This window comes from Pseudomonas sp. BN607, assembly GCF_029871175.1.
Classification (GTDB): Bacteria; Pseudomonadota; Gammaproteobacteria; order Pseudomonadales; family Pseudomonadaceae; genus Aquipseudomonas.
Genome location: NZ_SSOE01000015.1, coordinates 170,982 through 227,861, shown reverse-complemented (window position 1 = coordinate 227,861; position 56,880 = coordinate 170,982). Strand labels below are relative to the sequence as shown.

General features: G+C 63.8%; 51 protein-coding genes (2 of these 51 running past the window's edge). 16 read left to right on the top strand and 35 right to left on the bottom strand.

Annotated elements, in window-relative coordinates; genetic code table 11:
* The 3 genes from E8E68_RS01130 to xerD all read right to left on the bottom strand — a co-directional run.
* Window positions 1-826, bottom strand: the 5' portion of a protein-coding gene (locus E8E68_RS01130; RefSeq protein WP_110748022.1) for a homoserine dehydrogenase. The gene continues 479 nt to the left of window position 1, outside the view; 826 of the gene's 1,305 nt are visible here — the first part of the coding sequence; the start codon lies at window positions 824-826; the stop codon falls past the left edge of the window.
* A gap of 83 nt (window positions 827-909) precedes the next feature.
* The gene (locus E8E68_RS01125; RefSeq protein ID WP_110748018.1) at window positions 910-1,653 is read right to left on the bottom strand and encodes a DsbC family protein; all 744 of its coding nucleotides are present in this window, start codon (window positions 1,651-1,653) and stop codon (window positions 910-912) included.
* 153 nt (window positions 1,654-1,806) lie between these two features.
* The gene (xerD, locus tag E8E68_RS01120; RefSeq protein ID WP_110748015.1) at window positions 1,807-2,703 is read right to left on the bottom strand and encodes a site-specific tyrosine recombinase XerD; all 897 of its coding nucleotides are present in this window, start codon (window positions 2,701-2,703) and stop codon (window positions 1,807-1,809) included.
* 68 nt (window positions 2,704-2,771) lie between these two features.
* Here xerD and E8E68_RS01115 point away from each other — a divergent pair, with 68 nt between their 5' ends.
* Entirely contained in the window at window positions 2,772-4,607 is a 1,836-nt protein-coding gene (locus E8E68_RS01115) for a sodium:proton antiporter (protein WP_110748011.1), read from the top strand.
* 3 nt (window positions 4,608-4,610) lie between these two features.
* Here E8E68_RS01115 and E8E68_RS01110 read toward each other — a convergent pair whose 3' ends face one another.
* The 6 genes from E8E68_RS01110 to ffh form a co-directional block, all read right to left on the bottom strand.
* Window positions 4,611-5,018 (bottom strand): acyl-CoA thioesterase, encoded by a 408-nt coding sequence (locus E8E68_RS01110; RefSeq protein WP_266028352.1) that lies wholly within the window; start codon window positions 5,016-5,018, stop codon window positions 4,611-4,613.
* Window positions 5,019-5,112: 94 nt separating this feature from the next.
* Window positions 5,113-5,463 carry a 50S ribosomal protein L19 gene (gene rplS / locus E8E68_RS01105; RefSeq protein WP_003252148.1) on the bottom strand — a complete coding sequence of 117 codons (351 nt, stop codon included), beginning with the start codon at window positions 5,461-5,463 and terminating at the stop codon, window positions 5,113-5,115.
* A 42-nt stretch (window positions 5,464-5,505) separates the two neighbouring features.
* Window positions 5,506-6,258, bottom strand: a complete 753-nt coding sequence (gene trmD / locus E8E68_RS01100) for a tRNA (guanosine(37)-N1)-methyltransferase TrmD (protein ID WP_280339226.1) — start codon at window positions 6,256-6,258, stop codon at window positions 5,506-5,508.
* Between the two features lie 3 nt (window positions 6,259-6,261).
* Window positions 6,262-6,798, bottom strand: coding sequence for a ribosome maturation factor RimM (rimM, locus tag E8E68_RS01095; RefSeq protein ID WP_009683442.1), 537 nt, complete (start codon window positions 6,796-6,798; stop codon window positions 6,262-6,264).
* Between the two features lie 5 nt (window positions 6,799-6,803).
* Window positions 6,804-7,055, bottom strand: a complete 252-nt coding sequence (gene rpsP, locus E8E68_RS01090) for a 30S ribosomal protein S16 (RefSeq protein WP_003252142.1) — start codon at window positions 7,053-7,055, stop codon at window positions 6,804-6,806.
* Between the two features lie 258 nt (window positions 7,056-7,313).
* A complete protein-coding gene (gene ffh / locus E8E68_RS01085; RefSeq protein WP_003252139.1) occupies window positions 7,314-8,690 on the bottom strand; it encodes a signal recognition particle protein in 1,377 nt (458 codons plus the stop codon).
* 251 nt (window positions 8,691-8,941) lie between these two features.
* On the opposite strand from ffh, the gene E8E68_RS01080 reads away from it, so the two are divergent.
* The 3 genes from E8E68_RS01080 (at window position 8,942) to E8E68_RS01070 (ending at window position 12,540) form a co-directional block, all read left to right on the top strand.
* On the top strand, window positions 8,942-9,751 hold the full coding sequence (locus E8E68_RS01080; protein WP_110748000.1) for an inner membrane protein YpjD: 810 nt from the start codon (window positions 8,942-8,944) through the stop codon (window positions 9,749-9,751).
* Window positions 9,752-9,760: 9 nt separating this feature from the next.
* Window positions 9,761-10,966, top strand: coding sequence for a transporter associated domain-containing protein (locus E8E68_RS01075; RefSeq protein WP_266028354.1), 1,206 nt, complete (start codon window positions 9,761-9,763; stop codon window positions 10,964-10,966).
* A gap of 275 nt (window positions 10,967-11,241) precedes the next feature.
* On the top strand, window positions 11,242-12,540 hold the full coding sequence (locus E8E68_RS01070; protein ID WP_266028356.1) for an MFS transporter: 1,299 nt from the start codon (window positions 11,242-11,244) through the stop codon (window positions 12,538-12,540).
* A 130-nt stretch (window positions 12,541-12,670) separates the two neighbouring features.
* Here E8E68_RS01070 and purT read toward each other — a convergent pair whose 3' ends face one another.
* The 5 genes from purT to E8E68_RS01045 form a co-directional block, all read right to left on the bottom strand.
* Window positions 12,671-13,852, bottom strand: a complete 1,182-nt coding sequence (gene purT / locus E8E68_RS01065) for a formate-dependent phosphoribosylglycinamide formyltransferase (RefSeq protein WP_266028357.1) — start codon at window positions 13,850-13,852, stop codon at window positions 12,671-12,673.
* 76 nt (window positions 13,853-13,928) lie between these two features.
* Window positions 13,929-14,396 (bottom strand): VUT family protein, encoded by a 468-nt coding sequence (locus E8E68_RS01060; RefSeq protein ID WP_003252131.1) that lies wholly within the window; start codon window positions 14,394-14,396, stop codon window positions 13,929-13,931.
* 82 nt (window positions 14,397-14,478) lie between these two features.
* Window positions 14,479-14,676 carry a DUF1289 domain-containing protein gene (locus E8E68_RS01055; protein ID WP_266028358.1) on the bottom strand — a complete coding sequence of 66 codons (198 nt, stop codon included), beginning with the start codon at window positions 14,674-14,676 and terminating at the stop codon, window positions 14,479-14,481.
* Window positions 14,666-15,190 carry a gamma carbonic anhydrase family protein gene (locus tag E8E68_RS01050; RefSeq protein ID WP_110745693.1) on the bottom strand — a complete coding sequence of 175 codons (525 nt, stop codon included), beginning with the start codon at window positions 15,188-15,190 and terminating at the stop codon, window positions 14,666-14,668. Before E8E68_RS01050 ends, E8E68_RS01055 begins: the two co-directional genes overlap by 11 nt.
* A 44-nt stretch (window positions 15,191-15,234) precedes the next feature.
* Entirely contained in the window at window positions 15,235-15,834 is a 600-nt protein-coding gene (locus E8E68_RS01045) for a CoA pyrophosphatase (RefSeq protein ID WP_110745694.1), read from the bottom strand.
* 123 nt (window positions 15,835-15,957) lie between these two features.
* Here E8E68_RS01045 and E8E68_RS01040 point away from each other — a divergent pair, with 123 nt between their 5' ends.
* From E8E68_RS01040 to E8E68_RS01025, 4 genes are all read left to right on the top strand, one after another.
* On the top strand, window positions 15,958-16,509 hold the full coding sequence (locus E8E68_RS01040) for an NUDIX hydrolase (RefSeq protein WP_110745695.1): 552 nt from the start codon (window positions 15,958-15,960) through the stop codon (window positions 16,507-16,509).
* Window positions 16,510-16,531: 22 nt separating this feature from the next.
* Complete coding sequence (locus E8E68_RS01035) at window positions 16,532-17,086, top strand: L,D-transpeptidase family protein (RefSeq protein ID WP_110745696.1); 555 nt, start codon at window positions 16,532-16,534, stop codon at window positions 17,084-17,086.
* 158 nt (window positions 17,087-17,244) lie between these two features.
* Entirely contained in the window at window positions 17,245-18,927 is a 1,683-nt protein-coding gene (locus tag E8E68_RS01030; protein WP_266028362.1) for a ShlB/FhaC/HecB family hemolysin secretion/activation protein, read from the top strand.
* 27 nt (window positions 18,928-18,954) lie between these two features.
* Window positions 18,955-23,481 (top strand): hemagglutinin repeat-containing protein, encoded by a 4,527-nt coding sequence (locus tag E8E68_RS01025; protein ID WP_266028364.1) that lies wholly within the window; start codon window positions 18,955-18,957, stop codon window positions 23,479-23,481.
* A 34-nt stretch (window positions 23,482-23,515) separates the two neighbouring features.
* Here the strand turns inward: E8E68_RS01025 and E8E68_RS01020 are convergent, their stop codons facing one another.
* Genes E8E68_RS01020 through E8E68_RS00965 form a run of 12 tightly spaced genes read right to left on the bottom strand, consistent with a single transcriptional unit; the run spans window position 23,516 to window position 34,045 of the window.
* Window positions 23,516-24,175: a general secretion pathway protein GspN gene (locus E8E68_RS01020; protein ID WP_266028365.1), complete on the bottom strand. Its 660-nt coding sequence runs from the start codon at window positions 24,173-24,175 to the stop codon at window positions 23,516-23,518.
* Window positions 24,172-24,558: a type II secretion system protein GspM gene (gene gspM, locus E8E68_RS01015; protein WP_266028366.1), complete on the bottom strand. Its 387-nt coding sequence runs from the start codon at window positions 24,556-24,558 to the stop codon at window positions 24,172-24,174. Before gspM ends, E8E68_RS01020 begins: the two co-directional genes overlap by 4 nt.
* Window positions 24,555-25,631 (bottom strand): type II secretion system protein GspL, encoded by a 1,077-nt coding sequence (locus E8E68_RS01010; protein ID WP_280339214.1) that lies wholly within the window; start codon window positions 25,629-25,631, stop codon window positions 24,555-24,557. The genes gspM and E8E68_RS01010 overlap by 4 nt, the downstream gene beginning before the upstream one ends.
* The gene (locus E8E68_RS01005; RefSeq protein ID WP_280339212.1) at window positions 25,628-26,317 is read right to left on the bottom strand and encodes a prepilin-type N-terminal cleavage/methylation domain-containing protein; all 690 of its coding nucleotides are present in this window, start codon (window positions 26,315-26,317) and stop codon (window positions 25,628-25,630) included. Before E8E68_RS01005 ends, E8E68_RS01010 begins: the two co-directional genes overlap by 4 nt.
* On the bottom strand, window positions 26,314-26,682 hold the full coding sequence (locus E8E68_RS01000) for a type II secretion system protein GspI (RefSeq protein WP_280339211.1): 369 nt from the start codon (window positions 26,680-26,682) through the stop codon (window positions 26,314-26,316). The genes E8E68_RS01005 and E8E68_RS01000 overlap by 4 nt, the downstream gene beginning before the upstream one ends.
* Window positions 26,679-27,110: a type II secretion system minor pseudopilin GspH gene (gene gspH / locus E8E68_RS00995; RefSeq protein WP_280339209.1), complete on the bottom strand. Its 432-nt coding sequence runs from the start codon at window positions 27,108-27,110 to the stop codon at window positions 26,679-26,681. Before gspH ends, E8E68_RS01000 begins: the two co-directional genes overlap by 4 nt.
* Window positions 27,111-27,112: 2 nt before the next feature.
* Complete coding sequence (gene gspG / locus E8E68_RS00990; protein WP_110745703.1) at window positions 27,113-27,547, bottom strand: type II secretion system major pseudopilin GspG; 435 nt, start codon at window positions 27,545-27,547, stop codon at window positions 27,113-27,115.
* 17 nt (window positions 27,548-27,564) lie between these two features.
* Complete coding sequence (gene gspF / locus E8E68_RS00985; protein ID WP_280339206.1) at window positions 27,565-28,767, bottom strand: type II secretion system inner membrane protein GspF; 1,203 nt, start codon at window positions 28,765-28,767, stop codon at window positions 27,565-27,567.
* A 3-nt stretch (window positions 28,768-28,770) separates the two neighbouring features.
* Window positions 28,771-30,219 carry an ATPase, T2SS/T4P/T4SS family gene (locus tag E8E68_RS00980; protein WP_280339204.1) on the bottom strand — a complete coding sequence of 483 codons (1,449 nt, stop codon included), beginning with the start codon at window positions 30,217-30,219 and terminating at the stop codon, window positions 28,771-28,773.
* Window positions 30,219-31,979, bottom strand: a complete 1,761-nt coding sequence (gene gspD / locus E8E68_RS00975) for a type II secretion system secretin GspD (RefSeq protein WP_266028373.1) — start codon at window positions 31,977-31,979, stop codon at window positions 30,219-30,221. The genes E8E68_RS00980 and gspD overlap by 1 nt, the downstream gene beginning before the upstream one ends.
* Window positions 31,980-31,982: 3 nt before the next feature.
* Window positions 31,983-32,408: a pilus assembly protein PilZ gene (locus tag E8E68_RS00970; protein ID WP_280339202.1), complete on the bottom strand. Its 426-nt coding sequence runs from the start codon at window positions 32,406-32,408 to the stop codon at window positions 31,983-31,985.
* Window positions 32,405-34,045 (bottom strand): lipoprotein UxpA, encoded by a 1,641-nt coding sequence (locus tag E8E68_RS00965; RefSeq protein WP_280339201.1) that lies wholly within the window; start codon window positions 34,043-34,045, stop codon window positions 32,405-32,407. Before E8E68_RS00965 ends, E8E68_RS00970 begins: the two co-directional genes overlap by 4 nt.
* Window positions 34,046-34,269: 224 nt before the next feature.
* Here E8E68_RS00965 and E8E68_RS00960 point away from each other — a divergent pair, with 224 nt between their 5' ends.
* Window positions 34,270-36,330: a PhoX family phosphatase gene (locus tag E8E68_RS00960; RefSeq protein WP_280339199.1), complete on the top strand. Its 2,061-nt coding sequence runs from the start codon at window positions 34,270-34,272 to the stop codon at window positions 36,328-36,330.
* Window positions 36,331-36,430: 100 nt separating this feature from the next.
* Here the strand turns inward: E8E68_RS00960 and gspK are convergent, their stop codons facing one another.
* Window positions 36,431-37,396: a type II secretion system minor pseudopilin GspK gene (gene gspK, locus E8E68_RS00955; protein ID WP_280339197.1), complete on the bottom strand. Its 966-nt coding sequence runs from the start codon at window positions 37,394-37,396 to the stop codon at window positions 36,431-36,433.
* Between the two features lie 146 nt (window positions 37,397-37,542).
* Here gspK and tatA point away from each other — a divergent pair, with 146 nt between their 5' ends.
* The 3 genes from tatA to tatC are packed head-to-tail and all read left to right on the top strand — an operon-like array spanning window position 37,543 to window position 38,824.
* Window positions 37,543-37,776, top strand: coding sequence for a twin-arginine translocase TatA/TatE family subunit (gene tatA / locus E8E68_RS00950; protein ID WP_266028378.1), 234 nt, complete (start codon window positions 37,543-37,545; stop codon window positions 37,774-37,776).
* On the top strand, window positions 37,776-38,066 hold the full coding sequence (gene tatB, locus E8E68_RS00945) for a Sec-independent protein translocase protein TatB (protein ID WP_110745712.1): 291 nt from the start codon (window positions 37,776-37,778) through the stop codon (window positions 38,064-38,066). The genes tatA and tatB overlap by 1 nt, the downstream gene beginning before the upstream one ends.
* A complete protein-coding gene (gene tatC / locus E8E68_RS00940) occupies window positions 38,063-38,824 on the top strand; it encodes a twin-arginine translocase subunit TatC (RefSeq protein WP_266028380.1) in 762 nt (253 codons plus the stop codon). The genes tatB and tatC overlap by 4 nt, the downstream gene beginning before the upstream one ends.
* 103 nt (window positions 38,825-38,927) lie before the next feature.
* Here tatC and E8E68_RS00935 read toward each other — a convergent pair whose 3' ends face one another.
* On the bottom strand, window positions 38,928-39,239 hold the full coding sequence (locus tag E8E68_RS00935) for an NGG1p interacting factor NIF3 (RefSeq protein WP_280339194.1): 312 nt from the start codon (window positions 39,237-39,239) through the stop codon (window positions 38,928-38,930).
* Between the two features lie 3 nt (window positions 39,240-39,242).
* Window positions 39,243-43,142 carry a phosphoribosylformylglycinamidine synthase gene (gene purL / locus E8E68_RS00930; RefSeq protein ID WP_266028384.1) on the bottom strand — a complete coding sequence of 1,300 codons (3,900 nt, stop codon included), beginning with the start codon at window positions 43,140-43,142 and terminating at the stop codon, window positions 39,243-39,245.
* A 250-nt stretch (window positions 43,143-43,392) separates the two neighbouring features.
* On the opposite strand from purL, the gene mltF reads away from it, so the two are divergent.
* Window positions 43,393-44,850 (top strand): membrane-bound lytic murein transglycosylase MltF, encoded by a 1,458-nt coding sequence (gene mltF, locus E8E68_RS00925; RefSeq protein WP_266028385.1) that lies wholly within the window; start codon window positions 43,393-43,395, stop codon window positions 44,848-44,850.
* 19 nt (window positions 44,851-44,869) lie between these two features.
* Here mltF and tadA read toward each other — a convergent pair whose 3' ends face one another.
* Together tadA and E8E68_RS00915 are read right to left on the bottom strand one after the other, a co-directional pair.
* A complete protein-coding gene (gene tadA, locus E8E68_RS00920) occupies window positions 44,870-45,349 on the bottom strand; it encodes a tRNA adenosine(34) deaminase TadA (RefSeq protein WP_110745717.1) in 480 nt (159 codons plus the stop codon).
* Window positions 45,349-46,731: a multicopper oxidase family protein gene (locus tag E8E68_RS00915; protein ID WP_280339190.1), complete on the bottom strand. Its 1,383-nt coding sequence runs from the start codon at window positions 46,729-46,731 to the stop codon at window positions 45,349-45,351. Before E8E68_RS00915 ends, tadA begins: the two co-directional genes overlap by 1 nt.
* A gap of 200 nt (window positions 46,732-46,931) precedes the next feature.
* On the opposite strand from E8E68_RS00915, the gene E8E68_RS00910 reads away from it, so the two are divergent.
* The gene (locus E8E68_RS00910) at window positions 46,932-49,889 is read left to right on the top strand and encodes a membrane-targeted effector domain-containing toxin (RefSeq protein WP_266028390.1); all 2,958 of its coding nucleotides are present in this window, start codon (window positions 46,932-46,934) and stop codon (window positions 49,887-49,889) included.
* A 55-nt stretch (window positions 49,890-49,944) separates the two neighbouring features.
* On the opposite strand, the gene guaA is transcribed toward E8E68_RS00910, so the two are convergent.
* The 4 genes from guaA to E8E68_RS00890 all read right to left on the bottom strand — a co-directional run bounded on the left by guaA (window position 49,945) and on the right by E8E68_RS00890 (window position 54,517).
* Complete coding sequence (gene guaA, locus E8E68_RS00905; RefSeq protein ID WP_110745720.1) at window positions 49,945-51,522, bottom strand: glutamine-hydrolyzing GMP synthase; 1,578 nt, start codon at window positions 51,520-51,522, stop codon at window positions 49,945-49,947.
* Window positions 51,523-51,600: 78 nt separating this feature from the next.
* Window positions 51,601-53,070 carry an IMP dehydrogenase gene (gene guaB, locus E8E68_RS00900; protein WP_003255025.1) on the bottom strand — a complete coding sequence of 490 codons (1,470 nt, stop codon included), beginning with the start codon at window positions 53,068-53,070 and terminating at the stop codon, window positions 51,601-51,603.
* Window positions 53,071-53,156: 86 nt separating this feature from the next.
* A complete protein-coding gene (locus E8E68_RS00895; protein ID WP_110745721.1) occupies window positions 53,157-53,714 on the bottom strand; it encodes a sugar ABC transporter ATPase in 558 nt (185 codons plus the stop codon).
* 47 nt (window positions 53,715-53,761) lie between these two features.
* Window positions 53,762-54,517 (bottom strand): sulfite exporter TauE/SafE family protein, encoded by a 756-nt coding sequence (locus E8E68_RS00890; RefSeq protein ID WP_266028393.1) that lies wholly within the window; start codon window positions 54,515-54,517, stop codon window positions 53,762-53,764.
* A 97-nt stretch (window positions 54,518-54,614) separates the two neighbouring features.
* Between E8E68_RS00890 and E8E68_RS00885 the strand changes: the two genes are divergently transcribed.
* Both E8E68_RS00885 and xseA read left to right on the top strand, forming a co-directional pair.
* A complete protein-coding gene (locus E8E68_RS00885; protein ID WP_266028395.1) occupies window positions 54,615-55,493 on the top strand; it encodes a LysR substrate-binding domain-containing protein in 879 nt (292 codons plus the stop codon).
* 205 nt (window positions 55,494-55,698) lie between these two features.
* Window positions 55,699-56,880, top strand: partial view of an exodeoxyribonuclease VII large subunit gene (gene xseA / locus E8E68_RS00880; protein ID WP_004575640.1) — the 5' portion only. It continues 198 nt past the right edge of the window; the window shows 1,182 of its 1,380 coding nt (coding positions 1-1,182); the start codon lies at window positions 55,699-55,701; the stop codon falls past the right edge of the window.

The following is a 56,880-nucleotide window of genomic DNA, read 5'->3' as shown; positions in this document are numbered from 1 at the left end:
TGACGTTGGCGATCAGGCGGTCGGCCGGGATCAGCGTCGGGTGCACGCGCAACTCGATGCCCTCGGCGGTGCGGCGGGCCACGCCCAGGTGCTTGATGCGGTAGCCCAGCGCTTCGGCGTAGTTCACGTCAGCGGTGGTCAGCTGGGTGATGCCCTCGGTGTAGGCCTTGTCGAACTGCAGCGGGATACCAAAGGCAATGGATGCCAGGATGGTCAGCTTGTGCGCAGCATCGATGCCCTCGACGTCGAAGGTGGGGTCGGCTTCGGCATAGCCCAGCGCCTGCGCTTCGGCCAGCACGTCCGGGAAGGCACGGCCCTTTTCGCGCATTTCGGTGAGGATGAAGTTGCCAGTGCCGTTGATGATCCCGGCCAGCCAGTTGATGCGGTTGGCCGACAGGCCTTCGCGGATGGCCTTGATCACCGGGATGCCACCGGCCACGGCTGCTTCGAAGGCGACGATCACACCCTTCTCGCGGGCCTTGGCGAAAATTTCGTTACCGTGCACGGCGATCAGCGCCTTGTTGGCGGTGACCACGTGCTTGCCGTTTTCGATGGCCTTGAGCACCAGGTCGCGGGCGATGGTATAGCCACCGATCAGCTCGATGACAATGTCGATCTCCGGGTTGCTCGCAACTTCGAACACGTCAGCGGTAATGGGGGTACCGGTAATCTGGCAGTTCGGGTTCTGCGAGCGCATGGCGATCTGTGCCACTTCAATACCGCGCCCGGCACGGCGGGCAATCTCCTCGGCGTTGCGCTGAAGTACATTGAAGGTTCCGCCACCGACGGTCCCCAACCCACAGATGCCTACTTTGACCGGTTTCACTGTGAACTCCCCATTGAACGGCCGGCACCTTTGCCGACCGTGAAACATGCCGTCACCCCATGACGACGGCGTACTGAATTGGATTACTTGGCCAGCGCCAGCTTGGCAACCTGCGGTGCCGGCTGGTAGCCCGGAATGACCTGGCCGCTTTCAAGCACGATGGCCGGCGTGCCGTTGACACCGATCGACTGGCCCAGCTGGAACTGCTTGCCGACCGGGTTGGCACACTTGGCAGCCTTGATTTCTTCGCCTTCGACCATCTTGTCCATCGCCGCACGGCGGTCACTGGAGCACCACACCGCCTGCAACTGCTGGTCACCCGGCGAACCGAGGCCCTGGCGCGGGAAGGCGACATAGCGCACTTCGATACCGCGGCGGTTCAGCTCAGGCACTTCGGCGTGCAGCTTGTGGCAATAAGGGCAGGTGGTGTCGGTGAACACGGTGATATGCGACTTGGTTTCACCCTTGGCAGGATAAACCACCATCTCGGCGGCTGGAATGCCGTTGATGAGCTTGGCGATGCCCTGGCGTTCGGTCTTTTCGGTGAGGTTGACCGGCTTACCGTCCTGGATCTGGAACAGGTAACCCTGCATGACGAACTGGCCATCGGCACTGGCGTACAGCACGCGACCGCCCTGCAGCTTGACTTCGTACAGGCCATTCAGCGGGCTGCTGGCCACGCTTTCCACGGGCACTTCGAGCTCAAGGTTTTGCAACGATTTACGGATGGCCTGCTCGGCACCGGCATTGCTGTCGGTGGTCGCGGCAACGGCAAAGGTACTGGCCAGCGCCAACGCGGCGGCGGCGAAAAACTGGGTCACGCGCATGGGAACTCCTGAAGGCGGACAGGGGCCGGGGGACGTCACCTGCGGAAAATACGCGGTGAACATGCGGCCCTTGGTGCAAACCGCCCAAGCCTACCACATCACACTGCCGGTGAAGGGGCTTGCAAGGACCGGTCGGCGGAACATGAAAAACATTCATCCACGGGGATGATGCTGAGCGTGCAGTTGCTGCAGCCGGGCCTTGGCCACGTGGGTGTAGATCTGCGTGGTCGAAAGGTCGCTGTGGCCCAGCAGCATCTGCACCACACGCAGGTCGGCGCCATGGTTGAGCAGGTGGGTGGCGAAGGCATGACGCAAGGTGTGCGGTGACAGCGGCTTGTCGATGCCGGCCACGCGGGCGTGGTGCTTGATGCGGTGCCAGAAGGTCTGCCGCGTCATCTGCTCGCCGCGCAGGCTGGGGAACAGCACATCGCTGGGGCGGCCGTTGAGCAGTTCGGCGCGGCCATCGCGCAGGTAGCGCTCCAGCCACACCACCGCTTCTTCGCCCATGGGCACCAGGCGTTCCTTGCTGCCCTTGCCCATTACCCGCAGTACACCTTGGCGCAGGTTGACCTGGTCGAGGGCCAGGCTGACCAGTTCGGTGACGCGCAGGCCGCAGGCATACAGCACTTCGAGCATGGCACGGTCGCGCTGGCCGATGGCCTCGCCCAGGTCCGGAGCTTGCAGCAAGGCCTCGACATCCGCTTCGGACAGCGACTTGGGCAATGGTTTGCCCAGTTGCGGCATTTCGACTTGCAGGGTCGGGTCAATGTCCACCAGCTTTTCCCGCAGCAAATAACGGAAGAAGCCGCGCAGGCCGGACAGGAAGCGCGCCGTCGAGCGTGGTTTGTAGCCTTGGTCAAGGCGCCAGGCCAGGTGGTCGAGGATCAGCGCTCGACCGGCGTCGGGCAGCGACACCGAGTGTTCCTGCAACCAGCCATTGAACAATGCGAGGTCGCTGCGATAGGAAACGCGGGTGTTGTCGGACAAGCCTTTTTCCAGCCACAGGGCATCCAGGAACTGGTCGATCAGGGGGTGGTCTAGGGCTGGCATGAAATCTCGGTGGCAAACGACGAAATGGCGCTTAGTCTTTCATAACAACGCTGGCATAGGGAGCCCGCATGAGCGAACAGCAGATCCTTCTGAGTGTGGGTGGCATCGGTGCCGCTGCGCTCGCTTGCCAGTGGCTGGCCTGGCGACTGAAGCTGCCAGCCATCCTGTTCCTGCTGCTGTGCGGCATCGTGGCCGGCCCACTGCTTGGCTGGCTGTCCCCCGAAGCACTGTTCGGCCCGCTGCTGATGCCTCTGGTTTCACTGGCCGTGGCGTTGATCTTGTTCGAAGGCAGCCTGACCCTGCACGTCTCGCAATGGCGGGAGATCGGCAGCGTGGTGCACCGCCTGGTAACCATCGGGGCACTGACCACCTGGCTGGTGATCGCCCTGGCCACCCACTGGCTGCTGGGCTTCGAATGGCCGCTGGCAATCCTGTTCGGCGCCCTCACCCTGGTGACCGGGCCCACAGTGATCGTACCCATGCTGCGGGTGGTACGGCCTAACGCGACGATCGGCAATATCCTGCGCTGGGAGGGCATCGTCATCGACCCGATCGGCGCCCTGCTTGCGGTCGTGGTCTACAGCTTCATCATTGCCAGTGGTGACGGCCTGAGCCAGAGCCTGTTCACCTTTGCCGGGGTCATTCTGTGCGGCTGCGCACTGGGCGCAGCCGGGGGCTGGCTGCTGGGGCAAGTCATGCGCGAGCAGTGGCTGCCGGAATACCTGCATAACCTGGCATCCCTGGCCGCCGTGCTGGGTATCTTCATTGCCGCCAACCAGATCGTCCACGAGTCCGGGCTGCTGGCCGTGACGGTCATGGGCATGTGGCTGGCCAACATGCGCGGCGTGGATGTGCGGCAGATTCTGCACTTCAAGGAAAACCTCAGCGTCCTGCTGATTTCAGGCCTGTTCATCCTGCTGGCCGCGCGCCTGGACCTGCAGGCCCTGCTATCCCTCGGCCCAGCAGTTCTGGCCCTGCTGCTGGTGATCCAGTTGCTGGCAAGGCCGTTGAACGTACTGGTTTCCACCGCCGGGTCTTCGCTGAACTGGCGCGAACGCGCCTTGCTGGCCTGGATTGCACCACGCGGGATCGTTGCGGCGGCGGTTTCAGCGGTATTCGCCATCCGCCTGGACCAGGCGGGCCACGCCTCAGCCTTGTTGCTGGTGCCGCTGACCTTCGCCGTGATCATCGGCACGGTAGTGCTGCAAAGCGCTACTGCCCGCCCGCTGGCGCGGCTGCTCAAGGTTGCCGAACCTGCCCCCAGTGGCTTTCTGCTGGTGGGCGCCAACCCGCCTGCGCGCACGCTGGCCAAAGCATTGCAGCAACTCGGTTGCCGCGTCCTGCTGACAGACTCAAGCTGGGAAAACATCCGCGCCGCGCGCATGGATGGCCTGCCCACCTATTTCGGTAACCCGGCTTCGCAGCATGCCGACGCACATCTGGACCTGGTGGGCCTGGGGCACCTGCTGGGCGTTTCGCCCGCCGGCGAAATCAACGCGCTGGCCTGCGCACGGTTTCGCCATGATTTTGGCCACAAGCGGCTGTTCGTGTTGGCCAGCGGCCTGGAAAACCAGCGCAGCGACAAGCATCGAGCCAGCGAAGAACACCGCGGCCAGTTGCTGGGCTCAAAGCCGATGACCTACGTGCAATTGGCCACCCGCCTGCATCAGGGCAGCGAGTTGTTCAGCACGACACTCACCGAAGCCTTCGGTTGGCCGCAGTACCAGGCACTGCATGGTGAACGTGCCACTTTGCTGTTCGCCCGAGACAACCATGGCTGGGTTCATGTCGCCTGTCCGGACACACCCTTGCAGCCCACGGCCGGCTGGACGCTGCTGTCATTGATCGATCCACAGCCACAAGCGCCGCTGGCAGAGGCAGAAAAAACGCTGGGCGCCTCGTAGCCATCAGTTGCCGGGCAATACGGGCACCGGGCGCTTGTCCTCGTCAATGGCGACGAAGCTGAACACCCCGTGGATGGCCCGCTCACGGCCATCCAGGTACATGTTCTCGACAAACACATCCACCTGCACCTGCAAGCTGGTATTACCGACCTTGATCACGGAGCCCACCAGTTCGACGATAGAGCCCGCCGGGATGGGGTGTTTGAAGTCGATGCGGTCGGTGGAGACTGTCACCAGCGGCAGCCGACAGAAGCGCGTGGCGGCGATGAACGACACTTCGTCCATCCAGGCCAGGGCAGTGCCGCCGAACAGGGTGTTGTGGTGGTTGGTGGTATTGGGGAACACCGCCTTGGTCACGCGGGTTACCGACAGTTCGGTACGGCGCTGGATTTCCTGGTCTCGGGTAGTCATGGCAATCACATTTTCGAGGTTACAAAAAGCAAAAAAGCAGCCCGAAGGCTGCTTTTTTCTCGCTAGGCGGCCTCGGCCACCGGGCAAACTGTCCTCAGGACAGTTTTTCCTTGATGCGAGCGGCTTTGCCGGACAGGTCGCGCAGGTAGTACAGCTTGGCTTTACGCACGTCACCACGACGTTTCACGGCCAGGCTGTCGATTTGCGGGCTGTAGGTCTGGAAGGTACGCTCTACGCCAACGCCGCTGGAGATCTTGCGCACGGTGAAGGCGCTGTTCAGACCGCGGTTACGCTTGGCGATGACAACGCCTTCGAACGCCTGCAGACGGGAACGCTCACCTTCCTTCACTTTAACCTGGACGACAACGGTGTCGCCTGGTGCGAAGGTCGGGATTTCCTTGCTCATCTGCTCGGCTTCGAGCTGCTGGATGATCTTGTTGGTCATGCTGTGCTCCTAAGATGGATACGCGATCCACCATCGATACGTTTAACTATCGTCCCGCTCGCGGAGATATTCCTCGAGCAGCTTCTTCTCTTCTCCAGAAAGCGAGCGACTTTCCAGAAGATCGGCGCGTCGTTCGAAGGTCCTACCAAGGGACTGCTTCATCCTCCAACGCCGGATATGTGCATGGTTGCCACTTAGCAACACGTCGGGAACGCGCTGATCCGCATACACCTCAGGCCGGGTGTAGTGCGGGCAATCGAGCAGACCGTCGGTGAAGGAATCTTCTTCCGCCGAGTCCACATGCCCTAAAGCTCCGGGCAGCAGCCGCGTAACCGCATCGATCAGTACCATGGCCGGCAGCTCGCCACCGGAAAGCACATAGTCACCAATCGACCACTCCTCATCGACATGAGCCTCGATAAAGCGCTCGTCGATGCCTTCATAACGACCGGCGATCAGGATCAACGATTCCTGTTCGGCCAGGCCTTTGACCGCCTGCTGAGTCAGCTTGCGGCCTTGTGGCGAAAGGTAGATCACCTTCGCCGCTGCTCCGGTCGCTTGCCTGGCGCTAACCAGTGCATCTTCCAGAGGCTTGATTTTCATCACCATGCCCGGACCACCGCCAAACGGCCGATCATCTACCGTGTGGTGACGATCTGTGGTGTAGTCCCGCGGGTTCCAGCAAGTCACCTGAAGCAACCCCTGTTTCACCGCGCGGCTGCTAATGCCGTACTCCGTGATGGCCGAGAACATCTCGGGGAACAACGTGATGACGTCTACGCGAAGGTTACCCATCGTTTAGAAGTCCGCGTCCCACTCAACCCGCATCGTGCCTGCTTCCAGGTCGATTGCCAGCACGCATTGCTCCGTATAGGGCAACAGACGCTCGCGATCATCCAGGCTGCCTGCGCAGGGTTTGACCACCATTACATCGTTCGCACCGGTCTCCAACAGGTGATCGACCTTGCCGAACAGATGTTCGTCCTGGTTGATGACCTTCAGACCTACCAACTGGTACCAGTAGTACTCGTCGGCAGCCAGGTTGGGCAAAAGGCTCCGCGCAATGCAGATTTCGTAACCGCTCAGAAGACGGGCTTCATCGCGATCATCGAGGCCTTTCAGCTTCACGACCAGGCCCTTTTGGGAGCCACGACCGCTAACCAGCTCGACCTGCTTTACCTTGCCTTCGTGCCGAAGCGTCCAGCGCGGATAATCCAACAGGTTTTCAATCGGATCGGTAAAGGAATACACCTTCACCTCGCCGCGAACGCCGTGAACCGAAAAAATCTTGCCAACGACGATGAGGTCGTCAGCCTTTTCTGGCGTCGCGTTCATACTATTCAGGCAGCGGCCTTGGCAGCTTCCTTCAGCAGCTGAGCAACGCGCTCAGACGGCTGTGCACCCTGGCTCAGCCAGTAGGTGACGCGCTCTTGGTTGACCGACAGCTTGACTTCGGCGCCAGCAGCGATCGGGTTGAAGAAACCTACGCGCTCAACGAAACGGCCGTCACGGGCGTTACGCGAGTTGGTCACGGTCAGGTGGTAGAATGGGCGCTTTTTCGAGCCGCCACGGGCCAGACGAATGGTTACCATGTGAACATCGTTCCTATAGTCGGTGCTGCAGTTGATACAGCAGCTGGTACTGCAAATCTGAATGCCAAATAGGCACACGGGTGCCCAAAAGGCCGCATATTCTCGGGGAATACACGGACATTTGCAAATGACTTTTTCGGCAAGGCCTTGCCCCACCGTCCAGATTTGCCGGTTGCGCCGCGTAATTCGCGGCCGTTGCCCCGCTACAGCGGGGGTTCTGGGCACTTGCCGGACAAACGGCAGGCGCCCGGAATAGGGTTACAGCTTCGGCATGCCGCCGCCTGGCAGCATCCCGCCCAGGCCGCGCATCATCTTGGCCATGCCGCCCTTGGCAGAAAACTTCTTCATCATCTTCTGCATCTGCTTGTGCTGCTTGATCAGCCGGCCGATGTCCTGCACCTGGGTACCGGAACCCAAGGCAATACGGCGCTTGCGCGAACCGCTGATCAGGTCAGGGTCGCGGCGCTCGGCCGGGGTCATGGAGTTGATGATCGCTTCCATCTGCTTGAACTGCTTCTCGGCCGCGCCCTGGGCATTGCCCATCTGCGACAGGTTGACCCCGCCGATGCTCGGCAGCTTGTCCATCAGGCCGCCGAGGCCGCCCATGTTCTTCATTTGTTGCAGCTGGTCACGGAAGTCTTCGAGGTCGAAGCCCTTGCCCTTCTTCAGCTTCTTGGCCAGCTTGTCGGCCTTGGCCTTGTCGATGGTCTGCTCGGCCTGCTCGATCAGGCTGAGCACGTCACCCATGCCGAGAATGCGCGAAGCGACGCGGTCGGGGTGGAACGGCTCGAGCGCCTCGGTCTTCTCACCCATACCGATGAACTTGATCGGCTTGCCGGTGATGGCGCGTACCGACAGCGCGGCACCGCCACGGGCGTCACCGTCGACCTTGGTCAGCACCACGCCGGTCAGCGGCAGCGCTTCGCCAAAGGCCTTGGCGGTGTTGGCGGCGTCCTGGCCGGTCATGGCGTCGACCACGAACAGGGTCTCGATCGGCTTGACGGCGGCGTGCAGTGCCTTGATCTCGTCCATCATGTCGGCGTCGATGTGCAGACGGCCGGCGGTGTCGACGATGACCACGTCGATGAACTTCAGCTTGGCTTCGCGGATGGCCGCTTCGGCAATGGCCACCGGCTTCTGGCTGATGTCGGACGGGAAGAAGGTGACGCCGATGTCGTTGGCCAGGGTTTCCAGCTGCTTGATCGCCGCCGGGCGGTAGACGTCGGCAGACACCACCATCACGCTCTTTTTCTTGCGCTCTTTAAGGAAGCGCGCAAGTTTGCCGGCCGTGGTGGTCTTACCGGCGCCCTGCAGGCCCGCCATCAGCACCACGGCAGGTGGGGCGGCGTTCAGCGCGAGGTCTTCGTTGGCCGCGCCCATCAGGCTTTCCAGCTCGGCCTGGACGATCTTCACGAACGCCTGGCCCGGGGTGAGGCTGCGCGACACCTCGGTACCGACCGCACGGTCCTTGACGCTGTTGACGAAATCCTTGACCACCGGCAGGGCAACGTCGGCCTCGAGCAGGGCCATGCGCACTTCGCGCAGCGTGTCCTTGATGTTGTCTTCGGTCAGCTTGGCCTTGCCGGTGACATGGCGCAGCGTCTGTGACAGGCGGTCGGTCAGGTTTTCGAACATGGTGATCCTTTCAGGCCCAGTAAAAGCCGAGGTTTGTCAGGCGCCCGCAGGGAAATGCACACCTGCCGGGCACAGCAAGGCGGCGATTATAGCGAAGTGCGGCCCCGCCGCACACCTTGGGAGATATTCGGTGGTTGTGCTGGCCGCTTCGCGGGCGAGCCCGCGAATGCCCTGACACAAGCCTTCAGTCTTCCTTGAGCAGCGGAATCTATGCCAAACTCCGTCTCTTTAAGGCTCGCCAACCAGGACTTATGGTCTCCTCTCCCAGCCTCATCCCCAACCTGATCGCCGCCGGCCTTTATATAGCAGCGGCCATCTACCAGGGCTCTCACCTGGCCCAGGGCCGCAAGGCCGACAAACGCCTGCTTGGCCTGCTGGGTGCGTTCGCGGTGCTGGCCCAGGCCGGCGCACTGTTCTTCCAGCTGATCACCCCGCTGGGGCTGAGCCTGGACTTCTTCAGCGCCGCCAGCCTGATCGCCGTTGCGGTCATTACCCTGACCTTGCTGGCCTGCCTGCGCATACCGGTAGAAAACCTGCTGGTGCTGCTGTTCCCGCTGGGCGCGGTAACAGCGCTGCTGGCGCAGTTCGCGCCACCCGGCACAGTCCCGCTGATCAACGAAGAACCGGGCATCCTCGCGCACATCCTGCTGTCGATCCTGGCCTACGGGCTGTTCACCATTGCGGTGTTCCAGTCGCTGCTGTTGCTGCTTCAGGACCACCAGCTCAAGAACAAGCACCCGTCCGGGCTGATCCGCAACTTCCCGCCCCTGCAAACCATGGAAAGCCTGCTGTTCGGCTTCCTGTGGGCCGGTTGGTGCCTGCTGTCGCTGTCGCTGATCTCCGGCTGGCTGTTCCTCGACAACCTGTTCGCCCAACACCTGGTGCACAAGACCCTGCTGGCCTGCGTTGCCTGGGTGGTGTTCAGCGTGCTGCTGTGGGGCCGTACACGCCTGGGCTGGCGTGGCCACAAGGCCATCCGGTGGACGCTGGCCGGTTTCTGCCTGCTGATGCTGGCCTATTTCGGCAGCAAGCTGGTTCGCGAATTCATCCTGCACATCTGACGGCCGCCTATGGACACCCTGCCGTACGCACCGCTATCAGTCACCCTGGCATTGGCGCTGCTCTGGGCAGCGCTGTTCACTGCCGTGGATGTGGCCCGCCTGCAACTCAATGGCTCGCTGCGCAATGGCGATGACGGGCAGCCAGTGCTGCCCGCCCAGGCGCTGGTGCTTTGCGCCAGCCTCGGCAAGCTGCTGGTGCTTGGCCTGGCCTGCCTGATCGGGCAGCGCTACAACGGTGAACACGGTTTCTGGCTGGCCGGCGTGGGGGCCGCGTTGGCGTTGCTCGTTTTCGCCGAATACCTGCCGCGCCGCCTGGCCCGACGCAACCCGCAGGCACTGGTAAGCCTGGGCGTGAGCCTGCTGAAAGTGCCGCTGACACTCCTGCAACCCGTCGCCTTCCTGCTCGACGGTTGCGCCAGGCTGATCCTGCGCCCGTTCCGCGCGCAGCCTACGGCAGTCGCCCTGCACCCGCAGGAGGATGACGACCAGGACGAAGACGAAGAGCACGAACTGCCACGCCACGGCCTGCTCGATGGCCTGCAATCGCTGGACAAGATCACCGTCAACGACATTCTGGTGCCACGCAACGAGGTGGACGGCATCAACCTCGACGAGCCCATCGAGCGCATCATCGAGCAGCTGATCGTCAGCCGCCACACCCGCCTGCCGGTTTACCACAACGATATCAACCAGGTCGAAGCGATCCTCAACACCAAGCTGATCAGCCATCTGCTGCCCAAGGCCGAGCTGACCCTGGAAGCGCTGCACGGTGCCTGCTACGAGCCCTACTTCGTACCGGAAAGCACGCCGCTGCAAATGCAGCTGCTGAACTTCCACAAGCAGCAGCGCCGCCTGGGCGTGGTGGTGGACGAGTACGGCGAGGTGCTGGGGATCGTCACCCTGGAAGACATCCTCGAAGAGATCGTCGGCGAGTTCGAGGACGAGCAAAGCCTGCAAAACCCCCACGTGCACCCGCAGCCCGATGGCACCTTCGTCATCGATGGCACTGCGTCGCTGCGCGAAATCAACCGTACCCTGGGCTGGCACCTGCCCTGCGACGGCGGGCCGAAAACCCTCAACGGGCTGGTCACCGAAGCACTGGAAAGCATCCCGGAAAGCGCCGTTTGCCTGAAGATCGGCCGCTATCGACTGGAAATCCTCGAAACCGAGGACAATTGTGCCAGCAAGGTACTGGTGTGGACTGTGACCCGCTAGCTATACTCGGGTCACGCTTACCCAGCCCCGTCGTCACGCCTGCTACCCGCACCCGGCGTTCCACGGCCAGTCCGCTTCACTGACACGCCCCGCGGTCCTGCTTCAACACCCCGAACAGTCCCCCGCCCCGCCCCTACCCCCCTTGGGCTATCGTCAGTCAGGCGCACACAACAACAAAACGCTCCGGCGCCCGCGCAGCCGTGCCTGCCCTGTTGCATGCATGCCTTCGCAGGCCAAGCCCATGGGGCCGGACCAGACTGTCAGGGACCTACTTAATGACAAGCAGCACCTATGCCGAGGCGCCTGCCGCGCCGGTGAACTCACCTGCCCGGGTAGCCACTGCCAGCTTCATCGGCACCGCCATCGAGTTCTACGATTTCTACGTCTACGCCACGGCCGCCGCCCTGGTGATCGGCCCGGTGTTCTTCCCGTCCGGGTCGGGCACCGCACAGATGCTAGCGGCCTTCCTTACCTTTGGTATCGCCTTCCTTGCCCGGCCGCTGGGCTCGGCGTTGTTCGGCCACTTTGGCGACCGTATCGGTCGCAAGTCGACCCTTGTCGCTTCGCTGCTGCTGATGGGCGTGTCCACCACCGCCATTGGCGTACTGCCGGGCTATGAGAGCATTGGCGTATGGGCCCCGATCATTCTTTGCCTGTTGCGCTTCGGCCAAGGCCTGGGCCTGGGCGGCGAGTGGGGTGGCGCGGCGCTGCTGGCCACCGAAAACGCGCCGGAAGGCAAGCGCGCCTGGTTCGGCATGTTCCCGCAACTAGGCCCTTCGATTGGCTTCTTGGCGGCCAACGGCCTGTTCCTGACCTTAGCGATGACATTGAGCGACGAGCAGTTCCGCGACTGGGGCTGGCGTATTCCGTTCCTGCTCAGTGCTGCGCTGGTACTGGTGGGGCTGTATGTGCGCCTGAAACTTGAAGAAAGCCCGGTGTTCGCCAAGGCGGTCGCCCGCCAGGAACGGGTGAAAATGCCGGTGGTTGACCTGTTCGCCAAGCATTGGCGCCCTACCCTGCTGGGCGCTGCGGCGATGGTGGTGTGCTATGCGCTGTTCTACATCTCGACGGTATTCTCGCTGAGTTACGGCGTGACCACACTCGGCTACAGCCGCGAGACGTTCCTTGGCCTGCTGTGCTTCGCGGTGGTGTTCATGGCCTTGGCCACGCCGCTGTCGGCCTGGCTCAGCGACCGTTACGGGCGCAAACCGGTGCTGATCGTCGGTGGGCTGCTGGCGGTGGCTTCAGGCTTCACCATGGAGCCGCTGCTGACCTCGGGCTCGACCGCTGGCGTGGCGCTGTTCCTGGCCATCGAGCTGTTCCTGATGGGCGTGACTTTCGCGCCGATGGGGGCATTGCTGCCCGAGCTGTTCCCGACTCACGTGCGTTACACCGGGGCCTCGGCGGCGTATAACCTGGGCGGCATCGTTGGCGCCTCGGCAGCACCGTTCTTTGCCCAGAAGCTGGTGAGCATGGGCGGGTTGAGCTGGGTGGGGGGTTATGTGTCGGCGGCGGCGGTGATCAGCCTGATTGCCGTGTTGTGCCTGAAAGAAACCCGTAATACCGCACTTTGAGTGAACTGGGGCTGCTTTGCAGCCCATTCGCGGGGCAAGCCCGCTCCCACAGGAATATCACAGGCTACAGGCCTGTGGGAGCGGGCTTGCCCCGCGAATGGGCCGCAACGCGGCCCCCTGCGGTTTCAGATCAGAACTCGACCTTTACCGCCTGCGAAGCGCGGGTCGCCTTGGCCCGTGCCAGTTCGACCGACTCGTCACGCGCCAGGCACACGCCCATGCGGCGGGTACCGTTGATTTCCGGCTTGCCGAACAGGCGGATGGCAGTATCCGGCTCGCTCAGCGCAGCACCGAGGTTGGCGAAGCTGGTCTGCTGCGACTGCCCTTCTGGCAAGATCACGGCCGAAGCGGACGGCCCAAACTGGCGCACCACCGGGATCGGCAGGCCAAGAATGGCGCGGGCATGCAGGGCAAACTGCGACAGGTCCTGGGAAATCAGGGTCACCAGGCCTGTGTCATGCGGGCGCGGCGACACTTCGCTGAACCACACCTGGTCGCCCTTGACGAACAACTCCACGCCAAACAGACCGCGACCGCCCAAGGCATCGGTCACCGCCTTGGCCACGCGCTGCGACTCGGCCAGCGCTTTCGGGCTCATGGCCTGTGGCTGCCACGACTCCTGATAGTCGCCCTTTTCCTGGCGGTGGCCAACCGGCTCGAGGAACGTGGTGCCGCCGACGTGACGCACAGTCAGCAGGGTGATTTCGTACTCGAAGTCGATGAAACCCTCGACGATCACCCGGCCCTTGCCGGCGCGGCCGCCTTCCTGGGCATAGTCCCACGCCTTCTGCAGGTCGGCATCGCTGCGCAGCAGGCTCTGGCCTTTGCCCGACGAGCTCATTACCGGCTTGACCACACACGGGTAGCCGACATCGGCCACGCCCTTGGCGAAGTCTTCGTAAGTGTCGGCAAAGTGGTAGGGCGAGGTTGGTAGCTCAAGCTCCTCGGCGGCCAGACGGCGGATGCCTTCGCGGTTCATGGTCAGCTGAGTGGCGCGGGCAGTCGGTACCACGTTGAAGCCTTCGTTTTCCAGCTCGACCAAGGTGGCCGTGGCGATGGCTTCGATTTCCGGAACGATATAGTGCGGCTTCTCGGCCTCGATCACGGCACGCAGGGCCACGCCATCGAGCATGTTGACCACGTGGCTGCGGTGCGCAACCTGCATGGCCGGGGCATTGGCGTAGCGGTCAACGGCGATCACCTCGACGCCCAAGCGCTGCAGCTCGATCACCACTTCCTTGCCCAGCTCGCCACAGCCGCACAGCAGTACACGGGTCGCGCTGGGCGACAAGGGGGTTCCGATACGGGTCATTTCAGGTCCTCGAAGGCATCCGGGGCCGCGCCAGGCTTGGCGCGGCCCGCTGAAAAAGGACCGCTATTCTACACCATCAACCGGCCACGGCGGCCCGCCGGGCGCGAAATGCCATGGCCAGCCACACGGCGGTAACGCCTGCAAACTTCGAGGCCATGGCGGTGCCGATCACTGCCGGGGTCAGTGCGCCGATCATGCCAAAGAAGATGAAGGTATCCACCGGAATGCTCAGCGCCGAGCTCAGCCACAGGCGATCGCGCAGCGGCCGGCGGGTAATGCTGAACACCAGCCAGTCTATAAGCTCGGAAATGAAGAACGCGGTGGCACTGGCCAGGGCGATGGCCGGCTCCGAGGTGACATAGGACAACACCAGTGCCGCCAGCATGGCCACCAGCGCACCGTGACCGAAGCGGGTTTGCACCATGTCACGCAGGATGAACACCAGGCCGCCCCAGGCGGACCAGATGATGTCCAGGTGCGGGGCGCTGGAAAAGGCGTAGTTGATCAGCACTACGCTGCTGATATAGGCAATCAGATAGAACATGGCGGGTAGTCTGTGGGCAAGCCGTACAGATTACCGCTGGGCCGTTCGCGGGTAAACCCGCTCCCACAGGGTACAACCCGGCCTAAAGGATCAGGCCGGCCTCTACTGCCCGTTGATGGCAACGCTTGAGCACCGCCCGGCGCTCATCGTTGTCCATCCGCCCCCAGCGGCCAATCTCGGCCACGGTACGCTGGCAGCCGGTGCAGATATCCTGCTCGTCCAGCGCGCAAATGCTCACGCATGGCGATGCCACCGGCCGTTCTGCTACATCACTCATCATCAACTACCAACTCTTGGGCATAACGCTGGGCATTGTGCACGTAATGTGCAGCGCTGGCTTCCAGCATGCGTTTCTGCTGCTCGGTCAGCTCGCGCACCACCTTGCCGGGCGAGCCCATCACCAGCGAACCGTCGGGGATTTCCTTGCCTTCGGCAATCAGCGCGTTGGCGCCGATGATGCAGTGCTTGCCGATACGCGCGCCATTGAGGATCACCGCATTGATACCAACCAGGCTGTAGTCGCCCACCTCGCAGCCATGCAACATAGCGTTGTGACCTACCGTTACCCCCTTGCCCAGGGTCAGCGGCGAGCCCATGTCGGTATGCATGACCGTGCCATCCTGCACGTTGCTGCCTTCGCCGATGTCGATCAGCTCATTGTCCCCGCGCAGCACCGCGCCAAACCACACGCTGGCATTGGCCTGCAGGCGCACATTGCCGATCAGTGTGGCGTTCGGTGCGGCCCAACTGGTGGGGTGGCTCTCGACCCGCAGGTCGCCCAGGCGGTATTTCATGCTTGCTCCTCAGGCTGCGACGCAGAAGGCGGGGTTGGCCCCGCTCATTTCTCGATGTAACGCTCAGGGGGTTGGTGCAGGCTGATGCCAGCATCGAACAGCAGGTTGACCAACTCAACGATCATGATCGCCGACAACCCCCAGATCTTGTATTCGCCATAGCGATAACTGGGCACATACCAACTGCGCCCCTGGTAATCGATACGATGGGTATGATCACGCGGGTCCTGGCGGAAGAATTCCAGCGGCACGGTGAATACTGCCGCGATTTCGGCGTCGTTGGCGCGGTATTCGACGAAGTCGGGGATAACCCCGACGAATGGCGTCACTTTCAGGCCATGCAGCGAAATGAGTGGGCTGAGCGGGCCGATCACCTCGACCAGGCCAGGCGGCAGGCCGATTTCCTCCTCGGCCTCGCGCAGGGCAGTGAATATCAGGTCCGGGTCTTCCGGGTCACGGCGACCACCGGGAAAAGCCACTTCGCCACCGTGGGTGGACAGCCCTTTGGCACGCAAGGTCAACACCAGTTCGGGCGCTTCGCTGCGGGTAATGGGCAAGAGGACCGCCGCTTCAGGGAACCGTCGGTCGGTTTCCAGTGACGCGGGTTGGTGATTGCTCATTCGGCGAAGTAGCTCGTCCAGCATTGCGCACGCTCGTATCCAAGGCCTGCCTTGCATGATGCACCAAAGCCGCCAAGCACCCAAGCCCCTGCGCTTGCGGCAACCCTGCGGCCGCGCCAAGATAGCCCTGAACAAAAGGAGCGCCACATGAAATTCTGCAGCGCGTGCGGCCAGCCGGTCACCCAGCGGATCCCCGAAGGCGACAGCCGCCTGCGGTATGTTTGCGAGTCTTGCCAGACCATTCACTACCAGAACCCCAACATCGTCGCCGGTGTGCTGCCTACCTGGGGTAGCCAGGTGCTGCTGTGCCGCCGCGCCATCGAGCCACGCCGCGGTTTCTGGACACTGCCCGCCGGGTTCATGGAGAACGGCGAAACGCTCGACCAGGCAGCCCGTCGCGAAACCGTCGAGGAAGCCTGCGCCCGTGTCGGGCAAGCCAGCCTGTACCAGCTGTTCGATCTGCCGCACATCAACCAGGTGCACGTGTTCTTCCGCGCCGAACTGGCGGACCTGGACTTCGCCGTGGGTATCGAAAGCCTGGAAGTGCGATTGTTCGAGGAACATGAGATACCGTGGGGCGAGCTGGCTTTCCGCACGGTCGCGCGCACACTAGAATGCTACTATCGCGACCGCATCGGGCAGCACTACCCCATAGGCCATGAATACCTGCCGCCGATGACCGTTTCGCCCAACACCTAAAAGCCTTCAGGGATACCGTTACATGCGCTGGTTGCTAGCCCTTTTCTGCCTTTGCGTTACCTCGGTGTCCCAGGCGGCCTTCACCGAGACCATCGTCCGCAAGCCCGTGCCGGCAGCGCAAACCCAGTCGCCTTCACAGCAGGCTATGCAGCCGTTGATCGACAAGGTACTGGTGATCAAGTCCGAGCGCCGCCTGCAGCTGATCAGCCGTGGCGAGCCACTGAAAACCTACCGTATCTCGCTGGGCAAGCAGCCCAAGGGCGCCAAGGAGCGCGAGGGCGACAAGAAGACCCCAGAGGGGTTGTACTGGCTCGACTGGCGCAAACAGAGCGACCGTTTCAACCTGGCCATGCACATCAACTACCCCAACATCAGCGATGCGGCCCGGGCTACCCGGGAAGGCGTGAGTGCCGGCAGCATGATCATGATCCACGGCACGCCGATCAACGATGAATACCCGGAGTGGTACTTCCATACCCTGGACTGGACGGACGGGTGCATTGCCATGCGCAACCGCGACATGCAGGAAGTGTGGGACCTGGTGCGGGACGGGACACTGATCGAGATTCGGCCTTGATATAGAGCGTTGCAACAGACTTTGTAGGAAACGTCCCTCGCCATTGCGAGAACCCGCCTGACAGCCGCTTAAGCCGGATCCTGCATCCAGGGGAGTGCCTGTTTTTTTAGCATCCACGCAGACAAGTACGTAATCCGTACCTATTTGCGGGGTGCTTCATGCCGTACCCGATACGCCACATCGCCGGTTGGCTGTTGGCCTGCTGCCTGCCGGGGATACAGCCCATTCTCCCGGCGCAGGCTGCCGACCCGGCCAGCCAGCAACTGCGCGATCAACAGCAAGACCTGCGGCAACTGGAGCAGCAGCAACGGCTGGAGCGCTGGCAGCGCGAACCCTCCCCAACCGAAAGCGACGACATCGCCGCCCCCACTGCGCCCGACGCCCGCTGCTGGGCCATCGACGGCGTGCGCGTGGCAGGCAACCACCAGCTTGCGACCCCGGTGCTGGCGCCCCTCCTGCGCAAGCTATCCCCTGCCTGCGTGGGCATCACCGACATCAACCAGCTGCTCAAGGCCATTACCCAGTATTACGTGCAAGCGGGCTACCCCACGAGCCGGCCGTACCTGCGGCAACCGCCACAGGATGGTGCGCCGCTGGACATCACCGTGGTCGAAGGCTTCGTCGAATCCATCGAACTGGCAGGCCCCGACCTGCCTCTGTCACTGTCCGGCGCATTTCCCGGCCTACTCGGGCAACCGCTGTACCTGCCAGACCTGGAACAAGGCCTCGACCAGCTCAACCGCCTGCGCGCCTACGACCTCGGCGCCGACCTGGCGCCAGGCGAGCTGCAGGGCGGCACCCGGGTCGTGCTGCAGCCGCGTAAGGTGGCGTCACGCTGGCACCTCGACAGCCGCCTCGACAACCGCGGCAGCGAACTGACCGGTCGCCATCGCCTGACCCTGGGCCTCGGCCTGGACAGCCCACTGGCGCTGAACGATGACTTGCGCCTGTCGCTGACCAGCACCGTGTTCGACGCCCCCGGCCAAAGCCAAGGTCTCTCGCTGTACTACAGCATCCCCTACGGTGCCTGGACCTTCGCCCTCAGCGCCAGCCAGCTGCGCTACCAGGCACCCCTGCCCCACAGCGACAAGGCCGCCGACGGCACCAGCAGCTACCAGGGCCTGAGCGTCGAGCGGGTACTCTGGCGCAACCAGCAAGGCATGCTCAGCGCCAGCGTGCGGCTGGACCGCAAGCAACTGATCAACCGCAGCGCGGGTGCCGTCGTGGTCCAGCAGAGCCCGACCCTGGCCTCGGTGGAAGCCGGTATCAACCTGCTGTGGCTCGACGGCGGCTTATGGAATGGCTACTTCGGCGTCGCCCAAGGCGTCGACGCTTTCGGCGCCGACCGCTCGCCTCTGGGGGCAGAACGCCTGCGCCCGGACTTTCGCAAGTACCGCGCCAACCTGCTGCACCTACGCCAGGGCCCGGCCCCTGCCCCTTGGCGCTGGCAGAGCGAACTGGGCCTGCAGTACAGCAGCGACCCGCTGCCGGCCGTCGAGCAATTGCTGGTCAGTGACGATTCGACCGTGCGTGGTTTTCGCCTGCGCACCTACTCCGGCGCCAGCAGCGCCGTGTGGCGCAACACCCTTAGCCAGCCGCTACCTCCGACCTGGAATCAACTGTTGCAGGTACGCCCCTACGTTGGCCTTGACCTGGGCTGGACCCGCACTGCCCAAGGCAAGCCATCGCAGCGCTTGGCCGGGGCCGCTGCCGGGGTCGAATTGAGCCTGCCCGGTAGCCGCCTGCGCCTCGATTACCAACGCGCCCTGTACACCAGTGACCTGCCCCGCCCGCAGCTGGAGCCCGGCTTCTGGGTAATGGAGTGGACCCTGAGCATTTGATTCACCCACAACAAAGAGAACGAGAACATGCAGACACTCTCGCAGTCACCGTCCATCCGCCCGGATACCTTGCGCTGGGCCATCTTCCTCGCCCTGCTGGGGTCCAGCGCCGCAATCGCCCAAGGCGGCCTGGAAGCCACCAGCGGCCCAGGCGGCACGCCCATCATCAACAACGGCCATGGGGTACCCGTGATCGACATCGTGCCACCCAACGCCAGCGGGCTGTCGCACAACCAGTTCCTCGACTACAACGTCGGCAGGCCCGGCGTGGTGCTGAACAATGCCACCCAGGCCGGGCAGTCTGAACTGGCCGGTGCCCTGGCCGCCAACCCGCAGTTCCAGGGGCAGGCCGCCTCGACCATCCTCAACGAGGTGATTAGCCGCAACGCCTCGCTGATCGAAGGGCCGCAAGAAATCTTCGGCCGACCGGCAGACTACATCCTGGCCAACCCCAACGGCATCACCCTCAACGGCGGCAGCTTCATCAACACCACCCGCGCCGGCTTCGTGGTGGGCACCCCAGAGTTGGAAGCGCAGCAACTCAAGTACCTCGACACGCTCAATGCCAGCGGCACCCTGCAGGTACTGGAGCGCGGCCAGAACAATACCCAGGGAGCCCTTGAGCTGATCGCGCCGCGTGTGGACAGCAAAGGCCTGCTCATGGCCGGCAAGGCACTCGACATCACCGTCGGCCGCAACCGCATCGACCGCTCCAGCGACGAAATTGTCGAACCCTTGCCCGGCACTCCTTCGAGCATCGACGCGAGCCTGTTCGGCGCAATGCGCGCCGGGCGTATCCGTGTAGTAAGCACTGGCGAAGGTGCCGGCGTGCGCGTCAGGGCTTCACAGGTGCTGGGCACCGAAGGCATCGACATCCAGTCTGCCGGGGCCCTGCATGTCAGCGGCAAGGTCGACAACCCCGCCGAATTGCGCAGCGAAAGCGGTGCACTGACCCTCACAGCAGCCGATGAGCTGACGCTCGACACCGTCGATGGCAAGGCCCCAAGCATCACCGTCAAAGCCGGCAAGAAGCTGACCCTGGACGCCGATACCCGCGAGCACATCGCACAGGAGCGGGACAGCTGGAGCAAGAAGTTCCTGTTCATCACCAACGAAACCTACAGCCGCGACCGCACGACCACCGAGCGCCAACAACGCGGCACGCATTTGCAGGGCACCGGTGATATTCGGCTGCAAGCAGGTGCCGACATGCAGCTCAAGGCGGCCGAGATCAAGACCGAGGGTACGCTGACACTCGACAGCGGCGCCAACCTGGACATTGTCGCGGGCATAGACAACCAACGCATCGAAGAGCAGATACGCCACCGCAAGAACTTGTGGCGCGGGGACAGCGATAGCGAACAGTACAAGGAGACGGCACAAGGCAGCCGACTCGACGCCCAGGAGATGGTGGTCAAGACCAATGCCACCCTCAACGTACAAGGCAGCACCCTGCACAGTCGCGGCGACCTGACCATCGATGCCAAGCAGGCAGACATCGGCACTACCGCCTTGCAAGAGAAGGCCACCCGGCGCAACTACCGTGGCGACCTGGTATCCGGCACCTTCTTCGGCGACCGCAAGGGCAACGACACCGATGGCCAAACTGTCTCCGGCAGCAGTGTCACCAGCGTTGGCAAGCTCAGCGTCACAGCCGATCAGGTCGCCATCAAAGGCAGTACCTTGCACGGCCAGCGGGACGCGGTGCTCTACAGCACGAAAGGGTCGCTGGCCATCGAGGCAGACCACGGCAGCAGCACCTCCACCGAGCGCACGAGTGACAGCAAGTTATTCGGCCTGATCGGCAAGCAACGCGAAAGTACGGACCGCGAACAGCAGGTGCTGGTCAGCGACGTCAGCTCGGCCAGCAACCTGCGTTTGGCCAGCGCCGAAGAAATGCGCATCCAGGGTGCCAAGGTCGCGGCTGGCGGGCATCTGCAGGTCGAGGCCAAGGGCGACCTGCAGATTGCCAGCACGCAAGTGGTCGAAGCACGCGAAACCAGCGAACAGCAGCGCGGCTTCACCGCCAGTGCCAGGCAAACCCAGGAAGCCGAAGATGGTAAGCCTGAGTCACGCCAGTATGCGGCCGGCGTGGCGTATGAGGTGGCCACCAGCACTGCCGAGCAACGGACCACCAGCCAGGTCGCCAGTGAGCTCAAGGGCGCATCGGTGGGCCTGAGCAGCGGGGCTCGGTTACAGGTCAACGGCTCCTCGGTGAAGGCCAGCGCAGGCGATTTGGACGTGCAGGCGCAGCAGGTGACGCTGGGCGCTACCCGTAACGACCGCGACGCCAGCACCAGTACCACCCAGAGTGGTGGCGGGCTGACCGTGACGGGCGGCATCGACCGGCTTGGTAGCCTGTTCGAAGGCCACCACAACCGCGAGCTGGCACACGAACGCGACAGCAACGTGCAGCGCAGCGAATTGCAGGCTAGCGGCAACCTCAAGCTGCAGAGCGAACACCTGGTGACCGAAGCGGCGCGCGTAAAAGCCGGCAACGCCCTGCAATTGACCGCCAAAAGCATCGACAACCGCGCCGTGCTGGATACCCGGGAACATGAACAACAGCGTAACGACTGGGCTGGCAGCCTGGGCGCCAGTGTCGAGTACCGTGACCTGACCCGCCCCATCGAACGCCTGGTACTGGGCGAAGAAGCCCCACGCTTCCAGCAAGCCTCACCTGAAGACGCCATGGCGCCGCCCAGCGTGGGTGCCGACATGACCGTGGAGCATCTCAAGCGCCTGGAAAACCAGCGCCGTGGTTTTGCCCAGGTCAGTGAGTTGTCCGGGGCCTCGGTCGAGGTCAAGGCAGACACCATTGCCGACCAAGGTACGGCCTGGCGGGCCAGCGCCGGGACCTTGCAGGTCGCGGCGCAGCGACACCAGATGCAGGCCGCCGCGAATACCCAGGAAAGTACCCTGCAACGCCTGGCCTATGGTGGCGACGCGCGCCTGGATACCAGCACCGGCGAGGACCTGAATGTACGCGCTGCCGGCAAAGGCGGCTCGCTGAACAAACAGGACAACGCCAGCACCGCCGTACCCGGTAGCCTGTACGGGCAACAGGGCATCCAGGTACAACTGGGCAGCGATGGGCGTTACGAAGGGGCGCGCATCAATGGCGGCGACGGTAGCGTGGTCATGCACAGCGCCGGTTCGCTGGCGTTACCACAGGCAACCGATCATGCCGGACAGCAGTCGGGGCAGCTTGAGGGCAATGCCTGGGTTAAAGTCGGCAACCGCCCGGGCAGCACTGGGGTCGACGGCCGTGGCTATCTCGACCACGACCAGAAGCAGAGCAGGCAGAGCAACGCCCAGGTGGCCCAGATCGACGCCAAGGGCCAGGTACAATTGACCAGCGGAGGCGACCTGTCACTAGAAGGCACCCGCATTGGCAGCCTCCAGGAGAAAGTCGCCGAAATCCAGGTGCAAAGCGGCGGCCGGCTGCTGGTCAAGCCGGCCAGCAACACCCAGCAAGCCACGGGTGCGAGCCTGGGCGGCGGCCTGGAGCTGGCGGCCAAGGCCGGCAGTACCAAGGGCGGTGCCATTGGCGGCCACTTCAGCAACGGCAAGCAGGACGAAGATACCCGCCAGTCGTTAGATGCCCAGTTTGCCAGCACTGGCAAGCTCACCTTGAGCAGCAGCGCCCGGGAGGATATCGCCCTGCACCTCGAAGGCCTGCAGGCCTCCGCCGAACAGATAGCCCTGGACGCGACAAGCGGGGGGATGCTGGTGAAGGCTTCCTCCAACCAGGAACGTCGCGACAACCTCGACATCAGCGCCGGGGCCGGTTTCGACATGGCCAAGGGAGCCCTCGACACTCGCGGCCTGCATGGCCGCCTCAAGGTGGAGCTCGACAAACGCGACAACCTTACCTGGAACGCCAGCAACCTGCGCGCCGACAGCATCGACCTGCAAAGCCGCGGCGATACCCTCATTGAAGGTGCCACCCTCGAAGCCGGGCATATTGGCGGTACGATCGATGGCGACCTGCGCATCGCCAGCCTCAAGGACAGCGTCGATAGCCTGAGCGTGAAAGGCGATGCCCGGCTGAGCCAGGAGAAAAACCCACAGGGCTACATCAACGCGGCCACCGCAGTGGCCCGCCCCTTGGGGAACAAGGTCGAGCAAAAGGCGGGCTCCGCCCTGGGCAAGGCAGACCCCGGGTTGTCGCCAACCTTCAGCCTCGACGTATCGCACGTACAGCGCGATAGCGTAGGCCGGCAAGCCACCTTGAAAGGCAGCGACGGAATCGACCTGCAAGTCGGTGGTAGCGCCCATCTGCTGGCCGCGCGCTTGCAGTCTGCCAAGGGTAACGTGGCGCTCGACGCCCACTCGGTGGCCCAGGAAACCCTAAGCGGCAATGACTATCGTCGGGACGTGTCGCTCGATGCGTCCAATTCACCGGTAGACCTGGGCACCGCTATTGCCGAAATGGCCAAGGGCAAAGGTGCGGCAGACGGGGAAAATGCGCTGGACCTGGGGTTCTTGAGGACCAGCGGGCATAGCCGTAGCGAGCAGTGGGCGTCGAGTGTGAGTAAGAGAAAGGACTGATCCAGACGCCGCGTCCCAGCAGGAGCGCCCTTGCCTACCAGCGAAGGTCTCGTTGCCCGGTCAGCGCTTGCGGCCCAAGCCACTGCACCCCGCGCAGCAATGGTGTCAGCGCTGCCTCCGGCTGCAGCGCAAACGCCACCTGTGCCCGGTGCCGTGGCAGGTCGGCATCCAGGGCCAGTTGATGCTGGCCCTGCTGCACCAGTTGCCCGCGCAGGCGCCAGCCGTTGTGGCAGTCCATTTCCAACCAGCCCTGCCCCAGGCCAAGTGACCAGGGCTTGCTCAGGGCCAGGTCGGTTACCGTGACACGGCCTTCACTGGAGCGGCATTCACGCCCTACCCCCTGTACCCGCAGTGTCCCTTGCCACTGCCCCGCCAGCCGGTAGTCCGTCAGTACTGTCGCCTGAGCGCCCACGGCTGAGGCCTCCAGCCGCCAACGCCATGGCCAGCCTTCGGCTTGCAACTGCCAGGCCTGGCCCTGAAAGCCCAGCTGCCCATTTGCCTGTAAGCGCCAAGGCTGCAGCGTCCAACGCAATGGCCCCACGGGCCCCAACTGTTGCGCCTGGCCTTGCCAAAGGCTGCCAATGACATCGCGCGCTGGCAGGCCGAACGCACGTGCCACCCAATCGGCCGGAAGCTCGACCAGCAGCGTCAGCACGAATACCAGCACACTCCACGCCATCCCCCGGCGGCTCATGGCTGCACCACCAGATCGAAGCGCAAGCCCTTGCCACCCTGCTCCAGCCCCCATTCCAACGGCTTCGCCCCTTCTCCACGCAGGCTCTGCAACCAACCTTGCAGCACGTGCTCATCGGCCACCTGTCCACGCAGTTGCCAAGCCTTGCCCTGCGCATCGACTTCGTCCAGTTCGATCTGCCGCGCCTGGGCCGACTGGCGTAGGCGCTCCAGATTCAGCCCCGGACCGCCTTGCAGGCTGGCGGCCTGTTCGGCAAGCACGCGCCATTGGCTGAGCTCGCGCCATTGGGTGAGGCCTGCGCGCAGGGCCAGGAGGGCCAGCAACAGGGCAATGATTGCCCAGGCGAGCGTCAGGCGGTGGCGCTGTAATGCATCGCGGTTCATGAAGCGGCCCCCAGGTCGAAGATCACTTGGCCCGCTTGAACCTGCACCGTGGCGCCTGCCGCAGTCGCCATGTCCTGCCATGGCGGCGTGCTGCCCTCGCCTTCAAGGCGCAAATGCCAACGTTGGCCATCAAACCGCACCGCTTGCAGCTGCCAGCCGGGGTTGTCACGCAGCCAGGCCTGCAAGCGGGTTTGCAGATCCTCCAGTTGACGCGTGCGCAATTGCTGTTGCAGTTCGCTTTCGCGCAAGCGCTTGAGAACCTGTGCGGCATGCCGTGGGCTGGCCTGCTCGCCGGTCACGGCAATGACCTGGCTACGCCACAGATGCGCCTGGCGCCATTGCTGGCTCAACCACACACCGCCCCATACCGTAGCCAGCGCCAGGCAGACTGCGAGCAGGCGTTGATGCTGCCGGGAGACCACCGGCAACGTGCGCCTGTTGCGGGCGCGCTCGAACAGACCTGGCATTGAGTCGAGTGCTGCCAAGGTACTTGGCCAGCCGCCGCTCAACGGCAGCTTTGTCAACGCTGCCAAGGGTTGCGGCAGTACGCTACCCAGCGCCACCGGCCAGGCCAGCCAGTGCTCCTGCCCATCCTCGAGCACGCCTTTGAACAGGGTCATGGCGGGCGGGCGCTGCCAATGCCAGGCACTGCCCGCCGATGGCGCAGGCAGCAGCTGCAGCTCCGCCCAACAACGCTCGACCTGCACGTCCCATGCGGCACATTGCGCGTGCCATGCTGCCAGTTGCTCATGGCCCACCACCAATAGCCGAAGGTGGCCAGGTTCACGCGCCAGGCAGGCGCAAGCCACTTCGTTGATGGGCTGTAACAAACGGTCTTCGAGCAACAACGGCCACTCCTCGCGCTTGAGCCCGGGCGGGGCCTGCACACGGAAATGGCTGCAGGCTTCGGCAGGCAGGATCAATGCACCACGCGCCAGCAGGTTGGCCGGCGGCTGGCCCTGGCCCTCGTCTTGCACAATGCCACCGTCGACCAGCGCCCACTGCCAGACCGGGCCCGGGCGCAGCAACAGCCACGGAAGTGCTGGCGTACGTCGCCGCCATTCAAACTTCATGAGCGCCCCCACGGGAGGGCGAAAGTGCAGACATAGGGTGCTCCATCACGCTGCAGCTCCAGGCGCACGCCACGCCCCGGGTGCGCTGGTTGGTCGGAAGGCCAGGCCAGCCAGCGGCCACCCTGGTAATACAGGACATTCATGGCGCTGACCCGGTCGAGCCGTTCGCGCAGTACCCAACGGGGGGCAGCGGCGGCGTACAGGTCGGCCGAGCTTTCCAGCATCAGGCGCTGCTCGCGGGCCTCGAAACGCAGACGCTGGCGTTGCAGGCGCGCGCCACCTTCGGCGTCTGGCAGGCCGGTGCTGGCGACCCACAGCAACTGGTTGCTGGCGGGTTGCCAGTCCAGCCAGTGGCTGGTCAGCGGCAGGCGCTGGTCGTAGATGCGGCGCAGTACCGGGCTGTCGAGGCGGCGCTCCAGGGCCAGGCAGAAGTCCAGGACCGAGGTGTGCTGTGGGGTGGCTTGCAGGCGCTCGCGGACCTTGAGCCAGCCATTGACCAGCGCGGCGAGCATGATGCCGAGTATGGCGGTCAGGGCCAGGGCGACCATCAGTTCGATCAGGGTCAGGCCGGTTTGGCGGTGTTTGCTGGGCTGGCCTCTGCGCTGCTGATGGAAATGAACCTCTGCGGAAGCGGGCGTGCCCGCGCCCACAGGGACGCTGAAGGCTTCATGAATTCTGTGAATCATGGGCGCTCCAGAAACACGGTGTACTGGCCCAGCGGCAAGCGCTGGTCGCGGTCGGCGAACAACAGCAGTTCGCCACGGCGCAAGTCGCGTACGCCGGTACGGCGCAGTTGCAGCTGCCAGTGGCACAACTGGCCGCCCTGGCTGAGCTCACCTGCTGTTTGGTTTTGAGCCGGCCAGTACTGCTCGACGGCAAAGCGGGTTTGCAGTTCGCGCGCGCACAGCAGGCCAAGGCGATGCTGTTGCACATTGCCCTGCACGGCCAGGCGCTGGCGCAGCACCTGGCTGGTGATCACCGCCAGCACGGCAGCGATGGCCAAGGCTACGGTCACCTCCAGCAGAGTGAAGCCACGCTGTGCTTGCTTCATGGCACCACCCGCATGCCATCGGCGCGGTTCCAGGCCCATTGCTGGCTGCCATCGGCCCAGTGCCAGCGCACGCTACCCGCCTGCGCCCAGCCATGCGGCGTGAACAGCACGCGCGGTTGAGGGCTGGCCGGCCAGTCCGGGTGCAGGCCTTTGGGCCAATCGCCGAGCGGGACCGCTTCGACCACCCAGGCATTGCCCTCGCGGCGGACGAACTCCGGGCGTTGGCCATTCCAGCGCAGCCCGCGCAATTGCCCGGCATGCCGGGCCAGCACGGCCTGCCCGCGGACCTCAGCCGCCAGCCGTTGCAGGGCCTGCTCGACACTGGCCTGGCCGTTGCCGAGGCCGGCCACCGCCAGCCCGGTCATCAGCCCGGCAATGGCCAGTACCACCAGCAGTTCGATCAGGCTGAAACCGCGCTGACGCTGCACCGTTACAGCTCCCAGTTACCCAGGTCGGCATCCTGGCCTTCACCACCCGGCAGGCCATCGGCACCCAGCGAGTACACATCGACCCGGCCATGCTCACCGGGCATGCGGTACTGGTACGGGGTACCCCACGGGTCTTGCGGCAGGCGGCGCACGTAGCCGTCGCTGCGCCAGGCCCGTGGCAGCGGCTCCTGCGCAGGTTTTTTCACCAGCGCGGCCAGGCCCTGTTCGCTGCTGGGGAAGCGCAGGTTGTCCAGGCGGTACATGTCCAGCGCCTGCTCCAACGTGGCCAGGTCGGCCATCACCTTCTGCTTCATGGCCTTGTCCTGGTTGCCCAGCACGCTGGGCGCGACCACGGCGATCAGCAGGCCGATGATGAAGATCACCACCATGATTTCCATGAGGGTGAAACCGCGCTGGCGGTTGCGTCGATGCTGCATGGCAATACTCCTTGTCTTCACAGTTGCAGGCCCTGGTTGAGTTGCATGATGGGCAACAGCACCGCCAGCACGATGAACAGCACCACGGCGCCCATCACCAGGATCATCAGGGGTTCGAAAAGCGCCATGGCGGTATCCACCTGGCGGGCAAAGCCACGCTCCTGGTCGTCGGCCACGCGCTCGAGCATGTCGGCCAGGGTGCCGCTGGCCTCGCCACTGCCGACCATGTTCACCAGCAGCGGCGGGAATTGCTGGCTGGCATCCAGTGCACGGTGCAGGCTGGTACCGCCCTGCACCTGCTGACGCACCTGCTCCATGGCCTGACGGATACGCCGGTTACCCACGGTTTCAGTGGCCACCTGCAAGGCTTCGAGCAGCGCCACGCCGCTGCCGCTCAGAATCGCCAGGCTGCGCGCCAGGCGCGCGCTTTCAAGCACCTGCAGCAGGCTGCCAATGCGCGGCAGGCGCAGCAGCCACTGGTCGCGGCGCAGGCACCAGTGCGGCTTGCGCAGCAGCCAGCCGCCCAGTACGCCGAGCAACAACACCAACCCCAGCAACCAAGGCCCGGCGTGCACCAGCCCCTGGCTCAGGCCGATCAGCAACGAGGTGATCAGCGGCAGGCTTTGCCCGGCGTGGGCGAATTGCTCGGTGAGTTTGGGCACGACGAACGTCATCAGGCCAATCACCACTGCCAGCGATACGCCCATCAGCACAGTGGGGTAGATCAGCGCGGTGCGGGCCTTGTGTTGTTGGCGTTGCACCTGCTCCAGGTGATCGGCCAGGCGGGTCAACACCTGGGCGAGGCGCCCGGAACGCTCGCCGGCTTCGACCAGCGCGCAGTACAGGCCACTGAACGGTGCGCCCTGGCGGGCCAGGCTGCGAGCCAGGCCGAGGCCTTCGCCCAGTGAGCCGCGCAGGGCCACCAGCACACTGTGCAAGGCAGGCTGACGCAGCTGTCGCTCAAGGGTGGCGAGGGCATCCACCAAGGGGATGCCGGCCCCGGTCAGGGTGGCCAGTTGGCGGGTCAGTTCGCACAGCTGGGCACGGCTCAGGCGCTGGCGACGGGGCTGGCGGCTGCCGGCTTCGTGGCGCTGCAGCTGGCGGGCGAACAGGCCCTGCTCGCGCAACAGCTGGCGGGCATGGCGTTCGCTGTCGGCCTGCAGGCTGGCCTGGTGGCGCTTGCCGGCGAGGTCGACAGCCTGGTAGCGATAGGTCGGCATGGCTTAGCCCTGCACCACGCGCAGCACTTCGGCCAGGCTGGTCTCGCCACGCGCCAGGCAATCGCTGGCCATCGCCACCAGGCTCTGTCTGCGCCCGGCCAGGTGGTCTTGCATAACCAACTCGCTGGCGCCGTCGTACAACAGGCCGATCAAACCGGCGTCCAGTTCGATGAACTCGTAAAGGCCCAGGCGCCCGACGTAACCGCTGCCCTGGCAATGCTCGCAGCCGACGGCATGGAAGCTGCTACCCAGCGCCGCCAGTTCGGGCCACAGCTGCCGCTCGGCAGGTTGCAACGGCTGCGCCACGGCACACCTGCACAAGCGTCGTACCAGGCGCTGGGCCAGCACGCCGCGCAGGCACGAGGCGATCAGGAACGGTTCGATGCCCATGTCGCGCAGGCGGGTCACCGCGCCCACGGCGCTGTTGGTGTGCAAGGTAGACAGCACCAGGTGGCCGGTGAGGCTGGCCTGCACGGCAATCTGTGCAGTTTCCTGGTCGCGGATTTCACCGAGCATGATCACGTCCGGGTCCTGCCGCAGGATGGCGCGCAGGCCGCTGGCGAAGGTCAGCCCGGCGCGGGGGTTGATGGCGGTCTGGCCAATGCCAGCGATGGCGTACTCCACTGGGTCCTCGACAGTGAGGATGTTGCGGCTGCCATCGTTGAGGCTGTTGAGGCTGGCGTACAAGGTCGTTGTCTTGCCCGAACCGGTCGGGCCGGTGGACAGCACGATGCCGTTGGGGCGTGCCAGGCAACCGCGCAGGCCCTGCAACACCGCTGCCGGCATACCCAGGTTGGCCAACGTCAGCAGGCTGGCCTGTTTGTCGAGCACGCGCATCACCACCCGCTCGCCATGAATGCCGGGCAGGGTCGAGACCCGCACGTCCACTTCACGGCCTGCCGCACGCAAGGTGATGCGGCCATCCTGCGGTTGGCGTTTTTCAGCGATATCCAGGCGCGCCATGACCTTGATCCGCGAAACCAGCATGGCTGACAGCGCCCGCGGCGGGCGCAACACTTCGCGCAGGTGGCCATCGACCCGCAGGCGCACCACCAGGCTCTGCTCGAAGGTTTCGATATGAATGTCCGAGGCGCGCAGGCGCAGGGCCTGGCCGAACAGGCCGTTTATCAGGCGGATCACCGGGGCTTCGTCGTCGCTTTCAAGCAGGTCTTCGATGCGCGGCATCTCGCTCATCAGGCTATCCAGGTCGACCTGGTCGCCGATGCCTTCGATCAGCGCTTCGGTGGCGGCATCACCGGCCTGGTACAGCTGGCCGAGGCGCTCGTCGAACACCCCAGGTTCCAGGTATTCCAGGACACTCGGCTGGCCATGCACACGCAGCAGCTCCTGCAACTGAGCACTGTCGGCGTCGGGGCGCAGCCACAGCTGCCAGCCCTGCGCAGCCGGGGCCATGGCCACCCCGCTCTGGCGGGCCAAACGATAAGCCAGCATCACCAGTTACCGCCTTCCAGGCGCGCCCGGCTCGAAGGAAACACCTGCAGCAACCGCTTGCCGTCGGCCAGGTCCGGCAGTTGCAGCGGCGTGGTCTGCTGCAAGGTACGGTACTTGTCTTCGCTGAGCCCAGCCAGGCTTGGCCCATCACGCAGGATGCGCGGGCGGATGAACACCATCAGGTTCTGCTTGGTGTTCTTGCTGGCGTCGGAGCGGAACAGCCGGCCCAGGTACGGGATATCGCCGAGCAACGGCACGCGCTGGTTGCTGGTGCTGAGCTCATCGCTGATCAGGCCACCGAGGATGACCAGGCCGTTATCCTCGACCATGACTTTGGTCTTGATCTCGCGCTTGTTGGTAATCACGTCGCTGGCAGCGCTGGATTCGGCAATCGACGACACTTCCTGGACGATATCCAGACGCACGCTGTTATCGACGTTGATCTGCGGCTTGATGCGCAACTTCACCCCGACTTCCTTGCGTTCGATGGTCTGGTACGGGTTGGCGTTGTTCTGCGTCACGGAACCGGTGACGAAGGGCACTTCCTGGCCAACCAGGATCGATGCCTCGGCATTGTCCAGGGTCAGCAAGGTGGGCGTGGACAGCAGGTTGAAGCCGCTTTTGCCCTTCAGGGCGTTCACCAGCATGGCGAAGTTGAAACCACCGCCGAAATGGCCGATCCCTGCAGTAGCGCCTGCGGTGCTAGACAGCAGGTCGCCTAGCGCCTCGCTATCACCGCTGGCAGCCGCCCCGGCAATGTTGGCGATGTTCACCCCATTGCTGCCAAAGTTGACGATGCCGGCACCGAACTTCTCGTCGGCGAACAGCCACTGCACGCCCAGCTCCTGGGCGCTGCTGTCCGACACCTCGGCAATGATCGCCTCCACCACCACCTGGGCACGACGGATGTCCAACTGCTCAACGATGGCGCGGTAGGCCGCCAGCTCGCTGTCGGGCCCGACCATGACTACCGCGTTGGTGCCCTCTTCATACTCCAGGCGGATACCGGAATCACTGGCAACCGGCAGCGCCTGCTCTTTGCCCTGGCCTTCGGCACCCGCATTCGCCGCGCCTTCGCTGGGCACCGCACCCTCCTGACTGAGGCCGCGCAGCACTTTCACCACTTCGCCAGCATTGGCGTGACGCAAGTAGATGACCTGGGTACTGCTGCCGGCGGCCTCGCTGGGGCGCTCCAGCTGGCGTAGCAGGCTGGCGATACGCTCAAGATTGCTTCGCCAGTCGGTGACGACCAGCTGGTGCGCTGCCGGATAGGGCGTGATCACGCCCACGCGCGGGTCGACCAGCGGCTTGAGTATGCTCAGGACCTGCTCGCTGGCAGCATTGCGCACATTGAATACCCGGGTGGCCACGCTGTCGCTGCCCTCGCCCCGCTGGCCGGTAGTTTCCACCGGCACCGGCTCCAGGCGCGCAGCCTGGTCGGGGACGATCTTCACACTGCCATTGGGCAGGTCTACAGCGGCATAGCCCTGGGCGCGTAGCTGGGCCAGGAAGATATCGTAGATGGCGTCGGCGTCGTGCAGGTCGACGGTGCGCACGGTGACCTTGCCCTTGACCCGCGGGTCGACGATGAAGCTGGTACCGGTGATGCGCGACACACTGTCGATGAACTCACCCAGTTCGGTGTCGACGAAATTCACCTCGTACATCGGCGTACCGTTGTCATCGAACACCGGCTCTTCGGCGCAGGCCATGGACAAGGCCAGGCTCAGCGCGGCCGCCACGCAATATCTAACAGGCATCGTTCATCCTTGGCGCTTGAAACCGGTCACGACGGGGCGTGGCGGCCAGGGCAGGCGCTCACGCCGCCCCTGGTTGTTGAAAATCAGGCCATCGCTGTCGATGTCCTGCAGCACGATCCCGGGCGCCAGGCGCTGGCCACGGGCCAGGGTGCGCACCTGTTCGCCATAGCGCAGCACCACCACGCTGGAGGCCAGCGGCTGGGCCTTGAGGCCGCCGAGGTATTGCAGCGGCAGGCGCGTGATGGCGATGGCGCCATCGTCGATGGGTGCTTGCCAGTGGCCGACCATCAGCCCGGGCAGAGGGCTTTCGGCAATCGCTGGCGCCGTGGCCGGTTGTGGCTGGCGGCTCGCCTGCAGCAGGCATTGGGCAGCCAGCCAGCCGATCAGGGTCAGACAAGCGCCAGTGGACAGGCGCGAGGCGAGTGTCATGACGCCAACTGCCGAGGGTGCCAGCCGGGGTGCCCCTGCACGTAGCGCACTTCGGGCAGTTGCAGCGGCGGCAGTTGCCAGTCGGCCCCTTGCCGGCCAAGCCAGGCTTCCACCCGCTGCCACAGCGGCTCACCCGCCTGGGTTTCGAATTGCAGGCCAAAGGTGCGGCACAGGCCCTGCACCGGCTCCAGGCCGGTGATCCGCTTGCCCTGCGGGCTATAGCTGACGCGCCAGACCTGGCCCTGCCAGCGCGGCAGGTCCTGGCTGTTGTCCAGCAACAGAGGGTCGCCGAACAGTTGCTCGGCAGCGTTCTCCAGCACTTGTTCGACCTGTCGGGCCGGGGCTTCGACCACCGGCGCCGGGTACCCCCCCGTCAGGCTGATCAGGTGCTCGCGGGTAATGGACGCCCCCGCCGGCAGCGGGTAGTCATAGCGTAGGCCCGGCAACAGCACGGGCATGCCGCTGTCATCGGCCAAGGCTTGATGCAGCAGGCGGTCCCAGCTGCCGCCCCGCGTATCGCGGCGCCATAGAGCCTGGGGCGCGCGGGCCAGCGGCTGGTCAAGCCAGGCGGCGTGGCCGGCACGTTGCTGGCGCAGTTGCGCCTGCAGTGGCGCGACCCGCAGCTGTGCAGCAGGCGCCAGTTGCTGCTCGAAGGCTGGGAAGAAACGCCCGTCGAACCGCCACAGCCCGGCCACGCGCTGGCAGCGCAGGCGGAATGCACCACTGCCCCGGCAACCGGCAAACAGTACCGGTACGCTGCGGCCGCTGGCCTGGGTGACCTCGACCGGGGCCGGCCACAGGTCCTGGCCACGGGCGCACAACAGCACATCGATTTGCGACACCCGTTCCGCCAGCCACAGGCCGGGCCCCGTGCCGACATCGGCCATGGCGACCACAAGGTCGGCTTCGCGGCGGGCCTGTTCGAACACCGGCTGCAGCGACTGGTACCACTGCTTGAGGGAGGCTTTCTGATCTTGCGCGTAGGGATCGGTCACGCCGACGACCGCAATTCGCGCACCACCGCGCTCGTAGATGCGCATGGCTTCAAGGCCCAAGGCCTGGCGCTGCTGGTCCGCCAGACCGGCACCAAGGGTAATGGCGCTGGCCTGACGGTAGAGCCCCGGGCTGCGTTGTGGCCACAGCACACGCTCGTCGCTGCTGACCCGCGCTTCGATGCCCAGCAGTTGGCTGCCCTGAACACCGCTTTCGCCCTGGGTCAGGTAGGCCAGGCCACTGCCGTTCCAGCCCTGGCCGTTTTCCAGCGTCAGGCTGTTACCGGCGCCGGCCTCGCTGCGCAGTTGTTCCAATAATGCAGCCAACACCGCGTAACCGCCCAGCTGGGCAGACGCTGCCTGACTGGCATCGAGCAGTGGCGCCAACTGGGGGTAGGCGGTACTGGCACTGCTACCGGTCATCCAGGGTGCGCGGCCCAGGTGGCTGACCGGCCCCAGGCGTGTAGCCGGCACTACCGCCAAGCCAGGCTGGCGGGCATCCAGCGTATCGGCCACGTACAGCAGGTCGAGGCTGGCATTGCCGCCTTGCTGGCCAGGGAATGCGGAGCAGGCGCCGAGCAGCGGTGCCAAAGCCCCAACGCCCATCCAGCCAATCACTTCGCGCCTGTGCACACTGCTCGCCATCGCACCCGCCATCCTTATCTGCGTTCATTCAGGGCCCCGGATGTTGCGGCGTTGGCATTACAGTTTGATGGCAGAAATCCGACAGAAATTCCAAATTGATCTGTCGACCACAAATCTAAGAACCGGCAGTTTTAAAAGCTCGTTAACATTTCTGCCAATTAATCATCACACTTGCGCCTTAAAGTCGCGGTTTCCTCCAACTCAGCCAATACAAGGACACCCTGATGAGTCGAGATACCGGCGACAACCTGGACCGGAACCAAAGCGGTAACCTGCCGATGGCCACTGTCATGGACGCCTACCTGAGCCGTCGTAGCGTGATGCGCGGCAGCCTGGGCGCCGCCATCGCCATGATCGCCGGTACCGGCCTGACAGGCTGCTTCGACGGGGGCGGTTCAGATGACGATGATCCGGTTACCGAGCCGCCAGTCACCGAGCCGGAAGTGCCGAAACTGGCATTGGGCTTCCAGTCCATCCCGGGGTCGCGCACTGATGCCTGCGTGATCGCCGCCGGCTACAGCGCCTACGTGCTGGCCCCCTGGGGCACGCCCCTTAACAGCAACGGCAACCCGTGGAAGTCCGACGGCAGCAATACCTCGACCGACCAGGCCAACGCCATGGGCATGCACCATGACGGCATGCATTTCTTCCCGATCAACGGCAGCTCGGAAGACGGCCTGCTGGCGATCAACTTCGAGTACATCGACACCGCCGCCCTTCACCCGGCCGGCCCGACCACCGATGTCAACGGCAAGCGCCCGGTCGAAGAAGTGCGCAAGGAAATCAACGCGCATGGCGCTGGCGTGGTGCGCCTGCAGAAAATCAACGGCCGCTGGCAGGTGGTCGACAACGACCCGCTGAACCGCCGTTTCACTACCGCTTCGCGCATGGAAATCACCGGACCACTGCGTGGCACCGACCACGTCAAGACCAAGTACTCCACCGCCGGCACCCACTGCCGCGGCACCAACAACAACTGCGGCAACGGCTACACGCCGTGGGGCACCTACCTGACCTGCGAAGAGAACTGGCCGGGCATCTTCGTCAACAAAGGCACCCGCCCCGAAGACCAGCGCCGCATCGGCGTGGGTACCTCCAGCGGCCAGTACAAATGGGAAAGCGCTGCCGGTGACGCCAGCGAAGTAGCCGATGAGTTCGCCCGTTTCGACGTGACCGTGAAAGGCGCCAGCGCCACCGACGACTACCGCAACGAAGCCAGCACCTATGGCTACATCGTCGAGATCGACCCGTACAACAGCGCCACCCTGGCAACCAAGCGCACCGCACTGGGCCGCTTCCGCCACGAAGGCTGCGCCCCTGGCCTACCGGTCGCTGGCAAGCCGCTGGTGTGGTACATGGGTGACGACTCGAACAACGAGTACCTGTACAAGTGGGTGTCCACTGCCGTATGGGATGCCGCTGACGCCAACCCGGCCGACCGCCTGGCCACGGGTGCCAAGTACCTGGATCAGGGCAAACTGTATGTGGCCCGCTTCAACGCCGATGGCACCGGCGTCTGGCTGCTGCTGGACGTGGCCACCGCCACCACGGGTGGCAGCACGCTGGGCGCCCTGTACGGCGACCTGCCGGGCATCATCCTCAACACACGGGGTGCCGGCGATGCCGTGGGCGCAACGCCGATGGACCGGCCGGAATGGACCACGGTCAACCCGCTGAACGGCGATGTGTACCTGACCCTGACCAACAACAGTGCGCGCACCCCGGAAAAGGTCGATGCAGCCAACCCGCGCGGCCCGAACCGCCATGGCCACATCATTCGCTGGCACGACAGCGACGACCAGTTGAGCTTTACCTGGGACATCTTCGTGTTCGGTGCCAACGCTGCCGGCACCGCCGACATCAACCGCTCCGGCCTGACCGAGCTGAACCAGTTCGCCAGCCCCGACGGCATGAGCTTCGATAGCCGCGGCGTGCTGTGGTTCGAGACCGACAACGGCGAAAGCACCTTGACCGACTACACCAACGACCAGTTGCTGGCGGTGATCCCTACCGACCTGGTGGATGCCAGTGGCAAGCAGGTCCCGGTGAACGCACAGAACCAGGTCGACCTGCGACGCTTCTTCGTCGGGCCCAATGGTTGCGAGGTGACCGGGATTACCTTTACCCCGGACAACAAGACGCTGTTCGTCAACATTCAGCACCCGGAGAACTGGCCGTATACCGACAACGCGACCGATGCTACTCCGGCGGGGACGACAGTGCGGCCGCGGGCTTCGACCGTAGTGATCCAGCGTATTGATGGCGGCGAGATCGGGACCGTGTGATCCAGTGCCGGTCAGCCAACTTTTGCTGGCTGTACCGGCCCCTTCGCGGGCAAGCCCGCCCCCACAGGCATCTCACTGGCTTCAAAGAAGCCAGTGAACGTTACCAGGCTATCGGCTCCCGGCTACGCACTCGCACTTGCTGTGCTGGCACCCGGGCATGCCATTGCACCACCCCCAGCGCCTCCACCTGGAATTCGCTGCGCATCACCCGCCCCTCTTCCTCGAACGACAACTGCAGCAGAAAGTACCCGCTGTTGAGCAGCAGGCCTTCACTCAGCCGTTCGAACGTTTCGTCATCCACCGCCCCCAGCGCCTGGCGCAATGCGGCCGCATCCACGTACCCCGACGCCGGCCGACCGCTGATGATGCGGCTGAGCAGCGACCGCGGGTAACGCCCTTCATACAGCGCTTCCAGCAACCGAAGGTGCTCCAGCCCCAGCGCATTGGCGTTAAGACGCCAACCCGTGGTCTGGGGCAAGGCGCACAGCATCGGGTAACGCGCCTGGCGGGTGGCGTCCGGCTCCAGCAACAGGTTCAGCTCACTGGTCTCGAGCATCGGCTGATTGGCCGCCAGCCGTGGCGGTTGCTGACGCAGGTACTGGGCGCTCTCGGCGCCTTGCAGGCGGGCATCGCTGTCGGCATCGAGCCAGTCCGCCAGGGCATCGACCAGGCGTTCGGCCGCCATGTCATTGCCCAGCAAGTAGCGCAACTGGCGCTCGGCGCGTCCGCCATCGGCACCCAGTAACGCGTTGACGTTGAAGCAGGTGTGCTGGTCGCGTACCCGCAACTGCGCCTGGCCAGCGCCAAAGTCGTAAGTCAGCGGCTGCCCGCGCAAGGCTTGCCAGAACAGCGGGCTTAGCCGCCAGGCAGGATCACGCAGGGCCTGCTCGGCATAGGCCAGGCCGGCTTGCTCCATGGCCCGGGTTTGCACCCGCTGGTGCAACAGGCGCACTTCATCAACCTGGCGCCGGCCATCTTCCACCAGCCAGGCCATGCCCGCTGCCAGCATTGCCAGCACCACCATCACCATCAGCAGGGCCGCGCCCTGCTGTTGCTTGCCAACCATCCGGGCGTGCCTCGCTCGCGAAATAAAGACGCCAGTCAACACGCGGCATGTTGCAGGTAAATGGCAATGTCCCCGTCGTCATCTGCACGTCATCTGGGCGCGGCAGGATTGCCCTTCCTTTTCATGGCCTTACAGGAGTGGTCGCAATGGGTGGCATTGGAATCTGGCAACTGGTGATCGTACTGCTGATCGTATTCCTGCTGTTTGGTACCAAACGGCTCAAGGGCTTGGGTAGCGATGTGGGTGAGGCAATCCAGGGGTTTCGCAAGTCGATGGGTGGCGACAATGACGCCACTACTCCTGGGCACTCGCAACTGCAGCAACCATGCCCACTGAATGGCCAGGCTGCACAGCAATCGCAGACGGACCGTCAGGCCTGATGTTCGAAATAGGCTTCAGCGAGCTGCTGGTGGTCGGCATCGTCGCCCTGCTGGTACTAGGCCCCGAACGCCTGCCCGTGGCTGCACGTACTCTTGGCCGCGGCCTGGGCCAGGCGCGCCGGGCCATGCACGCGCTGCGCACGCAGGTGGAGCGCGAAATCGAGCTACCCGACCTCGACAGTGCCCCGTTGCAGCGTCTGGAGCAGGAAATCCGCCAGGGCATCCGCCCGAAGGCGGAACCGGCCAATGATGCAGCCACTGTCGCAGTACCCAAGGAAAACGCTTCATGAGTATTGCCATGGACCCGGCAGCGCGCATGCCGCTGACCGAACACCTGCGCGACCTGCGCAAGCGCCTGGTGCGTTGCCTGGGGTTGGTGGCATTGGTGTTCGCCGGCCTGTTCCCGTTTGCCCAGACGCTGTACACGCTCATCTCCGAGCCGCTGCGGCGCTTCTTGCCCGAAGGCGCGAGCATGATCGCCACCAGCGTCACCTCGCCGTTCCTGACACCGTTCAAGCTGACCGCGATGTGCGCCGTGTTCGTTGCCATGCCGCTGCTGCTGCACCAGGCCTGGGGCTTTCTGGCGCCGGGGCTGTACCGCCGTGAACGGCGCATTGCCTTGCCGCTGCTGGTGTCGAGCATCGTGCTGTTCTATGCCGGCATGGCCTTCGCGTTCTTTCTGGTGTTCCCGATGATGTTCGGCTTCTTTGCCAGCGTGACGCCGGACGGCGTCGCGATGATGACCGATATCAGCCAGTACCTGGACTTTATCCTGGCGCTGTTTCTGGCGTTCGGGTTGGCCTTCGAGATCCCGGTGGCGACGTTCATCGTGGTCTGGGTGGGGTTGGCCGATGTGGCCACATTACGGCGCAGCAGGCCCTACGTGGTCGTCGGGTGCTTTGTGGTGGGGATGATCCTGACGCCGCCGGATGTGTTTTCGCAGACGATGCTGGCAGTGCCGATGTGGGTGCTGTTCGAGGTGGGGTTGCTGGCTTGCGCCTGGTTGAAGCGGCCTGGGCAGACCAAGGAGATTGTGGCTGGATCATAGGGCCCCTTCGCGGGTGAACCCGCTCCCACAGGGATCTCGCAAGGTTCAAGACCTGTGGAGTACCTGTGGGAGCGGGTTCACCCGCGAATAGCCGTAATGCGTTCTAGAACTCGGCGAGCCGCCAGACTTCATAGGCTGGCGTCTCGTACGGGTGGCTCTGCTTGAGCGCCGCGACGACCTGGACAATCAGCTCGTCAGCCACCACCAGCTCCACCTTCCATTCCTCAACCACCTCGACCTGGCCCGCTTGCCCGAGGAACGGCTGGCTGCCGTCCAACGGGCGGAACTGGCCTTGGCCAAGGGTTTGCCAGGCGCAGTGGTCATAGTCACCGATGCGCCCGCCGCCCGCGGCGAAGACAGCGGCCTTGACCACTTCGAGGTGGCTGCCGGGAACGAAGAAGGCGAGCTTGTACACGCCTTAGTTCACCCACACGCGCGCGTTGCGGAACATACGCATCAGCGCGGCATCTTCCTGCCACTCGTCAGGGCGCCAGGAGTTCTGCACGGCGCGGAACATACGCTCTGGGTGCGGCATCATGATGGTCACACGGCCATCACGGCTGGTCAGGCCGGTGATGCCACGGGGCGAGCCGTTCGGGTTGGCCGGGTAGGCTTCGGTGACCTTGCCGTGGTTGTCGACGTAGCGCAGGGCCACGCAACCGGACACGTCAGCGGCCAGCAGTGCCTCTTCGCTGGCGAACTCGGCATGGCCTTCGCCGTGGGCGATGGCGATCGGCATGCGCGAACCGGCCATGCCCTGCAGGAAGATCGAGTTGGACTTCTGTACCTCGACCATGGCCACGCGCGCCTCGAATTGCTCCGAGCGGTTGCGCACGAAGTGCGGCCAGTGCTCGGTGCCAGGGATCAGCTCGTGCAGGTTGGACATCATCTGGCAACCGTTGCACACGCCCAAGGCAAAGCTGTCGGTACGCGCGAAGAAGGCCTGGAAGGCGTCACGGGCACGGGCGTTGAACAGCGCCGACTTGGCCCAGCCTTCGCCAGCGCCCAGCACGTCACCGTACGAGAAGCCGCCGCAGGCGACCAAGCCCTTGAACGCTTCGAAGTCGACACGGCCAGCGAGGATATCGCTCATGTGCACGTCGATGGCGGCGAAGCCGGCGCGGTCGAAGGCAGCAGCCATCTCGACCTGGCCGTTGACGCCCTGCTCACGCAGGATGGCCACTTGCGGGCGCACGCCCTTCTTGATGTACGGTGCGGCGATGTCGTCGTTGACGTCGAAGCCCAGCTTGACCGACAGGCCCGGGTTGTCTTCCTCGAGCAGCAGGTCGAATTCCTGGTCGGCGCAATCGGCGTTGTCGCGCAGGCGCTGGATCTGGTAGCTGGTTTCAGCCCACTGACGCTGCAGCATGCGACGGTCATCGTCGAACAGCACTTCGCCGTTCAGGCTGATGGTCACTTCAGCGTTGTTGACTGGCTTGCCGATCACCGCGACGCATTCTTCACCCAGGCCAGCAGCGCTGAACTGTGCCAGCACGTCCGGGGTAGCATCCTGGCGAACCTGGATCACCGCACCCAGCTCTTCGTTGAAGAGGATGGCCGGCACTTCGCCCTTGCTGTCGGTCAGCGGGTCGAGTTGCAGGTCGAGGCCACAGTGGCCGGCGAAGGCCATTTCCAGCACGGTGGTCATCAGGCCGCCGTCGGAACGGTCGTGGTAGGCCAGCAGGTGGCCGTCGGCGTTCAGGCCCTGAATCACGGCGAAGAATGCCTTGAGGTCTTCGGCGTCGTCGACGTCCGGTGCCTGGGCGGCGATCTTGCCGTAGGTCTGGGCCAGGATCGAGGCGCCCATGCGGTTCTTGCCGCGGCCCAGGTCGATCAGGATCAGGTCGGTCTCGCCCTTGTCCATGCGCAGTTGCGGGGTCAGGGTCTGGCGGATGTCGGTGACCGGGGCGAAGCCGGTGATGATCAGCGACATCGGCGAGGTAACGCTCTTCTCGACGCCCTCTTCGCTCCACTTGGTCTTCATCGACATGGAGTCTTTGCCGACCGGAATGGTAATGCCCAGTTCCGGGCACAGCTCCATGCCGACAGCCTTGACGGTGTCGTACAGGCGCGCGTCTTCACCCGGGTGGCCGGCAGCGGACATCCAGTTGGCCGACAATTTGATGTCGGACAGCTTTTCGATGCGTGCGGCAGCCAGGTTGGTCAGGGTTTCGCCGATGGCCATGCGCCCGGATGCCGGGGCGTCCAGCAGTGCCAGCGGAGTACGTTCGCCCATGGCCATCGCTTCACCGGTGTAGACGTCGAAGCTGGTGGCGGTAACGGCGCAGTCGGCTACCGGGACCTGCCACGGGCCGACCATTTGGTCGCGGGCAACCAGGCCGGTGATGGTGCGGTCGCCAATGGTGATCAGGAAGCTCTTGCTGGCCACGGCCGGGTGGTTCAGCACGCGCTGGACGGCGCTGTCCAGGTCCAGCTGGCTTGGGTCGAAATCATCGCCCAACTCGGCTTCGCGGGTAACCGAACGGTGCATGCGCGGCGGCTTGCCCAACAGCACGTCCAGCGGCATGTCCACCGGGGTGTTGCCGAAGTGGCTGTCGCTTACGGTCAGGTGCGGTTCTTCAGTCGCTTCACCAACCACGGCAAACGGGCAACGCTCGCGCTCGCAGATGGCCTTGAAGCGCTCGAAATCGACCGCGCTGACGGCCAGTACGTAACGCTCTTGCGATTCGTTGCTCCAGATTTCGTGCGGGGCCATGCCCGGCTCGTCGTTGGGCACGTTGCGCAGCTCGAAGCGGCCACCACGGCCACCGTCGTTGACCAGCTCAGGGAAGGCGTTGGAGATACCGCCGGCACCGACGTCGTGGATGAAGGCGATGGGGTTGGCGTCGCCCAGCTGCCAGCAACGGTCGATGACCTCCTGGCAACGGCGCTCCATTTCCGGGTTTTCGCGCTGTACCGAAGCGAAGTCGAGGTCTGCCGAGCTGGCACCGGTCGCCACCGACGAAGCGGCACCGCCGCCCAGGCCGATCAGCATGGCCGGGCCGCCGAGCACGATCAGCTTGGCGCCGACCGTGATCTCGCCCTTCTGCACGTGGTCTTCACGGATGTTGCCCATACCGCCAGCGAGCATGATCGGCTTGTGGTAGCCGCGCACTTCTTCACCGTGCGGGGTGTCGATGGCCTGCTCGAAGGTACGGAAATAACCGGTCAGCGCCGGGCGACCGAATTCGTTGTTGAACGCAGCACCGCCCAGCGGGCCTTCGATCATGATATCGAGGGCGTCAACGATGCGCTCTGGCTTGCCGTAAGCCTGTTCCCACGGCTGTTCGAAGCCCGGGATACGCAGGTTGGAAACGGTAAAGCCGGTCAGGCCAGCCTTGGGCTTGGCGCCACGGCCGGTAGCACCTTCGTCGCGGATTTCGCCACCAGAGCCGGTGGAAGCACCCGAGAACGGGGCGATGGCGGTCGGGTGGTTGTGCGTTTCGACCTTCATCAGGATGTGCACCGGCTCCTGCACCGCGCCGTACTGGCGGGTTTCAGGGTTCGGGAAGAAGCGGCCGGCAACGTTGCCGACGATCACCGAGGCGTTGTCCTTGTACGCAGACAGCACACCTTCGTTGTGCATCTGGTAGGTGTTCTTGATCATGCCGAACAGGCTCTTTTCCTGAGCCTGGCCGTCGATGTCCCAACTGGCGTTGAAGATCTTGTGGCGGCAGTGCTCGGAGTTGGCCTGGGCGAACATCATCAGTTCGATGTCGTTCGGGTTGCGCTTGAGGCCCTGGAAAGCGTTGACCAGGTAGTCGATCTCGTCTTCGGCCAGGGCCAGGCCCAGGTCGATGTTGGCCTTGGCCAGGGCATCACGGCCGCCGGCCAGAATGTCGACCGAGGTCATTGGCTTGGGCTGCGCGTGGCTGAACAAGTCAGCGGCCTGCTCCAGCTGGCCGAGCACCCGCTGGGTCATCCGGTCGTGCAGTTCGGCGGCGATCAGGGCGGCGTCAGCGTCGCTCAGGGTGCCGGCCACGTAGTAGGCGATACCGCGCTCCAGGCGCTGGATCGACTGCAGGCCGCAGTTGTGGGCGATGTCGCTGGCCTTGCTGGCCCAAGGCGAAATGGTGCCCAGGCGCGGGACGACCAGGAACAGGCGGCCGGTCGGCTCCTGTACCGGCACGCTCGGGCCGTACTTGAGCAGACGGCCCAGCACCTGCTGCTGGTCGGCGGTCAGCTCGCCTTCAACATCAGCGAAGTGGGCAAATTCGGCATACAAACCAGTAACAGCGGGGACTTTCTGGCTCAGTTGCTCGAGTAATTTACCGTGGCGAAAGGCAGAAAGGGCAGGAGCGCCGCGCAGGATCAACATCGTCGGGACAGCCTCAGGAAGGGGTGTGCTTAGAGGCCGTGCATTCTAGCCTAATTCGATGGCTTTCGGCACCCGCTCTAAGCCACGGCTGCCGGGCGGCGTAACCGGACTTTCGGGTCAGAATTTCGCATGCTCGATCTCCCGGACGCTGAACCTCTTAAGTCAAGCCACAGAGCACATCAAGCGCTACCAGACAAGCTAACAGTTGTCGAGATATGGTTGGGCCGGTCCTTTGCGTATACTGCAACCTATGTTCGCCCACACTGCTTTGCGCCAGCGTTGCGCCAAATGGCTCCTCGCAACCGGACTCTTTCTGCTGCTCGGTGCCTGCGTTGAAAAACCCAGCACCCTGGAGCGCGTGAAGGAGGACGGCGTGCTGCGCGTAATCACCCGCAACAGCCCAGCCACCTACTTCCAGGACCGAAACGGTGAAACCGGCTTCGAATACGAGCTGGTGCAGCATTTCGCCGACGATCTCGGCGTAAAGCTGCAGATCGAGACCGCCGACAACCTGGACGAACTCTACGATTCGCTCGGCAAGCCCTCTGGCCCGGTGCTGGCCGCCGCCGGCCTGGTCAGCAGCGAACGGCGCAAGGCCCAGGTAAAGTATTCACATCCTTATCTGGAAGTGACCCCGCAGGTCGTCTATCGCAACGGCCGCCCGCGCCCTACCAACGCCAAGGGCCTGGTCGGCAAGAAGATCATGGTGCTCAAAGGCAGCAGCCATGCCGACCTGCTGGCCGAGCTGAAAAAGCAGAACCCGGGTCTGGAGTACGAAGAATCCGATGCGGTCGAGGTGGTCGACTTGCTGCGCATGGTCGACGAAGGGCAGATCGACCTGACCCTGGTCGACTCCAACGAACTGGCGATGAACCAGGTGTACTTCCCCAACGTAAGGGTTGCCTTTGACGTGGGCGACTCCCGTGACCAGCGTTGGGCTGTAGCTGCGGGCGAAGACAACAGCCTGCTCAACGAGATCAACGAATTCCTCGACAAGGCGCAGAAGAACGGCACCCTGCAACGGCTGAAGGACCGCTACTACGGCCATGTCGACGTGCTCGGCTACGTCGGTGCCTATACCTTTGCCCAGCACCTGCAACAGCGCCTGCCCAAGTACGAGAAACACTTCAAGAGCTACGCCAAGGTTGAACAGGTCGACTGGCGCCTGTTGGCAGCGATCGGCTACCAGGAATCGATGTGGCAGCCGGAAGTCACCTCCAAGACCGGCGTGCGCGGCCTGATGATGCTGACCCAGCGCACCGCCCAAGCCATGGGCGTGTCGAACCGGCTGGACCCCAAGCAGAGCATCCAGGGCGGTGCCAAGTACTTCATGAAGATCAAGGCGGAGCTCGACGACAGCATTCAGGAACCGGACCGCACCTGGTTTGCCCTGGCGGCCTACAACGTCGGCAGCGGCCATCTGGAAGACGCCCGTACTCTGGCCAAGCGCGAAAAGCTCAACCCGAACAAGTGGCTGGACGTGAAGAAGATGCTGCCGCGGCTGTCACAGAAACAGTGGTATCGGCAGACCAAGTATGGTTATGCGCGTGGCGGCGAGCCGGTGCACTTCGTGGCCAACATTCGCCGCTACTACGACATCCTCACCTGGGTGACACAGCCACAGCTCGAAGGCCAGGTGGCCGAGGGCAACCTGCATGTGCCCGGGGTGAACAAGGACAAGCCGGCGGATCAGGCCCCGCCGATGTAAGCCCGCAAAGATGCCTGTTTCAGGCTTTTGCCCGACGGGCCTTGAAAAAGTCGCTAAGGATCTGCCCGCACTCCTCCGCCAGTACGCCCCCCTCCACCATTACCCGGTGGTTGAGGAAACCCTGGGCAAAGAACTGCCCCTGGCTCTGCACGATCCCCGCCTTGGGTTCCAGTGCCCCGAACACCACACGCATCACCCGCGAATGTACGATCAGCCCCGCGCACATGCTGCAGGGCTCCAGGGTCACGTACAGGGTGCTGCCGGGCAGTCGATAATTACTGGCCGACCTGGCCGCCGCACGGATCGCCACCATCTCGGCATGTGCACTGGGGTCGCTGTCCAGGATCGGCCGGTTGAAACCCTGCCCGATCACCTGCCCATGCTGCACCAGTAACGCCCCCACCGGCACCTCGCCCAGCGCTGCGCCCTCGGCAGCCAGGGCCAGGGCCTGACGCATGAATTCCTGATCGCGGCTGCGATCGATGATTTGCGGGCGCATCAGACCACCGCAATCGCGGCCATCAGGCCGGTTTCCATGTGGTCGATGACGTGGCAGTGGAACATCCAGGTGCCGGGATTATCCGCCACCAATGCCACCTGGGCGCGCTCGTTCTTGCCCAGCAGGTAGGTGTCGGTGAACCATGGTTCCTTGATGTCGTGGCGGTTCGAGGCAATCACCTTGAAGCTCATGCCATGCAAGTGGATCGGGTGCTGGTACTGGGTCATGTTCTTCAGCTCGAAGATGTAGCTCTTGCCTTTCTGCAACGTGGCGATGGGGCGATCGGCGCAGGTCTTGTCGGTAATATCCCAGGCCTGGCCGTTGATCTGCCACATGCTCGACGGTTTGGCCGGATCAGGGGTGACAGAGACGCTGGCCGCCCACTCGAAATTGAAGTTCAGCTTTTCAGCATTCTCCAGGTCTGGCTCGGCGATCGGGTTGGGTGGCAGGGCCGGCGGCCACTCGCCCGGTGCTTCGGTGCTGGCCACCGAACGCAGGGTGCCCAGGCGCACGAAACCGTCGCGCAGGGAGATCTCTTCACCGGCCTTGGGTATCCGGATAGCCAGGCAGATGCGCATGCCAGGGCCCAGCCAGTACTCGTCTTCCAGTGTACGCGGGGTCACCGGGTTGCCATCGAGGGCATAGATTTTCGCCTCGCAGTTGCCCTTGAGGTTGATCCGGTAGGTCCAGGTGTTGTCCAGGTTCAGCAGGCGCACCCGCACCACCTGGCCGGCCGGCAGCTCGGTGATCGAGTCGGCCTGGCCGTTGATGGTGATCAACCGCCCGGCAGTGCCGTTGCGCGCGGCCTCGCGCGGGATGCTGAAAGGCAGCCATGCGCCCTGCTCGTCCACGTGCCAGTTCTTCAGGCTCAGCGTACGCTCATGCTGGAAGCCGGTCGGCTCGCGCTCCTCGACGATCAGCGGGCCGACCAGGCCGCGCCCCAGCTCCTCGGAGCTACTGACATGCGGGTGATACCAGTAGCTGCCTGCATCCGGCACGCGGAACTTGTAGTCGAAGTATTCACCCGGCTTGACCGGCAATTGCGACACATAAGGCACGCCGTCCATTTCCAGCGGCAGGCGGATGCCGTGCCAGTGAATGGTGGTTTCCACCGGCAGGTGGTTGATGAAGCGCACCCGCAACCAAGTGCCTTGGCGCACGCGCAGCTCGGTGCCCGGTGCCGACGGCCCGAAGGCCCAGGCCTCGGTCTTGAAGCCTGGCACCAGCTCGACATCCAGCGGCGCGGCGATCAGCTCGTAATCATGCCCAGCATTGTCATCTTCGACCTTGCCCAGCCAGTAACGCGCCGCGCCACCGGCGCCCAGGCCAACTACAACCAGGCCGGTCAGGCCCTTGAGCATTTGTCGACGGGTGAAGGACATCGGTGCGGGTACCTCATGTTCTGCGCAATCAAGCTGCCAGCAGTGGGCTGGCGATGAAGGGCGAATACGATACACCTGCAAATGGGAAATATTAAGTGAAAACCCGGCGTCCCGAAGCAACCTGACAAGCAATAAGCACCACCTCCCTGGCTCACGGCGGTTTGAAACTGGCACCCTTTCACTTCAATTGGACCACCGTGATGCTTGCCGACACCCTCCCCGGCGACCAGCGAAAGCTGATGACCCTCGCTGCACACCTCACTGAAGACTGCCCTGACATGCGCGAGATGGCGCGTGAAGTCGCGCAACAACTCCTCGAGCGCCATGATCTGAAGGCGCTGGAGCCCGACAATGTCTACCTGCACCGTTTTCACACCGCCGTCAGCAGCCCTCGAACCTTCAACGGTTGGCAACACCTGGATCAGCCCTATGAATCCCTGACTCTGCCCCAATTGGTCATGCACCGCTTCGATGCCCAGGCCCAGGACAACGCCGACGTGCTCAGTTATCTCGTTGGCTTCTACAGCGATGGGCCAGGCAAAGACGTGTATGACGAGCGCAATGAAGTTCGACTCGAAGCCAAGGAGGTTCTGGATTATTTCTGGAGCATTGATTTTGCCACGGCATTCAAAACGCGGATGACGTCTTTCTGGGCCGAGCATTCAGAGAACTTCCGCACGTTGGCCAAAGCCAACTTCATGAGCAAATTACTGGAAGTTTGCGCAGAACACCCCTCATCAGCGCTAGCCCGTCACGCGCAGGATATCGCTGATGCCCTGGTGGGCGAGACAACCTGGCCGCCGTCGCTGGAGGCACTGCAACAAAGGGTATTACCGGGTGGTGCTACGCGCGTCTGCGCGCTCGACATTGGCGGATATGTGGCGACGGACATCCTTCGCCTGCAATTGGCCAACGGCAGCCAGCTGATTTACCTGCCGGGTGATGTCGACGGTCTGCATTATTTCCCGAGTAACCAGGCACTGTTCTGGTGGGTGCTCACAAATTGCACCTATGTCGAAAACCGAACCCGTTTCCTGGCACATTTTTCCCTTGACGACCGCGAGGAAGCTGACGGCAAAGTCGGGCTGAACAACCTGATCGACCTGCTGTTTCATGGCTGGGGCAACCATGATTACAGCGGCCTCAACACCCTCGACCTGGCCATTGAGGAGGATGCCTTCGACTGGCTGCGCAACAAAGCCCGCCAGCGAATGATCGATGATGCGCATTTCTCTCTGCGTTCCAACGCAGACCTGCGCAGACAATTGTGGATCGGCTACTTGAAGGCAGGCCTGCAGGTGTTCGGCCCTATGGCGGCAGTGAGTTGGCCAGTGGCGTTGGCGCTGGTGGGGGCTGGCATTGCTGACATGGGTTTGAACATTTACCAGGCGATTCACGGGCACACGACGCGTGAACGCAAGGCAGGTGTTACCGGCGCGATTTTCGCCGCCATCGAGACACTGTTCAATGCGACCTTTCTGCTCAGTGCACCCGGCAAGCCCCTTACTGATTTCGCAGAAGCGGCGGAAGCAGGCGCTGCGACCGAGGAAGGCCCCCCCCCGGCACCGGCGGAAGAATCAGCGCAGGAACACAGCGGGGAGCCCGATGAGGCAAGTGCTTCAGAGGTGGCAGACGCAATTGAAACCTGGATACCCCAGCCCTTCCGGCCAACCGGCAGTTGGGACGCCCTGCGCCCATTCGAGACGAATGTAGTGCTTGGCAGCAAACCTGGCACTGGGTTTCTTGAAGGTATCCATCTGCAGGATGGGCAGTTTTACGCACTGATCGACGACATGCCTTACCAAGTGCGTTTTGTACCCGAACTGAAATCCTGGACCATTGTCGCCCCTGACAACCCGTTCTCTTTTTACAAAAGCTTGCCGATCCGCCTGGATGCCGCAGGCCAGTGGCGCCCGGTGGAGCGCCTTGGCCTCAACGGGGGCATGCTTTCGAGCCTGAAAATCTGGGGCCGCCCGACAGCAAGCGCAAACGTGCCGCCCATGCCCGGCACCCCTTATGAAATACCAGCCGACCTGCGCGCCTCACTGAAGGATGTTTCCGATGATGAGATTACAGGTACGCGAGTATTCCTCGATGCCCCGGATCGACAGGCTGCCATCGGCCGATTCCGCCAGCTACGAGATCAATTGGCGGCCGATGCCGATGCGTTCATGACCACGGTGCAAACACCGCCACGTCCACAGATACCCGAAATCCCCGCCAACGCTTCATCCAAACCCGTTTTCAAAACCCTGTACCAGAACAGTAACGGCTTGGTGATTGGCGAAGCGCACAGTGGTCTTGGCAGCAAGCGATTGCTGATCGACAACATGCGCCTGCTACGCAAGCTGAAGGTAAAGACGCTGTACATGGAGCACTTCACCACCGACTTTCAGCAAGCAGACATCGATGCCTTCAACCGCACAGGCGTGATGCCGCAGGAGCTGGATCACTATGTGGAAAGCCAGGATGTCGGCCACCGCACCGACGCCGAAGGCCGCTACACCTTTCGGCAGGTACTGGTCAGCGCGCAGAAAAACGGCATACGCATACAGTCCATCGACTGCATGGCCAGTTACCGCCAGGCGTGGGCGACCCCCGTTTCCGATGTGGCACGCCAGCGCATGATGAACTTCCATGCACACTTGATTATCCAGGCAGACCAAGCTGCGCGCGGCTCGGGAAAATGGATTGCGCTGGTCGGCAGCACCCACGCCAACACCTTCCATGGCGTCACCGGCCTGGCTGAAACAGAAGGCGCGATCGGACTGCGTGTCGAAGACCGCCCGATCGACGAACCTGACGCTTACAGCACAGACCCCGGTGTGGATGCCCGGGACGAAGGTGGCACGGTAAGGCATGTGCAAAGCGACCTGCGGCTACGCGCCGGAGTGTTGACCACCCGCCCGCCATCACCGGATTTCGAAAGCCTGCTGGTAAGGCCTGGCGAATACGCGATCGAACGTACCAATGGCCAGGAATACCTGATCAACCGCAGCCGGGATTCGACCTTGCGACGCACGCTGATCAAGCGCGATGGGCGGTTTTACTACGTGGAGCGCCCCGACTGGCCGGCCATTCATGAACGTCGCTTTCAAAACCTTGCCGAACTTCATGCCCGACTGAGATTACGCGGCATGCAACACATTGCCCCTTGAGCCAGGCAAGGCGCAGATACGACAAGGGCGCCTTGCGGCGCCCTTGTGGCTCAGCTTATTCCCACTCGATCGTGGCCGGCGGCTTGCTCGACACGTCGTAGGTAACGCGCGAGATACCGTCGATTTCGTTGATGATACGGCCGCTGACGGTTTCCAGCAGCTCGTATGGCAGGTGTGCCCAACGCGCGGTCATGAAGTCCACGGTCTCGACGGCACGCAGGGCGACAACCCAGGCGTAGCGACGACCGTCGCCAACGACGCCAACCGACTTGACCGGCTGGAACACCACGAATGCCTGGCTGGTCTTGTGGTACCAGTCGGCCTTGCGCAGCTCTTCGATGAAGATGTGGTCAGCGCGACGCAGGATGTCGGCGTATTCCTTCTTCACTTCACCCAGGATACGCACGCCCAGGCCAGGGCCCGGGAACGGGTGGCGGTAGACCATGTCGTACGGCAGGCCCAGCTCCAGGCCGATCTTGCGCACTTCGTCCTTGAACAGTTCACGCAGCGGCTCGACCAGCTTGAGGTTCATTTCCTCCGGCAGGCCACCGACGTTGTGGTGCGACTTGATCACGTGGGCCTTGCCGCTCTTGGCGCCAGCCGACTCGATCACGTCAGGGTAGATGGTGCCCTGGGCAAGGAACTGGATGTTCTCCAGCTTGCTGGCTTCGGCATCGAAGATATCGATGAAGGTGCGGCCGATGATCTTGCGCTTCTTCTCCGGGTCGGCTTCGCCTTCCAGGTTGTCGAGGAATTGCTTTTCAGCATCGGCGCGGATGACCTTGACGCCCATGTTCTCCTTGAACATGGCCATTACCTGGTCGCCTTCGTGCAGGCGCAGCAGGCCGTTGTCGACGAATACGCAGGTCAGTTGGTCGCCAATGGCGCGGTGGAGCAGCGCGGCAACTACCGAGCTGTCGACGCCGCCGGACAGGCCCAGCAGGACGTTGGCCGAACCGACTTGCTCACGCACCTGGGCGATGGCGTCTTCGACGATGTTGGACGGGGTCCACAGGGCTTCACAGCCGCAGATGTCCTGCACGAAACGGGACAGGATGCGACCGCCCTGCTTGGTGTGGGTCACTTCCGGGTGGAACTGCACGCCATAGTAGCCGCGGCTGTCGTCGAACATGCCGGCGATCGGGCAGCTTGGGGTGCTGGCCAGCACGTGGAAGTTGCCTGGCATCTGGGTGACCTTGTCGCCGTGGCTCATCCACACGTCCAGGCCCAGTACGCCGTCGTCGTCGACATGGTCTTCGATGCCGTCGAGCAGGCGGCTCTTGCCGACCACGTCCACGCGGGCATAACCGAATTCACGCAGGTCGGAACCTTCGACCTTGCCGCCCATCTGCTCGGCCATGGTCTGCATGCCGTAGCAGATGCCCAGCACCGGCACGTTCAGGTCGAACACGGCCTGCGGGGCGCGCGGGCTATCGGCTTCGTGGACCGACTCGGGGCCGCCGGCGAGAATGATGCCGCGCGGGTTGAACTCGCGGATCGCTTCATCGGCCATGTCGAACGGGTGCAGTTCGCAGTAAACGCCGATTTCGCGCACGCGGCGGGCGATCAGCTGGGTGTACTGGGAACCGAAATCGAGGATCAGGATACGGTGAGCGTGAATATCGAGGGCCATGACTCAATCTCGTCAGTGGAAATCGGAAACGACGCGGGGCTGTCGTGACAGCCCCGCTTGTAAATGTTGCTGGAAGCCTCAGCCTACGCGGTAGTTAGGGGCTTCTTTGGTGATCTGCACGTCATGCACGTGGGACTCGGCCATGCCGGCGCCGGTGATGCGTACAAACTCCGGCTTGGTGCGCATTTCTTCGATGGTTGCGCTGCCGGTGTAGCCCATGGACGAACGCAGGCCGCCCATCAGCTGGTGGATGATCGCGGCCAGTGCGCCCTTGTAGGGAACGCGACCTTCGATACCTTCCGGTACCAGCTTCTCGGCACCGGCCGAGGAGTCCTGGAAGTAACGGTCAGACGAGCCTTGCGCCTGTGCCATGGCACCCAGCGAGCCCATGCCACGATAGGCCTTGTAGGAACGGCCCTGGAACAGTTCGACTTCGCCCGGGGCCTCTTCGGTACCGGCGAACATCGAACCCATCATCACGCAGGAAGCACCGGCAACGATGGCCTTGGACAGGTCACCGGAGAAGCGGATGCCGCCGTCGGCGATCAGTGGCACGCCAGTGCCTTCCAGTGCTGCGGCGACGTTGGCGATGGCGCTGATTTGCGGCACGCCGACACCGGCAACGATACGGGTGGTGCAAATAGAGCCTGGGCCGATACCGACCTTGACGGCGTCAGCGCCTGCTTCGGCCAGGGCCTTGGCGGCAGCGCCGGTGGCGATGTTGCCGCCGATCACCTGCACTTGCGGGTAGGTTTCTTTCACCCAGCGCACGCGGTCGATCACGCCTTTGGAGTGGCCGTGGGCAGTGTCGACGACGACGACATCAACGCCAGCCGCCACCAGGGCAGCAACGCGCTCGCCGGTGTCCTTGCCGGTGCCGACGGCAGCGCCAACGCGCAGGCGGCCTTGGTCGTCCTTGCTCGCCAGCGGGTAGGCCTTGGCCTTTTCGATGTCCTTGACGGTCATCATGCCCTTGAGGTTGAACTTGTCGTCAACGATCAGGACTTTTTCCAGGCGGTGCTTGTGCAGCAGTTCGCGGACTTCGTTCTTGTCGGCGCCTTCGCGGACGGTGACCAGGCGCTCTTTTGGCGTCATCACGTCGCGAACCTTGGCGTCCAGGCGGTTTTCGAAGCGCACGTCACGGGAAGTGACGATACCGACCAGGTCGCCGTTGGCCAGCACCGGAACACCAGAAATGTTGTTCAGGCGGGTCAGCTCGAACAAGTCGCGCACGGTAGCGTCGGCGTCGATGGTGATCGGGTCCTTGACCACGCCAGCCTCGAACTTCTTGACCTTGCGTACTTCGCCGGCCTGCTGCTCGATGGTCATGTTCTTGTGGATGATGCCGATGCCGCCTTCCTGAGCCATCGCAATGGCCAGGCGCGCTTCGGTCACGGTATCCATGGCGGCGGAAACCAGCGGAATGTTCAGCTCGATGCCACGAGTCAAACGGGTCTTGAGACTGACTTCATTGGGCAGTACCTCGGAATAGCCAGGTACAAGGAGGATATCGTCGAAGGTCAGGGCTTCTTGGCTGATACGCAGCATCGCGGGGGCTCCCGGGCGGGAAAAATGGAAGCGCGCCATTATACTCATGCACGGCGCGCCGCTCAATGCAAAATAAGGGCCTTCGGTCAGCCTTGTGGCAGTTTTACCTGCACCACGGTCACCGGCTGGTCGAGCCAGTCGGCGAAGCTGTCGAGAAAGGCCTGGGTAAACCCGGCCTCGCCCCAGTTGTTGAAGATGAACCCCAGATTGGAAAAGGCACATGGCTGCAGGTAAATGAAGCCATTGATGTCATCTTCGAAGCCGCACAGCGGGCAGGTGAAGTTGTCGCTCACCGCCGGCATCCACTCTTCCAGGCTTTCGAACAATGGCTCGCCCACCTCGCGCCGGCACTCCGGGCAACCGGCTTCTTCGAGAAAACCGTCGGTGGGTGTATAGATGCAGCGCTTGAGCATCACTTCCAGGCCGTTGACTGGCTCGCCGAAGGGCAGTTTTTCCGGGTGCAGGGCCACTTTGCGCGCCCCTGCCGCCAGGGCATGGCCCATGCGGTTGCCGGTGCGGCCACAGGTGGTCAGCTGTTCCTCGACGACCTTTTCGCGCACCAGCCAGCGCAGGATGGCGCGGGCCCGGGCTTCGTGCACCGGCACGGTAGACAGCTTGGGAACGATGATGCTCTGGGTGTTCATGAACGGGACTGGCCTGCAAAACTGCGGTAATGGCGCAATTCTACCGCTCAGGCGCTGAGGTAGCGACCGATCAGCGCCAGGCCGCTGGCCAGCACCAGCCAGGTCACCAGCCGTACGAAGGCTTCACGGGATAACCGGTGGGTCAACCGACGCCCTACCCACAGGCCAATGAACATGACAGGCAGCAGGCAGGCGGCGAGCAGCAGCAGGCTTTGGTCGGCATAGACACCGGCGATCAGGAACAGCGACAGACGCACTATCGTACTGCAGCTGATCAGCGCGCTCTGGGTGGCGCGTACCTGTTCCTTCACCTCCAGACGTGCGCTCAGGTAAAGGGCATAAAGAAACCCGCCGCTGCCGAACAAAGCCCCGAACAACCCGCCTGCCGTGCCCATTGGCACCGCCCAGAAGCCGGACAGGCTGGCTGGCCTCACTTTCACTGCCAGCCCGTAAAGTGCATAGGCAGTCACGAATACCCCCATCAACAGCAGCAACAGGTCGGACTTCAGTTGCAGCAGGAACACCACGCCCAACGTACAACCCAAGGCCATGAAGGGCAGCAGCCGCAGCAATTCACTGCGTACCACATCCCGGCGCGACGGCAGCAGGTTGCCGAACGCGGCCACAAAATCCAGCAGCACCAGCAACGGGATGATGCGTGACAACGGCATGAAGTGAATCAGCACCGGCCCCGCCACGAGTGCAGTACCGAAGCCGGCAATGCCGAAGACGATGTAGGCCGCAGCGATGCCGAGCAGGATCGGCAGCCAGTCAAGGCCGGAAAACGACAGTTGGGCAAGCATGGCAGCAGTTCCTGGGAAGACAGGCAAAGGTTAGCCAGCCATGAGCCATGCCGACTAATATGCCTTTATCCCAAAAGCCATCTCGAAAAGGCATGACATGACGTCGATCCGACAGTTGCGTTACTTCGTGGAAATCGCCGAGTGTGGCAGCTTCAGCAGTGCCGCCGAGCGACTGTACGTCGCCCAGTCGGCCCTTAGCCGGCAGATCAAGGAGCTGGAGCAGCAACTGGGCACGCCGCTGTTCGAACGCACGGCGCGCCTGCCTCGCCTGACGCTGGCCGGTCAGGCCTTTCTTGAACGGGCGCGACGCTTGCTGGCTGACCTTGCACAGGCGGAGCGGGTTACCCGTGACATTGGCCAAGGGTTGCAAGGCAGCTTGCGCCTGAACCATTCCAGCACCGTGCCGCTGACCGGCGGGCTTCTGGCTCGCCTGGGGAACTACCTGAAGCACAACCCAGGGGTTTCGCTGGAGATTGCGCAGCAGTCGTCGGAGGCACAACTGGAAGACATTGCTGCCGGACGGCTGGATATCGGCCTGTTGCGCTTGCCGGTGCTGCGCCAGCATGAAGGCGTGGTGCTGCATGAACTGTTCGACGAACCCTTGTTGCTAGCGGTCGCCGCTGGGCACCCCTTGGCGGGTACTCGGCACGTGCAACTGGAGCAATTGAAGGAAGAACGCTTCATTTCCATCCCGCACCGGGATCGCGGTGGCTTGAGCTACCTGTCGGCCTCGTTGTGCATGGGGGCAGGGTTCTTCCCGCAGGCGGCGCAGGTACTGTCGCGCAAGACTACGCAGTTGCAGCTGATACAGGCGGGGTTTGGGGTGGCGTTGTTGCCGCGGTGCATGTGCGAGATTGCCCCGGCTTCAGTCAGCTTCTTAGCGCTGGAGGGTGATTGCCAGAGCACAGTGGCACTGGCCTGTCGCCGTGATGCGGGGCAACTGGTGCGGCAGTTCGTGGCGACGATGCAGGGCTGAAGGCACCGGTTGCGGTCTTGTGGGAGCGGCCTTGCGTCGCGAAAGGGCCGCGATGCGGCCCCAGGTTTTCAGCTTCGCCGCATGAAGTGCCGGGGCCGCGTTGCGGCCCTTTCGCGACGCAAGGCCGCTCCCACAAGGATTGGGTCAAGGCTGACAGTAGGGGCAAGACAGACAACCGGGGCCGATGTCATTTATGATGCCTGCCATGATCAAAGACCCTTTCGAACGACTCGGGCTGGACCGCGAGGTCCTTACCGTCAGCCAACTCAACGGCCGCGCCCGCGTGCTGCTGGAAGACGTTTTCCGCAGCGTGTGGGTGGAAGGCGAAATCTCCAACCTCGCCCGCCCGGCGTCCGGCCACATGTACTTCACCCTCAAGGACAGCGGCGCCCAGGTGCGTTGCGCGTTGTTCCGGCAGAACGCCACGCGGGTACGCCAGGCGCTGCGAGACGGCCTGGCGGTGCGGGTGCGCGGCAAGGTTTCGCTGTTCGAGGGACGTGGCGACTACCAGCTGATTCTCGACACTGTCGAGCCAGCCGGTGATGGCGCGCTGCGCTTGGCTTTCGAGGCCCTGAAGGAAAAGCTCGGTGCCGAGGGGCTGTTCAGCACCGAACGAAAGAAGCCACTGCCGGCTCACCCGCAGCGCATCGGCATCATCACCTCGCCCACCGGCGCGGTGATCCGCGACATCATCAGTGTGTTCGGCCGCCGTGCCCCGCAGGTGGAGCTGAACCTGATCCCAACGGCGGTACAAGGCCGCGAAGCCATCGCGCAGATCGTACGCGCCATCCGCCTGGCCGACAGCCTCGGCTTCGATGCGCTGATTCTGGCGCGGGGTGGTGGTTCGCTGGAAGACCTCTGGTGTTTCAACGAGGAAGCCGTGGCACGTGCCGTGGCCGCCTGCGTCACGCCCATTGTCAGCGCCGTGGGCCATGAAACCGACGTGTCGATCAGCGACTTCGTGGCTGACGTGCGCGCGCCCACCCCGTCGGCTGCCGCCGAGCTGCTGGCCCCTGACAACAGCGGCCTTCGGCAACGCCTGGATGGCCTGCAACGGCGCCTGCTGTTGCGCATGCAGAACCGCCTGACCCACGACCGCCTGCGCCTGGAGTCACTCACCCGCCGGCTGCGTCACCCAGGCGAGCGTTTGCGCCAGCAGGCTCAACGCCTGGACGACCTGGACATGCGCCTGCGTCGCGCGTTCATGCTCAACCTCAACCAGCGCCGCGAACGCCTGGCACGCCTGGACGCCCGCCTGGCCGCGCAGCATCCGGGCCGTAACCTGAAGCTGCTGAACCAGCGCCTGGACAGCCTGGCCGAGCGCCTGCCACGGGCCATGCGTGAGGTGCTCAAGGACCGCCGCCAGCGGTTCCAGGCCCAGTTGCAG

Coding starts and splice junctions, on each gene's coding strand:
- gspM (WP_266028366.1), bottom strand. CDS start 24,558: ATGAACCGCGATGCATTACAGCGCCACCGCCTGACGCTCGCCTGGGCA.
- trmD (WP_280339226.1), bottom strand. CDS start 6,258: ATGGGTAACCTTCGCGTAGACGTCATCACGTTGTTCCCCGAGATGTTC.
- E8E68_RS01080 (WP_110748000.1), top strand. CDS start 8,942: ATGGTCTCCTCTCCCAGCCTCATCCCCAACCTGATCGCCGCCGGCCTT.
- gspK (WP_280339197.1), bottom strand. CDS start 37,396: ATGGTTGGCAAGCAACAGCAGGGCGCGGCCCTGCTGATGGTGATGGTG.
- purL (WP_266028384.1), bottom strand. CDS start 43,142: ATGTTGATCCTGCGCGGCGCTCCTGCCCTTTCTGCCTTTCGCCACGGT.
- guaA (WP_110745720.1), bottom strand. CDS start 51,522: ATGGCCCTCGATATTCACGCTCACCGTATCCTGATCCTCGATTTCGGT.
- E8E68_RS00965 (WP_280339201.1), bottom strand. CDS start 34,045: ATGGCGAGCAGTGTGCACAGGCGCGAAGTGATTGGCTGGATGGGCGTT.
- E8E68_RS01025 (WP_266028364.1), top strand. CDS start 18,955: ATGCAGACACTCTCGCAGTCACCGTCCATCCGCCCGGATACCTTGCGC.
- tatA (WP_266028378.1), top strand. CDS start 37,543: ATGGGTGGCATTGGAATCTGGCAACTGGTGATCGTACTGCTGATCGTA.
- gspF (WP_280339206.1), bottom strand. CDS start 28,767: ATGCCGACCTATCGCTACCAGGCTGTCGACCTCGCCGGCAAGCGCCAC.
- E8E68_RS01000 (WP_280339211.1), bottom strand. CDS start 26,682: ATGAAGCAAGCACAGCGTGGCTTCACTCTGCTGGAGGTGACCGTAGCC.
- rpsP (WP_003252142.1), bottom strand. CDS start 7,055: ATGGTAACCATTCGTCTGGCCCGTGGCGGCTCGAAAAAGCGCCCATTC.
- rimM (WP_009683442.1), bottom strand. CDS start 6,798: ATGAACGCGACGCCAGAAAAGGCTGACGACCTCATCGTCGTTGGCAAG.
- E8E68_RS01070 (WP_266028356.1), top strand. CDS start 11,242: ATGACAAGCAGCACCTATGCCGAGGCGCCTGCCGCGCCGGTGAACTCA.
- ffh (WP_003252139.1), bottom strand. CDS start 8,690: ATGTTCGAAAACCTGACCGACCGCCTGTCACAGACGCTGCGCCATGTC.
- E8E68_RS00980 (WP_280339204.1), bottom strand. CDS start 30,219: ATGCTGGCTTATCGTTTGGCCCGCCAGAGCGGGGTGGCCATGGCCCCG.
- E8E68_RS01040 (WP_110745695.1), top strand. CDS start 15,958: ATGAAATTCTGCAGCGCGTGCGGCCAGCCGGTCACCCAGCGGATCCCC.
- E8E68_RS01075 (WP_266028354.1), top strand. CDS start 9,761: ATGGACACCCTGCCGTACGCACCGCTATCAGTCACCCTGGCATTGGCG.
- gspG (WP_110745703.1), bottom strand. CDS start 27,547: ATGCAGCATCGACGCAACCGCCAGCGCGGTTTCACCCTCATGGAAATC.
- E8E68_RS01035 (WP_110745696.1), top strand. CDS start 16,532: ATGCGCTGGTTGCTAGCCCTTTTCTGCCTTTGCGTTACCTCGGTGTCC.
- rplS (WP_003252148.1), bottom strand. CDS start 5,463: ATGACCAACAAGATCATCCAGCAGCTCGAAGCCGAGCAGATGAGCAAG.
- E8E68_RS01125 (WP_110748018.1), bottom strand. CDS start 1,653: ATGCGCGTGACCCAGTTTTTCGCCGCCGCCGCGTTGGCGCTGGCCAGT.
- xerD (WP_110748015.1), bottom strand. CDS start 2,703: ATGCCAGCCCTAGACCACCCCCTGATCGACCAGTTCCTGGATGCCCTG.
- E8E68_RS00970 (WP_280339202.1), bottom strand. CDS start 32,408: ATGACACTCGCCTCGCGCCTGTCCACTGGCGCTTGTCTGACCCTGATC.
- E8E68_RS01060 (WP_003252131.1), bottom strand. CDS start 14,396: ATGTTCTATCTGATTGCCTATATCAGCAGCGTAGTGCTGATCAACTAC.
- E8E68_RS01050 (WP_110745693.1), bottom strand. CDS start 15,190: ATGAAATACCGCCTGGGCGACCTGCGGGTCGAGAGCCACCCCACCAGT.
- purT (WP_266028357.1), bottom strand. CDS start 13,852: ATGACCCGTATCGGAACCCCCTTGTCGCCCAGCGCGACCCGTGTACTG.
- gspD (WP_266028373.1), bottom strand. CDS start 31,979: ATGCCTGTTAGATATTGCGTGGCGGCCGCGCTGAGCCTGGCCTTGTCC.
- E8E68_RS01115 (WP_110748011.1), top strand. CDS start 2,772: ATGAGCGAACAGCAGATCCTTCTGAGTGTGGGTGGCATCGGTGCCGCT.
- E8E68_RS01010 (WP_280339214.1), bottom strand. CDS start 25,631: ATGAAGTTTGAATGGCGGCGACGTACGCCAGCACTTCCGTGGCTGTTG.
- tatB (WP_110745712.1), top strand. CDS start 37,776: ATGTTCGAAATAGGCTTCAGCGAGCTGCTGGTGGTCGGCATCGTCGCC.
- mltF (WP_266028385.1), top strand. CDS start 43,393: ATGTTCGCCCACACTGCTTTGCGCCAGCGTTGCGCCAAATGGCTCCTC.
- E8E68_RS01055 (WP_266028358.1), bottom strand. CDS start 14,676: ATGATGAGTGATGTAGCAGAACGGCCGGTGGCATCGCCATGCGTGAGC.
- guaB (WP_003255025.1), bottom strand. CDS start 53,070: ATGCTGCGTATCAGCCAAGAAGCCCTGACCTTCGACGATATCCTCCTT.
- E8E68_RS00915 (WP_280339190.1), bottom strand. CDS start 46,731: ATGTCCTTCACCCGTCGACAAATGCTCAAGGGCCTGACCGGCCTGGTT.
- tatC (WP_266028380.1), top strand. CDS start 38,063: ATGAGTATTGCCATGGACCCGGCAGCGCGCATGCCGCTGACCGAACAC.
- E8E68_RS01110 (WP_266028352.1), bottom strand. CDS start 5,018: ATGACTACCCGAGACCAGGAAATCCAGCGCCGTACCGAACTGTCGGTA.
- E8E68_RS00895 (WP_110745721.1), bottom strand. CDS start 53,714: ATGAACACCCAGAGCATCATCGTTCCCAAGCTGTCTACCGTGCCGGTG.
- E8E68_RS00960 (WP_280339199.1), top strand. CDS start 34,270: ATGAGTCGAGATACCGGCGACAACCTGGACCGGAACCAAAGCGGTAAC.
- E8E68_RS00890 (WP_266028393.1), bottom strand. CDS start 54,517: ATGCTTGCCCAACTGTCGTTTTCCGGCCTTGACTGGCTGCCGATCCTG.
- E8E68_RS01030 (WP_266028362.1), top strand. CDS start 17,245: ATGCCGTACCCGATACGCCACATCGCCGGTTGGCTGTTGGCCTGCTGC.
- E8E68_RS01045 (WP_110745694.1), bottom strand. CDS start 15,834: ATGCTGGACGAGCTACTTCGCCGAATGAGCAATCACCAACCCGCGTCA.
- E8E68_RS00885 (WP_266028395.1), top strand. CDS start 54,615: ATGACGTCGATCCGACAGTTGCGTTACTTCGTGGAAATCGCCGAGTGT.
- E8E68_RS01005 (WP_280339212.1), bottom strand. CDS start 26,317: ATGATTCACAGAATTCATGAAGCCTTCAGCGTCCCTGTGGGCGCGGGC.
- E8E68_RS00910 (WP_266028390.1), top strand. CDS start 46,932: ATGCTTGCCGACACCCTCCCCGGCGACCAGCGAAAGCTGATGACCCTC.
- E8E68_RS01020 (WP_266028365.1), bottom strand. CDS start 24,175: ATGAGCCGCCGGGGGATGGCGTGGAGTGTGCTGGTATTCGTGCTGACG.
- tadA (WP_110745717.1), bottom strand. CDS start 45,349: ATGCGCCCGCAAATCATCGATCGCAGCCGCGATCAGGAATTCATGCGT.